At 61.2% G+C, this 48,805-nt stretch carries 41 protein-coding genes, 1 tRNA gene and 1 pseudogene (1 of these 43 running past the window's edge); 18 read left to right on the top strand and 25 right to left on the bottom strand.

The window, feature by feature from the left end; all coding sequences use genetic code 11:
• The first annotated feature begins 123 nt into the window (after positions 1–123).
• Positions 124–216: transfer RNA gene (locus ASILVAE211_RS20925), tRNA-Ser, on the top strand.
• Between the two features lie 613 nt (positions 217–829).
• Here the strand turns inward: ASILVAE211_RS20925 and ASILVAE211_RS20920 are convergent.
• Positions 830–1,819, bottom strand: a complete 990-nt coding sequence (locus tag ASILVAE211_RS20920) for an IS630 family transposase (RefSeq protein WP_227323311.1) — start codon at positions 1,817–1,819, stop codon at positions 830–832.
• A 559-nt stretch (positions 1,820–2,378) separates the two neighbouring features.
• On the opposite strand from ASILVAE211_RS20920, the pseudogene ASILVAE211_RS20915 reads away from it, so the two are divergent.
• Together ASILVAE211_RS20915 and ASILVAE211_RS20910 are read left to right on the top strand one after the other, a co-directional pair.
• Positions 2,379–2,642: pseudogene (locus ASILVAE211_RS20915) on the top strand (ImmA/IrrE family metallo-endopeptidase); the annotation flags it as partial.
• A gap of 21 nt (positions 2,643–2,663) precedes the next feature.
• Entirely contained in the window at positions 2,664–3,734 is a 1,071-nt protein-coding gene (locus ASILVAE211_RS20910; RefSeq protein WP_227323309.1) for a beta family protein, read from the top strand.
• Between the two features lie 3 nt (positions 3,735–3,737).
• Here the strand turns inward: ASILVAE211_RS20910 and ASILVAE211_RS20905 are convergent, their stop codons facing one another.
• The 3 genes from ASILVAE211_RS20905 to ASILVAE211_RS20895 form a co-directional block, all read right to left on the bottom strand.
• A complete protein-coding gene (locus ASILVAE211_RS20905; RefSeq protein ID WP_227323308.1) occupies positions 3,738–4,481 on the bottom strand; it encodes a sce7726 family protein in 744 nt (247 codons plus the stop codon).
• 304 nt (positions 4,482–4,785) lie between these two features.
• Positions 4,786–5,679 (bottom strand): MBL fold metallo-hydrolase, encoded by an 894-nt coding sequence (locus tag ASILVAE211_RS20900; RefSeq protein WP_227323307.1) that lies wholly within the window; start codon positions 5,677–5,679, stop codon positions 4,786–4,788.
• A gap of 63 nt (positions 5,680–5,742) precedes the next feature.
• Positions 5,743–6,267 carry an invasion associated locus B family protein gene (locus ASILVAE211_RS20895; RefSeq protein ID WP_227323306.1) on the bottom strand — a complete coding sequence of 175 codons (525 nt, stop codon included), beginning with the start codon at positions 6,265–6,267 and terminating at the stop codon, positions 5,743–5,745.
• Between the two features lie 393 nt (positions 6,268–6,660).
• On the opposite strand from ASILVAE211_RS20895, the gene ASILVAE211_RS20890 reads away from it, so the two are divergent.
• The gene (locus ASILVAE211_RS20890; RefSeq protein WP_227323305.1) at positions 6,661–7,062 is read left to right on the top strand and encodes a DUF4214 domain-containing protein; all 402 of its coding nucleotides are present in this window, start codon (positions 6,661–6,663) and stop codon (positions 7,060–7,062) included.
• 195 nt (positions 7,063–7,257) lie between these two features.
• On the top strand, positions 7,258–8,643 hold the full coding sequence (locus tag ASILVAE211_RS20885) for a glycosyltransferase (protein WP_227323304.1): 1,386 nt from the start codon (positions 7,258–7,260) through the stop codon (positions 8,641–8,643).
• 111 nt (positions 8,644–8,754) lie between these two features.
• Here ASILVAE211_RS20885 and ASILVAE211_RS20880 read toward each other — a convergent pair whose 3' ends face one another.
• From ASILVAE211_RS20880 to ASILVAE211_RS20870, 3 genes are all read right to left on the bottom strand, one after another.
• Positions 8,755–10,116: an oligosaccharide flippase family protein gene (locus ASILVAE211_RS20880; RefSeq protein ID WP_227323303.1), complete on the bottom strand. Its 1,362-nt coding sequence runs from the start codon at positions 10,114–10,116 to the stop codon at positions 8,755–8,757.
• Between the two features lie 242 nt (positions 10,117–10,358).
• Entirely contained in the window at positions 10,359–11,702 is a 1,344-nt protein-coding gene (locus ASILVAE211_RS20875; RefSeq protein WP_227323302.1) for a hypothetical protein, read from the bottom strand.
• 41 nt (positions 11,703–11,743) lie between these two features.
• Positions 11,744–13,111: an exopolysaccharide biosynthesis polyprenyl glycosylphosphotransferase gene (locus ASILVAE211_RS20870; protein WP_227323301.1), complete on the bottom strand. Its 1,368-nt coding sequence runs from the start codon at positions 13,109–13,111 to the stop codon at positions 11,744–11,746.
• Positions 13,112–13,773: 662 nt separating this feature from the next.
• On the opposite strand from ASILVAE211_RS20870, the gene ASILVAE211_RS20865 reads away from it, so the two are divergent.
• On the top strand, positions 13,774–15,132 hold the full coding sequence (locus ASILVAE211_RS20865) for an outer membrane beta-barrel protein (RefSeq protein WP_227323300.1): 1,359 nt from the start codon (positions 13,774–13,776) through the stop codon (positions 15,130–15,132).
• Positions 15,133–15,213: 81 nt separating this feature from the next.
• Here ASILVAE211_RS20865 and ASILVAE211_RS20860 read toward each other — a convergent pair whose 3' ends face one another.
• From ASILVAE211_RS20860 to ASILVAE211_RS20805, 12 genes are all read right to left on the bottom strand, one after another.
• Positions 15,214–15,816, bottom strand: coding sequence for a polysaccharide biosynthesis/export family protein (locus ASILVAE211_RS20860; RefSeq protein WP_227323299.1), 603 nt, complete (start codon positions 15,814–15,816; stop codon positions 15,214–15,216).
• A gap of 61 nt (positions 15,817–15,877) precedes the next feature.
• The gene (locus ASILVAE211_RS20855) at positions 15,878–16,660 is read right to left on the bottom strand and encodes a transglycosylase SLT domain-containing protein (protein ID WP_227323298.1); all 783 of its coding nucleotides are present in this window, start codon (positions 16,658–16,660) and stop codon (positions 15,878–15,880) included.
• Entirely contained in the window at positions 16,657–17,751 is a 1,095-nt protein-coding gene (locus ASILVAE211_RS20850) for a glycosyltransferase family 4 protein (RefSeq protein ID WP_227323297.1), read from the bottom strand. Before ASILVAE211_RS20850 ends, ASILVAE211_RS20855 begins: the two co-directional genes overlap by 4 nt.
• Entirely contained in the window at positions 17,748–19,199 is a 1,452-nt protein-coding gene (locus tag ASILVAE211_RS20845) for a hypothetical protein (protein WP_227323296.1), read from the bottom strand. Before ASILVAE211_RS20845 ends, ASILVAE211_RS20850 begins: the two co-directional genes overlap by 4 nt.
• Positions 19,200–19,205: 6 nt before the next feature.
• The gene (locus ASILVAE211_RS20840) at positions 19,206–21,431 is read right to left on the bottom strand and encodes a GumC family protein (protein ID WP_227323295.1); all 2,226 of its coding nucleotides are present in this window, start codon (positions 21,429–21,431) and stop codon (positions 19,206–19,208) included.
• 351 nt (positions 21,432–21,782) lie between these two features.
• Positions 21,783–22,916, bottom strand: coding sequence for a glycosyltransferase (locus ASILVAE211_RS26400; protein WP_227323294.1), 1,134 nt, complete (start codon positions 22,914–22,916; stop codon positions 21,783–21,785).
• Positions 22,913–23,467 (bottom strand): hypothetical protein, encoded by a 555-nt coding sequence (locus ASILVAE211_RS20830; RefSeq protein WP_227323293.1) that lies wholly within the window; start codon positions 23,465–23,467, stop codon positions 22,913–22,915. The genes ASILVAE211_RS26400 and ASILVAE211_RS20830 overlap by 4 nt, the downstream gene beginning before the upstream one ends.
• Before the next feature lie 495 nt (positions 23,468–23,962).
• Entirely contained in the window at positions 23,963–24,691 is a 729-nt protein-coding gene (locus ASILVAE211_RS26395) for a LuxR C-terminal-related transcriptional regulator (protein WP_227323292.1), read from the bottom strand.
• 275 nt (positions 24,692–24,966) lie between these two features.
• Entirely contained in the window at positions 24,967–25,623 is a 657-nt protein-coding gene (locus ASILVAE211_RS20820; protein ID WP_227323291.1) for a helix-turn-helix transcriptional regulator, read from the bottom strand.
• Between the two features lie 1,457 nt (positions 25,624–27,080).
• Positions 27,081–28,151, bottom strand: a complete 1,071-nt coding sequence (gene gmd, locus ASILVAE211_RS20815) for a GDP-mannose 4,6-dehydratase (RefSeq protein WP_227323290.1) — start codon at positions 28,149–28,151, stop codon at positions 27,081–27,083.
• Positions 28,148–29,314, bottom strand: coding sequence for a glycosyltransferase family 4 protein (locus ASILVAE211_RS20810; RefSeq protein WP_227323289.1), 1,167 nt, complete (start codon positions 29,312–29,314; stop codon positions 28,148–28,150). Before ASILVAE211_RS20810 ends, gmd begins: the two co-directional genes overlap by 4 nt.
• Positions 29,315–29,573: 259 nt before the next feature.
• Entirely contained in the window at positions 29,574–30,623 is a 1,050-nt protein-coding gene (locus ASILVAE211_RS20805) for an NAD(P)-dependent alcohol dehydrogenase (protein ID WP_227323288.1), read from the bottom strand.
• 639 nt (positions 30,624–31,262) lie between these two features.
• Here ASILVAE211_RS20805 and ASILVAE211_RS20800 point away from each other — a divergent pair.
• The 10 genes from ASILVAE211_RS20800 (at position 31,263) to ASILVAE211_RS20755 (ending at position 40,516) form a co-directional block, all read left to right on the top strand.
• Positions 31,263–32,297, top strand: a complete 1,035-nt coding sequence (locus ASILVAE211_RS20800; protein WP_227323287.1) for a GNAT family N-acetyltransferase — start codon at positions 31,263–31,265, stop codon at positions 32,295–32,297.
• A gap of 117 nt (positions 32,298–32,414) precedes the next feature.
• The gene (locus tag ASILVAE211_RS20795) at positions 32,415–33,629 is read left to right on the top strand and encodes a multidrug effflux MFS transporter (RefSeq protein ID WP_227323286.1); all 1,215 of its coding nucleotides are present in this window, start codon (positions 32,415–32,417) and stop codon (positions 33,627–33,629) included.
• Positions 33,630–34,270: 641 nt separating this feature from the next.
• Positions 34,271–35,362: an LLM class flavin-dependent oxidoreductase gene (locus ASILVAE211_RS20790; RefSeq protein ID WP_227323285.1), complete on the top strand. Its 1,092-nt coding sequence runs from the start codon at positions 34,271–34,273 to the stop codon at positions 35,360–35,362.
• A 63-nt stretch (positions 35,363–35,425) separates the two neighbouring features.
• Positions 35,426–36,253, top strand: a complete 828-nt coding sequence (locus ASILVAE211_RS20785) for a transporter substrate-binding domain-containing protein (protein WP_227323284.1) — start codon at positions 35,426–35,428, stop codon at positions 36,251–36,253.
• A gap of 54 nt (positions 36,254–36,307) precedes the next feature.
• Positions 36,308–36,970 carry an amino acid ABC transporter permease gene (locus tag ASILVAE211_RS20780; RefSeq protein WP_227323283.1) on the top strand — a complete coding sequence of 221 codons (663 nt, stop codon included), beginning with the start codon at positions 36,308–36,310 and terminating at the stop codon, positions 36,968–36,970.
• A gap of 2 nt (positions 36,971–36,972) precedes the next feature.
• Positions 36,973–37,629 (top strand): amino acid ABC transporter permease, encoded by a 657-nt coding sequence (locus ASILVAE211_RS20775; RefSeq protein ID WP_227323282.1) that lies wholly within the window; start codon positions 36,973–36,975, stop codon positions 37,627–37,629.
• On the top strand, positions 37,626–38,384 hold the full coding sequence (locus tag ASILVAE211_RS20770; RefSeq protein ID WP_227323281.1) for an amino acid ABC transporter ATP-binding protein: 759 nt from the start codon (positions 37,626–37,628) through the stop codon (positions 38,382–38,384). Before ASILVAE211_RS20775 ends, ASILVAE211_RS20770 begins: the two co-directional genes overlap by 4 nt.
• 35 nt (positions 38,385–38,419) lie before the next feature.
• Positions 38,420–39,181: an SDR family NAD(P)-dependent oxidoreductase gene (locus tag ASILVAE211_RS20765; RefSeq protein WP_227323280.1), complete on the top strand. Its 762-nt coding sequence runs from the start codon at positions 38,420–38,422 to the stop codon at positions 39,179–39,181.
• Between the two features lie 31 nt (positions 39,182–39,212).
• A complete protein-coding gene (locus ASILVAE211_RS20760; protein WP_227323279.1) occupies positions 39,213–39,632 on the top strand; it encodes a Rid family hydrolase in 420 nt (139 codons plus the stop codon).
• Between the two features lie 194 nt (positions 39,633–39,826).
• Complete coding sequence (locus ASILVAE211_RS20755) at positions 39,827–40,516, top strand: GntR family transcriptional regulator (RefSeq protein ID WP_227323278.1); 690 nt, start codon at positions 39,827–39,829, stop codon at positions 40,514–40,516.
• Positions 40,517–40,535: 19 nt separating this feature from the next.
• Here the strand turns inward: ASILVAE211_RS20755 and ASILVAE211_RS20750 are convergent, their stop codons facing one another.
• From ASILVAE211_RS20750 to atzD, 6 genes are read right to left on the bottom strand one after another with little or no spacing between them, the layout of a single operon-like run.
• Entirely contained in the window at positions 40,536–41,918 is a 1,383-nt protein-coding gene (locus tag ASILVAE211_RS20750) for an amidase (protein ID WP_227323277.1), read from the bottom strand.
• Positions 41,919–41,929: 11 nt separating this feature from the next.
• Complete coding sequence (locus tag ASILVAE211_RS20745; protein ID WP_227323276.1) at positions 41,930–42,823, bottom strand: ABC transporter permease; 894 nt, start codon at positions 42,821–42,823, stop codon at positions 41,930–41,932.
• Entirely contained in the window at positions 42,820–43,863 is a 1,044-nt protein-coding gene (locus ASILVAE211_RS20740; protein WP_227323275.1) for an ABC transporter permease, read from the bottom strand. The genes ASILVAE211_RS20745 and ASILVAE211_RS20740 overlap by 4 nt, the downstream gene beginning before the upstream one ends.
• Positions 43,860–45,347, bottom strand: a complete 1,488-nt coding sequence (locus tag ASILVAE211_RS20735; RefSeq protein WP_227323274.1) for an ABC transporter ATP-binding protein — start codon at positions 45,345–45,347, stop codon at positions 43,860–43,862. Before ASILVAE211_RS20735 ends, ASILVAE211_RS20740 begins: the two co-directional genes overlap by 4 nt.
• A gap of 23 nt (positions 45,348–45,370) precedes the next feature.
• The gene (locus tag ASILVAE211_RS20730; RefSeq protein ID WP_227323273.1) at positions 45,371–46,390 is read right to left on the bottom strand and encodes a BMP family protein; all 1,020 of its coding nucleotides are present in this window, start codon (positions 46,388–46,390) and stop codon (positions 45,371–45,373) included.
• Between the two features lie 44 nt (positions 46,391–46,434).
• Entirely contained in the window at positions 46,435–47,529 is a 1,095-nt protein-coding gene (atzD, locus tag ASILVAE211_RS20725) for a cyanuric acid amidohydrolase (protein WP_227323272.1), read from the bottom strand.
• A 120-nt stretch (positions 47,530–47,649) separates the two neighbouring features.
• Between atzD and ASILVAE211_RS20720 the strand changes: the two genes are divergently transcribed.
• Both ASILVAE211_RS20720 and ASILVAE211_RS20715 read left to right on the top strand, forming a co-directional pair.
• Positions 47,650–48,465: an IclR family transcriptional regulator gene (locus ASILVAE211_RS20720; protein WP_227323271.1), complete on the top strand. Its 816-nt coding sequence runs from the start codon at positions 47,650–47,652 to the stop codon at positions 48,463–48,465.
• Positions 48,466–48,604: 139 nt separating this feature from the next.
• Positions 48,605–48,805, top strand: the 5' portion of a protein-coding gene (locus tag ASILVAE211_RS20715) for a hypothetical protein (RefSeq protein WP_227323270.1). Its footprint extends 51 nt past the window's final position; the window shows 201 of its 252 coding nt (coding positions 1–201); the start codon lies at positions 48,605–48,607; its stop codon lies beyond the right edge, outside the window.

The raw sequence follows: 48,805 nt of genomic DNA, 5'->3' as shown, positions 1-48,805 counted from the left end.
CATGGCGCGCGCCCAGCTATGCAATTTTGCGCTAAATCAAGGGCTTCAGAGTGCATTGACCGGGCGATAGGCCGCCGCTAGAAGGGGCCTGCAAACGTCGTGCAATGGTTTGCTTCTCCCGGCGGAGGGGTGGCCGAGTGGCTGAAGGCGGCGGTTTGCTAAACCGTTGTACAGGGTCAACCTGTACCGTGAGTTCGAATCTCATCCCCTCCGCCAATTCTCCCCACAAGTTGTTGAAGTAGCTAAAGAAATTTAGGTTCTTTGATAGCGACATCACGCCGTGTCCCATTGGGCGTGCCGGGCATGTTGTGAACTTGCAACCTTCTAACGGCTAACTCATCGCCCTCAGGTCTGGAAAAGCTTCCGATCAGGCATCTTTTGTTCTTGATTTGTTCTTTTTGTAAGTGCTACGGTCCGCCTTAAGATAAGAAGTTGGCCGTCTCTTTTTTCGGGTATGCAGCATCACCTTCAACTCGCATTTAGCGTGATAGCTCTATCGGGCTGCCATCCTGCGCGGGTATCATGAAAAGCTCGAATCGCAGAACGAGCCGGCGCCAGATTCGGATGCTGGACATTAATTGGTGATGGGGTGCGTTCATAAAGATGCGACGGCTTATAGATATTGTCTTGGCGGCTTTAGTCGGAGCGGTCGCATCCACCGCTATGGCATGGTTTCTTCGCCACGATCTCTTGCGGCATATCGCTGGAGAGATGAGTTATCAAGATCTCGCAGCGACCTTGTTGGCGGTGGTTTCTGCAATGGTAGCGATCATTGGCATCTTTATAGCAATCTTAGCTATTATTATTAACCTTCCCATAATAGTTGCCATCAAAGCCGGGCGTATAGCGTGGTCGGAGCATGGAAGAAGCTACGCACCAACGCGGGTAGCTTCTGCAACTGCCGCATGTGGGAAAGGACTGCCTGGCGCAGCTGAGTTGGCGAAGTGATCAGCTTCCGCCCCGTGCCGTGGGTTTTCAAATCGTTCCATACCAACTCGTCCGGGTTCAATTCCGGCGAATAGGGTGGCAGGTGGAACAAGGCCAGCCGCCCTTGTTGGGCCGCCACGAACTGGGTAACCGCTTTCGCGCGGTGTGTTGGGTGACCGTCGACAATGACGAAGAGGGGAACGGTTGCGTTGGCCAGCAATCGCTTGAGAAACTCGATAAACACGGCCCCGGTTACCCGGCCCTCGGTCAGCATGAAGCGAAGTTGCCCTTGAGCGCTGATCGCCGAGATCAGATTGGCACCGAAGCGCGCGCCGGTGCTGGATACGATTGGCGTCTGGCCACGGGGTCCCCAGGTCGTGCCACTGTGGAAGTCGGAACGCACGCCAGCCTCGTCGGCGAAGAAAATCTGCGCGCCCGCACGCTTCGCCTGCCGACGAATGTCGGGATATTCTGTTTCCAGCCACCGTTTCACTGTTTCCGGATTTTGCTGATAGGCGCGCCACAGAGGGCGCTGAGCACTCAGGCCTAACTGATGCAGCAAACGAGCGACGGAACTATGCCCCAATTTCACGTCAAAGCGCTCGCCGATCAGTGCTTGCACCATCGCGATCGTCCAAAGGGCAAACGGAAAGTTCAGCTGTAACGGGTTCTTGGTCGACAGGGTCTTGTAAATCCAGCGCAGCGCACGCCCGTCAAGCTTGGGTGGACGACCGCCACGCTTGTTGGCGTCGAGCTGATCCCAACCACCGCGCCGATACAGCGCCAGCCAACGAAACAAGGTTCGAAGATTGACGCCCAATGCCGCAGCGACCTGCACCGGGCTTTCACCCGACTGTACCGCGGCAACGCCGCGCTTGCGCAGCTCCGTCAATATCGAATGATCCAGGGCACGACCGTCTCTCTTCATGTCCACAACTTTAGCAGATACCTGCGGCCATGGCATCTATTTTGGGAAGGTTAATAGCTATACACAGTTTAAAGCAATGGTAACCAATGCTGCGACAGATCATATTAATATCGAATTGCCTAATCACCTTATGAAAGTTCTTCCGCCGGCGATGGAAAAGCATTTTCAATCGGCTACTTTTGTGACCCTTGTGAGGAATCGCGTAGACTCAATCATTTACAATTCTGCCGAAATGACTAACTCGCCAGATGAAATGAGAGAAGACTAAAGCGAAAGGGATTTTGATATGGCAAGCAGAGAATGGACAGAATTAGACACGAAAGTAAGAGAAATAATCTCTGCCTTTCAAACTGAAGCGCCCGTCAAAATATCGTCTCTGGCGAGGGCGCTCGAAGTTGATTTTAAAGCGTCGACGTTGGCTCCTGGCATTTCAGGAGAAATTCGGCCGCATCCAAACGATCCTGGAAGATTTTTGGTAAAAATAAATCGGCATGACCCACCTAGGCGGTAGCGGTTTACCGCCGCTCATGAATTGGCGCACTTTTTACTTCACAGCGATCAGATCGGAAGCGGTATAGAAGACGATGTTCTCTATCGCTCGTCCTTGTCCGACCGTCGTGAAGCGGAAGCGAATCGTCTAGCTGCTGATATTCTTATGCCTCATGAGCTTGTTGAGGAGTTTTTGGAAACAGCAAAAGCGTTGTCAATTGACGACATTCCAAGTTATTTGGCTGATCAGTTTGAAGTTTCCGAAGCAGCTATGAAAATTCGTCTTGGAATTAGTTGACGGTTCTGGATCGACAAGAAAATGGCGCTCACCTCGCTTAGTAACGCAAGCTACATTCCGGTGCTCGGTCTTAGGCCGGCGGAAATGCAGGCATTGGATGAATTGCCAGAGCGGGACAAAGATCAGCTGCTGCCCCTGATTCAGTTAGGCCCGTGGGTAGGCGCCCACAATTTTGCGAGCAGCTTAGCAAAGCTTGAGGAATCATTCGGCAATCGACCTGTGTTTGTGACGCTGTGTGATCGCGAACAATCTATCGGTGACCGGTCTGTGCATCGTGAAATTGCTGCTCTTCGTTCCCCTGATCGGGGCTATGACGAATGGTGTTTGTTTCTCGAACAGCAGCCTAATTTTATCCCTGCTATCCAGATCGAATCTATCACGAATTTAGCGGCACAAATTTCACGTCTTTATTCTCTTGGTCGCGGGCTAATTATTCCATTTGAGCAACGATCTTTTGCGGGTATCGACTCAATCAGCCGCGCGGTTTCGGCTCAAACGAATGGTGGAGCGAACGTTTGTTTTTTTCTTGATTTTGGCCGAGCCGATAAAGATTTGATATTTTCTCAAGCTAAGGCAAAGGCTGCTATCGCCGGAATTCTAGAAAACGCGCCGAACAGCCGTGTGTCTATCTCGGCGTCTTCGTTTCCTGAATCTTTTACGGCAGTAACAAAGCAGGAAATTTTCGAGCGTTCCCTTCATATGTTGCTAAAAGCCGATTTCGGAACAAAACTGATTTATAGCGACCGTGGAAGTGCTAGGGCAGAGAGGCAAACAGGGGGAGGGGGCACTCCTGCACCTCGAATCGATTACGCTCTTGACCAAGAATGGAAGTTTTTTAGATCTGACGATTCGACAGATCGGTACGCCGCTTATGCTGAGCAAGCGAAAGCAGCTATTGATGATCCCAATTGGGACAAAAATCTGCGGGTCTGGGGAACGCAAATGATAGAGCGAACTGCGCTTGGGGATCGATCAGCGATCGTTTCCCCAAAGCGGTCTACGGCTGCTCGAATTAATATCCACTTGCATCGCCAGTTGCATTACGGAAGGCCAAGCGACCTCTATGAAACTGACGATGATTGGTTGGATTGACGGCTAGATAGTTGAAAGTGTTGACGAGTGAAATTGCTCAGCCCACATGCGCCACATATGATCCTGTTCCTCTTTGACGCGAGCAAATTGTTCACGGCTAGATTGGAATCGGCTGAGCTTTGCCAGGTCGTCTGATTTGATTTGGCGATATCTAACCGCGTCCCAAAATTCTTTGCTGGTTTTGCCAAAACGTGACGAAAAGACGTTTATAAACGCTGCATGCGCATTGGATTTGTTTATATCAAAATAATCCTGATTATTTGTATGATAATTCCCTTCACATCCAATATAACGTTTTTGGTCTGCCTGTGTAAGCAAGCGACCAATACAAATGCCTGCTTGGGGGGAGGCGGACTTGGGCGTCTGTATGATTTCGATACTCCCGTCTGCATGCATAACCCAGAGTTCGACGAATAAAAGATTTAGTTCGATAACCTTGTAAGCATGCTTGGAGGCAACCACCAAGATCACCCAATCAAAGTGCCGCAGATAGCTGGCAATTTGTGAGGGCAGCCTGCGAAGGGTATCTTTCTCGCTTTTTACTTCGATGCCTATGAATTTTGATTCGAGTATTGCGAGGTCAGCTCTAACCAAAGATTTTGATAGCGCGAATTCGTTCGCGATTATTGATCGTTTTGATATGCGCTTCAGTGCGCGCAATTCGGTCAAAACCCTGGCTTTAATCTGTCCTTCGTTCACCGCTCGCACCACTACGCTTTGCAATTCAAAAAACCGAGCAATATCCATGCCGCGCTCGGAGGATCAATTGCACTGGCTGTGCTTTGCGCAACATCTTCTTGCTGTCAAGTGGCATTCAATAAACAGATACGTCTTTACTGGCGTGCCGTAGTTCAGCACGAGCATTTTGTATTCATTGCTTTTTAATGAATACAGCTAAAGCATCGAGCAATAGCATCATATTTTCGTTAATCGCTAGACAGGCCGGTGCAGTGTTCTGGGCTTGATCGTTGAAGTCCCGTGGTGCCACGCGCTAGCCGGCTTTGTCGGAAACGCTCTTTATGTCCAACCGCGCCTAACGCCCCGCCGCCCATCACCCCCAACGCACATCCCCCAGCGCGCCGATCGGGAATTTCAGATAGCGCTGGCCGTTGCTTTCCGGCTCAGGCAGCCGCCCACCGGCGATATTCACCTGGAGCGCGTGCAGAATGAGTTTCGGCATCGGCAAAGTCCGGTCCCGCGCTTCCCGCAGAGCAATGAAGGCCTCGCGGTCGATGCCGGCAATATGGCCGTTGCGGGCCTTCTGGTCTCCAATCGTGCTTTCCCAAAGCGGCGCCCGGCCGCCGGGCTGATAGTCATGGCCGGTGAAGAGGCGCGTCTCCTCCGGCAGGGCCAAAATCTCCTGCAGCGAGTCCCACAGCAGCCCCGCGCTGCCGCCGGGGAAATCCGCCCGCGCGGTGCCGGAATCCGGCATGAACAGCGTATCATGCACGAAGGCCGCGTCGCCGATGACATAGGTGATCGAGGCCAGGGTATGGCCGGGCGAGAACAGGATATGCGCGTCCAGCGTGCCGATGCGGAAGCGCTCGCCCTCGGCGAAAAGACGATGCCATTGCGACCCGTCGGTCTTCAGCTCCGGCCAGTGATAGATCGCCTGCCACAGACGCTGTACCTCCACCACCTGCGCGCCGATGGCGGTGGGCGCGCCGGTCTTCTCACGCAGATACTGCGCGGCCGAGAAGTGATCGGCATGCGGATGCGTGTCCAGAATCCACGCCACCGCCAGCCTCTCCTGCGCCACATAGGCGAGAAGGGCATCGGCATTTGCGGTTGCAACCGAGCCCGACTTCTCATCGAAATCCAGCACCGGGTCGATGATGGCGCATTGGCCGGTCGCGGGGTCGGACACCACATATTGCACGCTGAAGGTGCGCGGATCGAAAAAGCCTTTCACGCGCGGCTGCCGCAGGGGGGCAGGGCTGGGCATGTCATCCTCCGGGTGCAGACGGGTCATCGAAACGACGGCTCAGGCCAGGCTGAGGCGGGCCCTTCAGCGGGTCGCGCGGTCGAAGCCGAGGCCGAAACCCTGGAGCGCGACATTCATCGCCAATTCCCGGCCGTTCGGGGTGCCGAAGGTCAGTGTCAGGGATGTGCCGTGCCGCGCGTCGGCGATGAAAGACGCGGGCAGATCGGCCGAGCCGATGCAGCCCTGGGCGATGCAGCTGCTCATCACCACGGTCACCGGCCGCTTACCGTCGACCGCGAGTTGCACCGGCGCCGTCAGCACAATGCCCAGCGGCAGTTGCACCGCGGCCGTGGCGCCGCCCGAGGTCTTGGGGGCCAGGGTGATGACGGCCAATTGCTCGCCATTGGCCTGCTGCACGATGCGGTTGGTGGTCACGCAATCCAATGCCGTGCCGGTATTGCCGCATTCCACCCGCCAGTTGCTGCTGCTGAACGCGGCCAGCGGCGGCTTGGCGGCGGCTGGGGGTGTTGCTGCCTGGGATGCCGGGGCCGCGACAGGCAGGGCAATGGCGGCGGCAAGGATAAGGGCCGGAAACCGGAGAGACGTCATGATGACCAGTCTTTACTTGATGAGAGAGCTGAACGGACCTGCGAACCGGGGCATCCCTATGAGACGATCGGCCCGATAGCAAGCGCCCGTAAGCGGGGCGCGGCCCGTGGCGCCGCGGGTCAGTCCGGCAGAGGACTGATCCGAATAGACAGGCGCGGGTGTATACAGAACTGAGCCGTGCTCGATGTGGAAATAGTTACAAATCGCATGGTATATTTTGATCAAGCAATAACCGCAATTTCGGCAATTTCTTTGATTAATAGGCGGCTATAAAAAATAAGCGCCATCCTGATGCTGCAACAAAAAAATATAATGAAAACTTTATTGCAGCCGGATCGATCCGCATGATAGCTGAAAACGGTACATGACGTTAATTTTTGCGGGATTAAAATCATGAATTTCAATGCGGCTCAAAAACTCGTCGGTGCGTTATATGGCAATATATTGCATCGCGACGCGGATCAGGATGGGTTTAACTATAATGTTCACGGATTGACCAATAACTTAGTATCCGTGAAAGAAATCATGTATGAATTCTTCACCAGCGAAGAATTCTTCAAGAAATTTGTCGTCAATCAGACGCCGAACGAACTATCGCGTAATCTTCTGGCGTGTTTTTTCGGTGCTTCCGATGTTGTCTCCGCCGATCTGCTGCGCGTCCGCGATAATATGATCAAAGCGGGCCTGCCGGGGGTGGTCACCGCTCTCATGGAAGATCCGCGCTTCTTTGATCGTCACGGCAGCCATGGCGTGCCGCGATACGAAGAAAAAGTCCAAATTCTGATCGGCGCGTAAAGGCGCATAAGCCAGGGCGCTGCTGGGGCCGCCAGTTCCGGCAGCGCGGCCTCAAACCCGCCCTGAGGCGAAGCTCCTCCTAAGGTGTAGATGATCACCCGTTCGGCCAGGGGGGTATCGCTAGTTTTCTTCTCTTGAGACTTGGCTCAAAAAGTCAGACATCTGCCCGGATTATCGTTATCCGAGGACGTGCATATGGCTGGCCAAACCTCTTTGTCTCCATCCGTGCAACACATTGCCGCGACCCCCTCCGCCCAGGCAGGCGCTGTGGTCGAGGCCCGGTATAATGGCGTCATGGCGGAATCGGACGTGGAGCGGATGAAGACCGAGATGATGAGTGGCGACGCAGCCTTGTCCGTGCAGGGCGACGATGCCTTCGCCAGCACCGTTCTGCCGCGCCGGGACGCGCATGATGATGATTTGGACCTTCCGTTTCGCCGCGCCGGGCGCGCCCCGCGCATCGCGATTGTCCACGAATGGCTGCAGGTCAATGCCGGGTCCGAGCGCGTTCTGGAACAGCTTCTGCTGTGTTTCCCCGATGCCGATCTGTTCTCGACCGTCGATTTCATGGCGCCGAAGGATCGCGCCTTCCTCAAAGGCAAACCGGTCACCACGACCTTCATTCAGAAGCTTCCGGCCGCCAAGAAGCTGTTCCGCCATTATCTGGGCCTGATGCCCATGGCGATCGAGCAGCTCGATCTCAGCGCCTATGACATCGTCATTTCCAGCAATCATGCGGTCGCCAAGGGCGTGCTGACGGGCCCGGACCAGATCCATATCAGCTACGTCCATTCCCCCATGCGCTATATCTGGGATCTGCAACATCAGTATCTGCGCCAGGCTGGCCTCGGCTGGAGCCTGAAGGCCATCTATGTCCGCTGGCTGTTCAACAAGATGCGGCTGTGGGATTTCTCAAGCGCGCAGCATGTCGATCATTTCATTGCCAATTCCCGCTATATCGCGCGGCGCGTGAAGAAGGCCTATGGGCGGCCGTCCAGCGTCATTCATCCGCCCGTCGATGTCACGGCCTTCACCATCGGTGAGACGAAGGATGACTTCTACCTGCTGGCCGGGCGTTTCGTGCCTTATAAGCGGGCCGATCTGGTGGTCAGCGTCTTCCAGGCCGATCCCAGCCGCCGGCTTGTGGTGGTGGGTGACGGACCCGAGGCCGCCCGCGTTCATGCCGCCGCCAAGGGCGCGTCCAATATCGAATTTCGCGGCTCCGTTCCCAAGGCCGAACTGGTCGATCTGATGCAGCACGCCCGCGCCGCGATTTTTGCCGCCGAGGAAGATTTCGGCATCGCCATGGTCGAGGTCCAGGCCTGCGGCACGCCGGTCATCGCCTTCGGCAAGGGCGGTGCGCTCGACATCATCGACACGGCCGAGGATGCCGCGCCCACCGGCATTCTGTTCGAGGAGCAGACGGTTGACAGCATCACCGATGCCTTGACCCGCTTCGATGCCCGGGCGGACGCGATGTCGCCCGACACGTGCCGGGCCAATGCGCTGCGCTTTTCGGAGGAGAGCTTCCGTGACCGCATGCATGCTTTTGTGCGGGAGACCACCGGCGCCGTGGTCTGAACGGCAGCGGGTCGCCCCGCCGTCGCGATACGCGATCGACAGCTAAAAGGCGTCAGGTTCAAGGATCTGACGCCTTTTTGCTGTTGGGGCCTTCGCCCCGATACCGCGGCATTACCGCTCGGGTATGGGCGGCGCGGGGCGGCGCGGGCGCAGCTTGTTGCGGAAAATCCTGACGACTTCCATGACATAACGCGGCGTATCGGTCAGTGCCGCCAGTGACGCGAGCGCGAATTCACGTTCATGCCGCAGGAGATAGATCGTGAAAACGATGCTCAGCAGCAGTTCCGTCGTAATCAGTGCAATCGCGGCGCCGGTCGCGCCCCAGGCAAAGCAGCCGCCCGTCAGCAGGCAAAGATAAAAAACCGTGAAGATCATCGTGATGCGCGATACGTCGCGGCTCCAGCCCAGCGGAATCAGGAATTGCCGGGACAGCGTGCCGGCAATGCCCGTCAACAGCGGCAGGGCTGACAGCCAGCGCAGCACGACGGCGGATTTATGAAAGCCGGGGCCGAGCACGATGGTCGCAATTGGGTCAGCGCCAAAGAAAAAGAACGCGCCGAGAGCAAGCGCCACGACGATCTGAAAGCCCATGAAGGGGCCCGCGACCCTGGCCGCCGCAACGCGCGACTGTGTCAGCAGGGCATTGACGCGAGGGTATAGCACCATGCTGGCCGGCACGGTCAGCGCCATGGCGACGCGTGTCATGCGGTCGGCGCCGGCGAAAAGCCCGACCTGGGCAGAGCCGGCGACAAGGGCCAGCACCAGGGGCGCGCCCGTGGAATAGGCAATCCAGCTGCTTTGGGACAGGAAGTAGTGGCGATAGTCCCAGATCTGGAATAGCGCCTGACGCAGCGGAAAGCGCGGGCGGCCCATTTTGAGATGGCGGCAGGCGATATAGAAGCCAGCGAAACCGGCCGCGACTGTCCCAACCCCCTGAAGACCGCAAGCGATCCAGGTATCCTTCGGGCTATGCACCAGGATGAAGGTCAGCAGAACCACCAGAATGCGACCTGCGATGGAATAGATGGTGAACATGGCCATGCGTTCCAGGCCCTGCACGAACCAGTCCACCGTAAAGACGGCGCCGAGGATGTTGAGCAGACCTGGCAGCAGCAGATAGATCGGTGCCGGCACGCGTTGCAGCGGCAACAGAGCGAAGAGCAGGACGATCGACAGCAGCGACAGCAGCATCTTGGCGGTCATGGTCCGCCAGAATATCTCGCGCAGCCTGTCCTCATCGCCGCGCGCCTGGGCGACGTCGCGCGTCGACCCCAGGGAAAAGCCCCAGTCGATGATGAGATACAGATAGGCGTTGATGCTGATGACGAAGGCAAGGATGCCGTAATCCGCGACCCCCAGAGTCCGCGTCAGATAGGGGACGTTGATCATGGCCAGCACATAACCGCTGGCCTGAAAGACCGTGGTCGATATGAGATTGCGCCCGAGGCGCTTCAGCATAGCGGTGTCAGCCACGCGTGGTCTCCGTCTCTGTAGGCATGGGGAACGGAGCGAAACCGGTCGTCATATTATCCTTGCTGCCTTGATGTCCGGCCGCCTCAGGGAGAGGTCGTAAGCCGGTCCCAGCCCAAGCCGCAAGTGCTGCCCTCGGACCTACAGTTACGGGCCGTTTAAGCCAAGAGAAATACGTCTTCTGGCGGATGGACGGTCAGCTGTTGTGAGACCGGGCGGGGCTGTGCGGGTTTGGACGCGGATGGCTAGCGCGGCAGACGGATGATCACCGCATGGTCCGTCAGGCTGAGCGTCAGCGTTTTCACCTGATGATGAGTCTGCACCGGCGCCGTGCCCTTCGCGATATCGAAAACCTCCAGCACCGGCTGGTTTTCGGCGAAGGTGACGATGACCTTATCCTGTCCCTGCACCCGTTCATCCCAGATCACCAGATCGAACGCGCCATCGCTCTTTTGCAGCAACAGGTCATGCACGCTGGCCCCAGCGGTCTGGATGCCGAAGGCGAGCGTGCCAGGATGCGCGAGGCTGCCATGGTCCGCCAGGATTGTCGTCAGGGCGTGGATATAATCGGCGGCCAGCTTCGGCCGGTCGCCGGCATAAAGGCCCTGTTGGCCGTCGCCGCCTTCCGCGTCCCTAAGCTCGTAGATGAAGGTATAGTCCCAGCCGCGCTTGAACTGGGACAGATAGGTATTGCTCAGCACGGCGGCCTGCGCGGCTTCGCCGCCAGGGTCGGACTGGCTGTCCCAGCCCGTTTCGGTCGTCACGCGCGGCTGCCGCATCAGTGCGGCATTGTCGTAGCCGGCGAAATGCGCGTGCCAGGTCACACCGCTATTGCCGTACAGCCCGTCCCAGCGATCGTTCAGCACCGGGTCGGCGGCAAGCCAGGCCTGATTGTTGCCGTAACCCCGATGCACGCCGCTGACATAGTTGTGCACGTTCAGGGCGTCGGAAAACCGCGTGCCGGCCGGCACGACGCCGCTGAAATTCTTGGGGGTCGTGCGGAATTGCAGGCCGACATTATCCGTCTCCGCCCCCGTCTCGGACGGTCCGAAGACGGGATAGGATTTCAATTGCGGGTCAGTCTTGGCGGCCTGGTAAAGCGCGGCCTGGAAGGCGGCGACCGCTTTCCAGCTATGGCCCTGACCGCCACCCTGCTGGCCCTGGTAGGTAATCGGAAAATTGTTCGGCTCGTTCGGGCCTTCCAGCGCCAGCAGCGCACCGGCCTTCGCCAGCGTCCGGGCCGAGGCAAGTTCGCCCGCCAGATCGCCGCCGCCTTGAATGTCGAAGCGCACGCCGGTCGCCTTGGCCAGCATCACATCGCTGTCGACGTGGCGGATGCCGTCGCGTACCGCGCGCACGCCCAGATAATGCAGCGGCGCGATATAGGTTTTGGGATCATAGCCCTGATCGACATGGATGTTGACGCCGAGCGAATCCAGAAACCTGTCTGCGCTCTGCGCGGTGACCGGCTTCGGCGGGCCAAGATCCAGCCCCGCGCCGCTGGTCTGCACGCCGGCGACCGCCGAGATCGGCAGGGCCAGCGCGCAAACGAGCGAGAGGCGGGAGATGGCGGTCGATGAATGGATCAAGCGGGTCAGCAAACCTTGTCGCGACAGATTATCCGGCTGGCTCAATGGGCCCCCGTGCGTGCCAGCACCGCCGGCAAAGTCTTCAGAAGCACGGTGATATCCAGCCAGACGCTCCAGTTATTGACATACCATACATCAAGCTGGACGCGGCGGGCATAGGTCGTATTGCTGCGACCGCTGACTTGCCACAAACCTGTCACACCGGGGCGGGTGTTGTAGTAATGGGCGATATCTTCGCCGTAGAAGCGCACTTCGCTCTGCACGATCGGACGCGGACCCACCAGGCTCATCTGCCGGCGAATAACGTTGAGCAGCTGCGGCAGTTCATCCAGGCTGGTCTTGCGCAGAAAGCGGCCGAAGGGGGTTACGCGGGGGTCGTGGCGCAGCTTCTGCGTCAGATCCCATTCCGCCTTCATCTCGGGGTCGCGGGCCAGGGCTTCCTTCAGCACGCTGTCGCCGTCCACCACCATGGTGCGGAACTTCATGCAGGGGAACATCTTGCCGCCGATGCCGAGGCGGGAATGCGCGAAGAACAGCGGACCGTCGGAGAAGAGGTTGAACAGATAGGCGAGCAGGAAGATGGGGCTGGACAGGACCAGCAGCACCATGGCGGCCATCACGTCGATGGCGGTTTTCACGCTCTGCGACAGGTTGCGATGGGCGTTATGCTTGTAGCTCAGCATCACCACGTCATGGCTGAAGAAGCGCGTCGTCTGCCAGCCCAGCGCCGGCATGGCCTGCGGACCGGGAATGATGGAGAAGGGCACCTTGTCGCGCAGCGCGGTGTCGATCAGCTGCCGCTGCAAGGCGCTGTCGTCGTCAAGGGCGAAAAGAACCTTGGCGGCCTGGTGGCGTTCGAGAATGCTCAACAGGAAAGAGCTGTTGGATTGCGCCACGACGCGCTGCGGATCGATCCGGCTGACGATTGCATAGCCAAGGCCAGGGTCGGAGGCCAGCGCCGCTTCGACCGCGATGGCCGCGTCGCCGGCACCGACAAGAACGATCGGCAGGCGCCAGGTGCCCATGCGCACCAGGACCGACTTGACCACCGAATTCGCGAAGGTCGCCAGAAAGGGGAACAGCGCCAAAGCGGCCAGGCCCGACAGGCGGTTGCGAATTTCGTGGTCCAGCACGCCGGCCAGGATATAGGCGCCGACGGCCCAGCCGCAGACGCCGAAAATCTGGCTCGCTTCGGTCCAGAACGGCGTCCGGTTGGTGTAGCGTCCGCGCACGGCGAAATAAACGATCGCGATTGCCAGGATCACTGTCACGTTAATGAAATTTGGCAACACGCTTTGCAGAGTCGCGGGCGGCTTGCCTGCGAATAGCAGGACGGCACCGCAGACAATGGCCTCTGCCACTACCGCCGACATAACATCGACGGCAACAAAGGATACGGCGCTCGTCATTGGCGAAAAAGTCGGTCGCACCTGCGGCGAAAAGCTCATTTGATCTTCCACCACAAGTTGAGACGTGGGATGACCCTTCAAAAGTGACAAGCGACCCCCCTGGGAAATTACGATTGCGAATGCGGACAAATTTACTGCCGCGGGGCAAAGTTGAGAGGCTGCCAATTTGGTGGAGTGCGAGGCTTATAGGGGTAGCGGCGCGTCGTCTGATTTGAGATGGCCTTCATCCAGAGGGATGACGCCGGTGCATCTCCCGGCCGGCTGGTGCGGCAGTGCAGCATCGAACAGCAGAGACGTTCCCCCAGGCCTGGCCCGATAGGCGTACGCTGCACCGCAGCAAAAGTCAGGATTAACCCTTTAGGCGTATGGGGTTGTTGCGGGTTTCTGCCGAAAGGCGGGGGCGGCATCCGTCAGATGCCCATCACGTTCCTGTAGGATCGACCGAGACTGGCTTGTTACGGGAAATCTCACTGGCGCAAGCCTTGTCGGCGGCCGACGGCACGTGCAAATTCGCCCCGTACGGCGCTACAGCGCTGCGTTATGATCGCGTATCATGATGCTGGTCTGGTCCGTCGGATATCGACCTTCGGTTTTGCTTTCGCCATGCCAGCCGCAACTTGCCGCACTATTTCCGCAACACGGCCTTTCTGACGGATCGTTCCTTGATAGAGTCATTCCTGCCCAGTTCCTCCCGCCGCTTTTTCAGCGGGCCGCGCGCCTGGATGCTCCCTGTCCTGGGCTCCGGCCTGGTGGCCTGGGCGATGCCGGCCCATGCTCAGGTCACGGCGGACGCTTATTTTCCCACCGGGAATTACGGGTATGACCAGAATCTGGGTGTGACGGTCCTCACCAGGGCGCGACCGGAATATGAGCAAGGGGGCGTCCAGCTGGGCGGCTTCACGGTAAACCCGGAGCTTGACCAGTCGATTTTCGACAATACCAATGTCAATGGCACGGCCGGCAGCAATACAGGAAGCTGGGGCACGGATACGAGGGGCAGCATCACCGGCCAGTCGGATTGGGAGCGCAATAGCCTGCAGGCAACGGTGGGCTTCGACCATTCCAGCTTTTTTCAGCTGCCGGTGGACAATTTCACGAACTGGAACGTCGGCATCGGCGGCGGCTACACCATAGCGGGCGGTCAGCTGCGCGCGACCTATTCCCACTCGGTCTATTATCAGCTTGGCACCCAGATCGGCGCGGCCAGTTCAGAGCAGCCGACGGAAGACATCACCGATTCGGGCGAGATTTCCTACGACTTCAATTTCGGCCGCCTGACCGTCACGCCGTCGATCGACTTTAGCGTCTATCGCTCCGGCGACATCACCAACAATGGTGTAAAGTCGAGCCAGTCTTATCTGGATAGGGATGTGATCGCCGGCGGCGTGGTCACGCGCTATGCCCTGACCGGGGGCACCGGTTTGCTGCTGGTCGCGCGGGGCAGCGGTTCGAACTATTACAATCAGACTGCCGGACAGATCGACAATAACTCCACCAGCGGCATGGTCCTGGCGGGGTTTGACTATCAGCCCGCAAGCGTGTGGCGCTATTCCTTTCTTGTCGGCGTCGAACATACAACCTTCGCGGCAGCCCAGTATGGCAGCGAAACCGTGCCGGTCATCGCCGGTCAGGTTGTCTGGTCGCCGGACCCGGTTCTGACGGTCGTCGGCAACCTGTCGCGCTCGGTTCAGGATACGGATGTCGAAGGCAGCAACGGCTATATCCAGAACCAGGCGCGCATCGTCGGTGACTATGAGCTGAAGCGCAACGTGCTGCTGGAAGGCCGCCTGAGCGTGCAGAACATTGCCTATTTCCAGTCCGGCACGCAGACCAGCGAAAGCATCGGCGGTGGCGTGACCTGGCTGCTCAATCGCACGATGCAGCTGTCGCTGAATGACGATTTCACCAATCAGAACGCGCCCAGCAGCGCGGTGACGCCGGGCAATACGGCGACGACGGAACAGGTCAGCGGCGCCTATACGCAAAATGTCCTCATGCTGACACTGCGCTTCGCGCTCTGACGCGCCTTGCCGCATCAACCATAAAAAACCCCCGCAGGCCTGCGCCTGCGGGGGGTTTTTATGTAACTGCGGGGCCTTGTCTCAGAAATAGCGCTCGAACACGGTGACGACGTCGCCCGGCTGGATATCGGCGCCACGCGGTGCCTTGCCTTCGATCGTGTGGCCGTTTTCCTTGCGCAGGATCGAGAAATCCTGAGTCTCGGCGCGATAGGTGAAGCCGCCGGCGACGGCTGCCAAGGTCAGCGCCGTCATGCCCGGCTCATAGGGATACTGACCCGGCTTGATGACTTCACCGAGAATGAAGACCGGCCGGTATTTCGTGATTTCGACAGTCACGCTGGGATTGTTCAGCAGCTTCCGTGCTTCAAGATCGCTCGCGATCAGCTGCGCCAGCTGGTCCGTGGTCTTGCCCTTGGCCGGAACGTCGCCCAGCAGCGGGATCGAGATGGTGCCGCGGTCGTTAATGGTGAAGCGGCCTGTCAGCTGCGTCTGGCCGAAGATGACCACGCGGACTTCTTCGTCCGTGCCCAGCGTGTAGTTAGACACGGTGGTCTGCGGCAGCGGCGGCAGGCCGGAACCGGGCGCGCAGGCCGACAGCGCCAGACAGGCGGTGAGGCCGATCATCGGCAGGCGCCAAGCGGCACCTCGCGATACGGACAGGATGGGAGAAAGAGGGTTCGTCATGGCCACCGCCCGGTTCGAGTTTTGTGCAAGAGGTTGAGATGTGCAGCACAAAGACGCAAGGTCAATGCGCATCGCTAAGCATAATTGGTCCGGAATGGCGATAGCGCCGCGCCGTTCGGGTCGGAGGCCGCGCCACAAGCCCGCTCCAGTTCCCGGTCAGGTCACCGGACGGCATCGCTACCGGCGCGGCGGTCGTGCCGTCCTGCGTCGCATTCCAGGCCGTCTGCAATTCCTGCAACTTCCTATCCTGAGGCGACAGCGTCACAGTCTGGCCGTTCAGCAGCGCTTCCACACGTTGGCGGTAGGGGATAGCCAGCGCCAGCGTCTGAGAATGATAGTAACCGGCCGCCTTGGTCCAGTCCCCCGTTTGGCTATGGAGGGAGATCAGGAAGCGCGCCGCGTAATTGGCATTATGCATCGGGTCGAAGGCATCCGACAGGGTGCGGAAGGCGGCCGGATGATACATCAAATTGACCTGCATGCAGCCGACGTCGATGGAGGTGATGCCCTGGGCCTGCGCCTGCTGCACCCAGCTGATCGCGGCGGCCTTGGTCGGGAAGAAATGGCTCTGGTTCTGGGCCTGCACCGTCCAGGGCCAGGGGCGTGGCGCGGCACCTTCGGCCGGCGGCCGGCCGGATTCCACCTGGCTGATGGCGAAAAGCAGGCCCGAGGGCAGGGTGTATTGCGTCTCCGCCGCCTGCACCGCGTCGCCGCAGACATGAGCGGCGTCGACGGTACGGTCCAGCAGGCCCGCTTGCGCGGAGGTCGCGGCCCAGGGCGCGGCGGCGGCAGCGCCCGCCGCGGCAGCCAGCAGGGACAGAAGCTTGAAGGACAGGCGGCTCATGCGGCAATCCGTCGCGTGACATCGCCCAGCAGCCGGGCGGAAGCCAGCCAGCTCAGCTTTTCCGCCCGCAGCAGGCCGCGTGCGGACAGATCGCCGCGCAGTCCGGGCTCATCCAGCAGTCGCTCGATGGCGCCGACCAGGGAGGCCGGATCGTCCATGGTGAAATACAGCGCGTCCTCGCCGCAAATCTCTTCCACCGCGCCACCGCGCGTCGCAATGACAGGGCAGCCGCAGATCATCGCTTCCACCGGCGGCAGGCCGAAGCCTTCGTAACGCGACGGGAACAGCAGGCAGGCGGCGTTTTCATACAGCGTCCGCAATTCGGCATCGCTGGCGCGGCCAAGCTGGCAGAAGGCGGCCTGATCGGCGGTATCCTGGAAGACAGCGCGATTGCCGCCGCCCGTCATGGCGACCACCATGCCGCGTTTGCGGAGCGCATGAACCACGCCTTCCAGTGCCGAGAGGTTCTTGTGGGCGGCGCGGCTGCCGACAACCAGTGCGTAGCCGCCCCGCGTCAATCCATGGCGCGCCAGCACCGTCTCGTCCGCCGCGATGCGTTTGATATGGTCCGCGCCCTCGTAGATCACGGCGATCCGCGCCGGATCGATGCCGAGGCTGGCGGCGATGCGCTGCCGCGAAAACTCGGAAACGGTGACGATGCGCGTGCCCATGCGTGCCAGCGCATGCTGCAAGCCTTTGTACCAGAGACGGAATTTCCAGGAATAGGAATAGGGCGTGTCGAACACGCCCGCGTCATGGATGACGATGATCTGGCCGCTTCCGCTCAGCAGCGGGGCGGTATTGCCCAGATTGATCAGCGTGCCGCCACGTGCGGCGCGCGGCAGGTCGATCTGTTCCCACATTTGCCCCTGGCGGCGCCCGACGGTACGCGCCGGCAGCGTCAGGCCGGCGGTGTCGCTGAGCGGCGGAGCGGCGGCATCCATGGGCGGGGTCAGCAGGGTCGTCGCGGGCCATTCGCCGCTCAGAACCAGGCCGTCGATGGCACGCACGATTTCGGCGGCAAAGCGCTGCACGCCGGTCACTGGCTGGGTCAGGTATCGTCCGTTCACATAGACGGGCGCGGTCTTCATGCGTAACTGCTTTCTGTGACGCGATCGTCAGCCATTCTCGCCGCTTGATCGGCCGGGCGCGCGAAACTCGGCACCGGGCGGCCGTCCTTCAGCATGCGGGCGGCCGTTCCGGCCACGCAGCCGAGTTGCAGGAAGAAGGCGATATCGCCGATCGTGGGGGAGGAGACGAGGGCAGCCGCCAGCTGGCCGCAGAGTGCTGCGCCAAAACCGTCCAGCACGACATTGCCGGGATGCGTTGGATTGTGGCGACCGGCGCGGCGCATCAGGGCGGTCACCTGCCAGACCAGCAGCGCAACCATCAGCAAGCCGAAGACGCCGCCATTGGCTGCCATGCCGGGCACGAAGCTGGAGGACCGGAAACTGCCCCAGCCGACGCCCAGACCGTCCGTCTGTGCCAGCGTCCCCATGGCCGCGCTATCAAGCCCGCTGCGTTCCGCGTAGGAGTCGCTGTCCCCTTTCGAGAGGGTTGATGTCAACACCTCGTTGATCGCGTTCTGGAGAGAGGGCACCAGGATTAGCAGCGGTCCGACGATGACGACGCCGACTACGGCCAGGCTGACGCCCTTTTTGAACAAGCGCGCGATTGCGGCGGTGTTTCCTGAGATCGTGGAGAAAGCGATCATCAGCGGAAAGCCGGCGGCCAGCGTCAGGATACCGGTCGTCGAGGTCGACAGCAGCATGGCGAAGATCGACAGGATCAGCAGGATATCCACCCGCATGATCCGGCGGCCTTTCGCGTTCAGCCATAGGCAGCAGAAGAACAGGCCGGACAGATAGAAGGCGAGGCCGGCTGGTTCAGAGAAGCTCGCCTGGATGCGCGGCACCGGACCGAGAGCCTGATTGACGATGGCCCAGTTCGGGTTCGAGTAGAAGACGCTTGTCGGAAAGGGGACATGCGCGACGCGATAGGCGAAATCCCAGAAGGTGATGCCGATGACCGCATAGCCCCCGAGCAGATAGGCGCGCAGCAGCGCCATATGGAGGAAATTGCCCCGTGTGACCAATAGCCCGGCGCAGATGGCGACCACGGAATAGAGCGCCAGATAGAGTGTCTGCGTGACATTGCCCGAGGTGAAGGTCAGCGGCACATAGCCGGGATTGAGCAGATCCGGCCTCTGCGGCCAGACCATGATGCGGCCCTGGAAAGCCTGCGGCAAAAAGAAGATCGACAGAATGGCATAGACCAGCAGGGCGATCAGAGGCGTCAAAGTCTTGAAGACCTGCGCCTCGCCGCTGTAGCGCATGCCCAGCGCATATTGCGCGCAGACATAGGTGACGAAAATCAGCCCTGGCACCAGCGCCGGCGGCAGCCCGAAACTGCCAAGCAGCACGGCAGCGCCGGCCCCGAAAATGGCGGTGACAAAGGCCAGCTGCAGCAGGCGAACCGGGTTGGTGGCCCAGATCATTCCAAGCGGCAGCAGCACGACGCCGAGTAAGGTAATGCCCATGAATGATCAGGCGCCCGTCGGGGTATAGCCTTCGTAATGCCGGAAGGGGTACGAGATCCGCCCACCGGCCATGACGGCCTTTTTCTGATTGACCTGCGTCAGGATGACACCCATCACCGGAATATGGCTGTCGCGCAGCAGCCGGATGGTGTCCTTCGCCGCATCGCGCGGCGTCTTTTCCCATTGCACAACGGCAATGGTCTGGTCGACATTCTGTCCGAGAACCAGCGCATCCGCGACCGGCAGGACAGGCGGCGTATCCAGAATGATCACGTCATAGCGGCTGCGGGCATCGGCCAGCAGGCCCTGCATGCGGGCCGAGGCCAGCAGTTCCTGGCTGTCATGGTCGGCACGGCCGGCCAGAATGACGTCCAGGTTGGTTTCCGGGTGGCGCACCAGCTTCTGCGTGTCGCCGAGCGAAAGGCCCGAGAGGATTTCACACAGGCCCGGTCCTTCCGTCAGACCCAGATGCCCGGCGAGGGAGGGGCGGCAGAAATCGCATTCCAGCAGCAGAACGCGCCAGCCGGCGGCGGCCATGTTCTGCGCCAGCTTGGCCGAGAACACGGTCTTGCCTTCCTTCGGCAGGGACGAGGTCACCATCAGCAGCTGCGGCCGCGCGTCGCCCAGGACGCGCATCTGGCCGCGCAGACGATTGAGCGACGCGGTCATCGCGATGTCCGCGGCCCCGCGTCCACGGCTCAGGAAAGGCTGCTTGCGGCTGCTGACGCGTTCGACGGTCGGCAGCATGCCCAGCAGCGGCAGGCCGAGGACGCTTTCGACCTCTTCCGGCCGGCTGAAGCCGCCGCCCAGACGCTCGAGCAGGATCGCAATGCCGACGCCGATGGCAACCGCCAGCAGAACTGCAACCGCAAGGATGCGCGTGCGCTTCGGCGAAGACGGCCCAAGCGGCGGTTCCGCGCTGGACACCAGCGAGGCATCCGCTTCCTGAATGCCTGCGACATTGGCCAGCTGAGCGGCGCGGGTCAGGAAGCTTTCATACAGGCTGCGGGTCGCCTGTGCCTGCGACACGAGCGTGTTGAGGGCAAGGGTCGCTGCATTTTCGTTGCCGACGGCGCCGCGCAGGGAGTCGAGCTGGGCCTGCAGGCTGGCTTTCTGGTCGCGTGCGGCCTGGACCTGCACGGCAAGACTGCGGGTGATCGCGGCCATCTGCGTGCGGATCTGGCCATCCAGGGTGGCGGCGCGGGCGCGGGCGGATTGCAGGTCGGGATTGGCGGCGCCGAGGGTCGCGCCGAGTTCGCTGGCACGCGCCGAAGCGACCGCAGATTCCTGAACCAGTTCCGCGATGACGGGGGAAGCCAGGACGGCAGGCAGATCGCTGGGCGAGACATGGCCTTTCAGGGCCGCCTGCGCCTGCGCCAATGCGCCTTCCTTTTCACTCAGGTCGCGGGAGACCTGGACAAGCTCGGTGCTGGTCGCGTCAAGCTGCTGGCGGTTGACGGTCTGGTCCTGCGGGCCGCTGGTGCTGCTTTGCAAGGAGGGCGATGCCTCGGCCAGACCATGGGCGACACGATAGGCTTCGACCTGATTGTCCTTCTGCTGGACTTCACTGGCGAGCGACCCGATCTGGCCTTGCAGCCAGTCATGGGCGCGCTGCATCGCCGCGTATTTCGCGTTGACCTCAAAGGCGAGGAACTGCTTCGCGAGCTCATTCGCAATATTCGCGCTGACGACCGGGTCGAGCGTCGTCACGCCAATGCCGAGCAGGCGGGAATGCGGCTGGTTGGTGAAGCTCACCTTGCCGCTCAGAATGGCGGAGGCGATCAGTTCCTTGTCGGTCTGGCTCAGAGGCTGGTTGACGATCGGCTTGACCAGATGATGCTTGGCGAGGAAAGCCTGCACCTTGTCGCCAATGCCGCCGACATGGGGCTGGAATTCAGGATCCTGCGTCAGGTTGAGGGCCTGTACAACGCCGAGCGCCAGCGACGGCGAGCTCAGGATGTCGATCTGCGTGCGCATCAGGCTTTCGGTGTCTTCGGCGTCGTTCGAGATCGCCTGAAGGTCGCTCACCTGCGTGCGCTGCGGCGAAATAATGAGAGAGGCTTCGGCCGTGTATTGCTTCGGCATTTTCTGGACGGCCGCGAAGGCGCCGCCGACGCAGACGACCAAAGCGACGATGATAATCCAGGCCCGTCTGCGCAGAATGGCGCCAAGGCGTCCAAACGGCACAGCCACCGGCTCGATCGCCGCGACGGGATCGATTGTGGGCTTCATCACAACATGACGAGGCTTATGCGCCTCGATATGTGACCGCTGAAAATTCTCATCCTGCATAAGCAAAATTGTCCCACTGCGCGAACCGGCTGATCTTAGTCATCAGCCTATAGAGTAGCATCAGCGCAGGAAATTGCCCGGTCATAACTGTGGAGGACAAACGCGCCGCGTCCGTAATCAATTCGGATAGATCGACTTGGCCGGAATGGTTTAATGCCAGGATCGGATTTGGGCTTTCCGCAGACTGAGCGGCTTAAGCCGCGTTCAGACGGATGGAATGGCCAAGGTGGCGCGCAATAATGTGATCAGGCCGCCGGCCGGTGGCGTCCGGCGCAGGCCCGGTTTAGCCGCTTATGCGGCCGCTGGCGAGGCCGAAAGGGGAAAGCTGACGGCAAGATCGGCGCAGCCGCGATAGGCGGCGTCAGACAGGCGCGTGTGCAGCGCCGTATCGTCGGCCAGCCGCCGTAGGGCGGCGGCTGCCGCAGCCGTATCGGGCTCGGCCCAGTGGCTGCCGCTATAGACCGAGGCGGCATCCTTCACCGGTACCAGCGTGTAAGGCACCAGGATGCTGTTCCCGGCGGTCGTGAAATCCGTATTGCCCGACCAGCCGGTGGCGACCACCGGCACGCCGCGCGCCAGGGCTTCCAGCATCGGCAGACCGAACCCTTCGGACCGGTGCAGCGATATCAGGGCATCGGCCCGGCCGTATAAAGCGGACAAAGCGTCATCGGTCATGAATTCGCGGATGATTTCGATATTCGGCGCTTGCAGCAATCCGCCCAGTTGCGCATCGAAAGCCTGAAGCTCGTCGTCCTTGGCCGAGATCTTCAGCAGCAGCCGTGCGGCCGGGGATTGCCCGAAGGCGGCGACGAAGGCGCGCACCGAGGCTTCCGGATTTTTGCGCGACAGGCTGGAACGGCTATCCGCCATGGTCAGCACGGTGAAGGGGGTGTCTGCGGCCCGGCTGCGCGCTATCTGCGGCGGCAGGTAATGCGGCACGACCGCGATCGGCTTGCGCATCATCCGCGCGAGGCTGTCTCGCGAAAATTGGCTCGGCGTCCAGATTTCATGCACCGTGTCTTCGCTGCCACCCCAGTCGGACGGCGGATCGGGCAGTTCCCAGGCCCAATAGGCGATCCGATAAGCGTCGCGGGCGGCGGGCAGAACGGCGCTGATCAGGCTCGCCGTCTGCGGGCCGCCCGAATGGAAGATATAGGCCGTCGCCGCATCATGGGGCACGCGGTAGAAGGGATTGCGGAGCGCCGGTGTGGCATCGACCATCGTGGCATCGATGCCGAGGCTGCGGAGTGCCTGCCATTGCAGGAAGGCGCCGCGAGTGATGCCGTTATGCTTGCCGAAGGCCGCAACGATGGCCACGCGGTCGAAGCGGCGCGGGTTCATGGTGTGGCCGACCAGGCGTTTGGTCCAAGCAGCGCTGCCAGCGAGATAGCCTTCCCGCAGGTAGCGCTTCAAGGTTCCGCTCACGGCTTCTCTTCCGTGACGCCGGAATTGGAGGCAAGACGCAGCGCTGACCGGTTGGGCGTGCTGCCGTCACGCTCGGAATGCGCCTTGCGCTCGGCCAGGCCTTGCACGGTGGTCAGGGCCGGCCCGCTGTGGCGTGCGCCGACAGCGGCTTGGATGCGGGGCGTCACGGCTCGTTTTGCGCCAGCCTCATCGGCCAGCATCAGGGTCATCGGCGCAAAGGTGCCGCCTTGATGTGCGAAGGCGAAGGACGAAATCGCCAGATCGATCCCCGTCGTCTGCGTCGACAGATGACCGCTGGCGCCCAGGCGCAGCGCGCTTTTGACATTGCCCAAGTGGTCTCCCGCTTCATCGCCGGTCACGAGGATGATCGGTTGGACGAAATCGGCATCCCGCAGCAAGGCGATATCCAGCGGCAATTGATCGTTCATGCTCAAACTATGCAGGACGATAAGATCGATTTCGGAAGGGTCGGGTATCGCGACAAGGCTGTGGGCATCCTTGAAGGGCACGGCAACGATCGGTGACATCCGATGGGACAAGGCTGCGGTCATGCATTCCCGCGTCAGCTGACAGCGATCTACCCAGGCTACACGAATGTGTCCGGGCATCACCCTATCCAGGCCCAAAGTTCTGTTGGCATGCGTGTTATCCAAATCAGGCGTCACAGTCGTGTAAAGTGAAACGGGTCTCAATCGGCTCGGAGCACTGGACCGAGACATACGCGAACCTTCGTTAAGGTCGCGTTCGTCTGGTCAGCGGCCTCGCTTTACCTCAAATCCTATGCTGGAATAGGAAAATCCGTGCCTTGGAACAAGGCTGTCAACGCTAATCACTAAAGACGATTTTTGCGCCCCGATAGCCTATTCGGTCGAAGACGGAGGGTTTGGGCGTTCAGTGTGGCGACGCTTGGCGAATACGGCCCGAACTTGCCGAAGCATCGTTCGATGGAAGTCAGCGCAAACGCGAATCAGGCGTAAAGCGCTTTTCCGCAGCGATGACGGGAAAGGTGTCGTGGGCCGCGTCAGCGGCCCGGTCGTGGAACGGCATCAGAGGCTGGGGCGGGTCTCGCCTTCCGGATAAAGCTTCAGGGCATTGAAGGCGGCTTGAGTCCGGTTCGTGGCACCCATTTTGCGCATGATATTGCGGATGTGAACTTTCGCCGTGCTTTCGCTCATGCCCAGCTCATGGGCGATGATCTTATTGGCCTTGCCCTGCTGAAGCTGGGCCAGCACGTCGCGCTGCCGGGCCGTCAAGCGGTAGGGCGTATCCTGAATTGCCTGCGCGGGCTGCGCTACAGCCGTATCGGACAGGAGAATATCGAGCGGGGCGAAGGTGCCTCCCGATTGCACGAAACGGATGGCGGACAGGGTCATGCCCAGGCCCATGCTGCGGGTCGAGATGAATCCGCTAGCCCCGGCGCGCAAGGCTTCGCGAATAGTGCTGACCTGATAGCTCTCTTCGAGGTCGGAGAGGATGATCACCGGAATGGTTTCGAGCGCTTCGCAAATCGTCGTAATTTCCTGGAGGCAGGCGTCGTTCGGCCGGTGCGAATACAGGATCACGACATCCATATCGACCTCGGCGCTTGCCGCCAGGAATTGCTCCACCGTCGCGAAAGTGTCGATCTCAAGGTCGGGCTGCATGTCGGACATCACCTTCGACAGGCAGTCGCGCGTCAGCGCGTAACTGTCGATCCAGGCGATGCGGGCTGTCTGGCTGCGCGGCTGGTCTGTCGGCGGGGTAATATCAACCGAAAAGGGGGTATCGCTGGCCACGGGTAGCGCGTTGGTGCGTATCACCTCGTCATGGGATGAGTCGGAAGACTGAAACGCGCGATCGAATTGGTGAAGTGAATTCCCCATTAGAGTTAACCTCCAAAAATAATCTGCCCATATACTTAGGTGCAGCGCAGCAATTTAACTAGTAAGATTTTTAGGATTAGCCATTCGGTAGGATTGAATTTTATTTTTGTCGATAAATTGAAACCAAAGGCGGCGATATTGCGGCGTGATTGTGATGGCCACTGACAAAAATTTGTCTTGCCAAATTATCAATAGGATTTCTGACGATCCTCATTGAGAAAGTCTTCGGCGCCCATCGCCACTTTGGTGCGATTGGCGACGCCCATTTTCTGCATGATATTGCGGACATGCACCTTGACCGTGCTCGCACTCATGCCGAGTTCCTCGGCGATCAGCTTGTTTGGCTGACCGAGGCGAATCAGATCCAGCACAGCCAGTTCACGCTGCGTGAAGCGCCCATGTTCCGACGCGCGGCGGATGGGGGCGGCGCTGGGCGGCGGCGGCGCGTCCTCCATGAACAGGAAATCACGCGGCACGAAGGTGCCGCCCGAATGCACCAGGCTTATGGCGGACACCACCATCTGCAATCCCGTGCGCCGCGTCAGGATGAAGCCGGCGACGTTATGGGACAGAATATGCCGCACGGCACCGGCATCCAGCGTTGCCGCGTCTGACAGGATGACCAGCCGGGCCGAGGGATAAGCCGTGTGCAGGGCTTCGATCGCGTCGATATCGACCGTATCCTCGGCATGCGAATAATAGACAACCAGATGAGGATCTAATCCCTCCAGGTTAAGGCACTCTTCCACCGACCTGGCTGCGTGGATCACAAAACCGGGCTCGGCCGCCATGACGGCGTTGGCAATGCATTCCCGACTTAGCCGCGCCGCGTCAACCCACAGCATCGAGAGCAATGATCCATCAAGTGCTAGCGAGGCGTCATCGGTGCTCAGATCGGGCGTTTTGTTCACGATCCGTGAGGAATCATCGGATTCCATGTTCACAGTGTTGTATCCCTTAATCGAGTTCCCAGCAGCGTTTCCCGATAGGCGGTCGTGGGGAATGCGTACGAACGTCATGTGTTTCTATCCAAATCAATCCTGCGGTTGCGTGTTCCGGGAAAGCCTCAAACGGGGCACTTTTTTATCCGCATTTCCTCATCCGGCAGATCAGTGAGCTGCAAGACTTAGGCTTAAGCTTAGAGATGGGAGGCTTTAGGCGTTGATAATTTTATATCACCAAGTCGAACATCGCTTAAAATCGGCCAAACAGCGGCAAACCTGAAAGCGTTATCACTAAAAATCGTTAGGTCATTTAACATTATGGGTAGAACTAGTCTTTGGGATTAGTTCTTAAAATCTAACGATTCCGTTTGGGGCTTTTCCCATTTATTTTCAACACAAGTTCGTGATAGTCTTTGTTCTTATCGCGTCTTTTTCGGGATATCAAGAAATACTCAGCAGGGTTTAATAAAACGACGAAGCCTCAGTCGAAGCGGTCGAGGTCAAAACATAGAAAGAAAATGGGTATATGAAGCGCTGGACTCAGAAAACATCGCGTCAAAGGTATAGCTGTTATTGTTCTTGTCTCAAATAACAATGCTTGATACCCGGAGGAAAATTAAAATGCTGTGCTGATATTGTTGAGAAATCGATTTTGCTGATTTTATGCCAATTCGTTATTTAGTCAGATAATTGTGATCGTTTTAGAGTTTCCTGTGCTGCGAGCCGAAGGCTTGTGCGGGCGAGGGGTGTTTTTTTTAATTGATGCTCACGGCCGTATCGCGACAAGAAGGCGCTGCCTCACGTGTCGCCGCAGGACTAAGATGCGGATTGAGAATTGTCCTGTTAGCTAATGAAAACTTTCAAAAAATTTGATCTGGAAGGGCAAGCGGGATGCATGACTGGTCCGTTCACCGTGCCGCGCTTGCACGAGGATGACCGCCGCTGTTCCAGGTCTAACCCGCCTCCTGTGACAGTGGCGCGCATTGCCCGCTCTCACACTGGTTTTTTTTGTTACAGAATCGCGGCAATTGTTTGATCGCCTTTGATGGCTCATGAACGCGGGCATTTGCCCGGGGTCACGGTCTTTCTCAAGCCATCCTTTCTGACAGCGCGACCATCGGCCCGATCTCAAGAGGCCAATCGCGTCTTGGGCCTATGTGGACGGAATCAAAATTCGATGGGATTTGGTTTGGCCGGCCGGGGACGCGCCGATCGAAAGCCGGCGAAATCCCCGGCCGCTTACGCGGGAATGGCGCAGGGCGGGCAGGGCCGTGCCACCATCGCTTTGGCATGACGGTCTGCACCGGCCTGGGCTTTGCCCACGCGGGGTGGGAGGGGCGCTAAGGCTCGCCCCCAGGTTAAGCGGCTTCGTGGGCGCGCAAAGGCTCTGTCAGGGGCGTGGCAGGCTGATACCGCGCCAGATCCGCGCGAACCATGATGCCGCACAGCGCTTCCGCACCGGTCTCCGGATGCCAACCGATGGTCTGCCTCGCCTTGGACGGATCGCCGATCAGGGATTCGACTTCCGCCGGCCGGTAAAAGTCGGGGTCTACCGCCACCAAGGTCTCGCCCGTGCGGGTGCAATGCCCGGTTTCGGACGAACCGGTGCCGCGCCATGCGATTTCCTGACCGGTCTCGCGGAACGCCCATTCGGCGAATTGCCGCACGCTATGGGTCTTGTTGGTCGCGAAAACCAGCGTATGCGGCTCATCGGCTTGCAGCAGCGCCCACATGCCGGCGACATATTCGGGGGCATAACCCCAGTCGCGTTCGGCATTCAGATTGCCCAGGCGGATGGGCTCCGTGCTGCCGGTGGCGATTCGCGCCACACCGTCGGTAATCTTGCGGGTCACGAAATCGAGCCCGCGCAGCGGCGACTCATGGTTGAACAGGATGCCGCAGCTGGCAAAAATGCCGTAGGATTCGCGGTAATTGATCGCCATCCAATGGGCGTAGAGCTTGGCGGCCGCATAGGGGCTGCGGGGATAGAAGGGCGTCGTCTCCGTCTGCGGCACCGCCTGGACGCGGCCGAACATTTCGGCGCTCGACGCCTGATAGAAGCGGATGCGCGGATTGACGCTGCGGATCGCTTCTAGAATGTGGACAGTGCCAAGTCCGGTAATCTCGGCCGTCGTTGCCGGCAGATCGAAGGATGCGCCGACGAAGCTTTGCGCCCCGAGATGGTAGACTTCCGTCGCCTCCGACTTCTCCAGAATCCGGAAGCAGGAGCCGGGGTCCGTCACGTCATGCACCATCAGCTTCAGCCTGGGATGGTGCCGGATGCCAAGCGCCTCCAGGCGCCAGAAATTGGGCGTGCTGGCGCGGCGATAGGTGCCGTGGACCATATAGCCGCGGTCGAGCAGGAAACGCGCCAGATAGGCACCGTCCTGGCCGGTAATGCCGGTGATGAGGGCGGAGGTCTCAGTCATGCGGCTTCCTCGCTGACAACCAGAGGGCGGGGGCGGCCTTTACCCAGGCGCGCGACATGCGCGTCCCAGTGCGACCAGATCAGGCGGGCGAAATCGGCTTTGAAATTTTGGGTCGAGAACCGCAGCGCGTTGCGCCGGACCACGTCGGGGTCGAACGGGGTTTCGCGCGCCTCGAAGGCGTCGACCGCCGCCATGATGGCTTCCGGCGTCTGCTCGTAGAAATACATGCCGGTCTCGCCGTCGATGATCGTCTCGGTGGCGCCGCCGCGACCGAAGGCCAGAACGGGCGTGCCGCAGGCCTGGGCCTCGATCGGGGCGATGCCGAAATCCTCCTCGGCGGCGAAAATGAAGGCGCGCGCACGGCGCAGATGGCTGAGCAGGACCGGAAATTCCTGGTAGCCGAGCAGGGTGACGTTCGGCGTCGCCAGCTTGCGAATGCGGTTGAACTGCGGCCCGGTGCCGATCATGACCAGCCTGCGATGCGGCATCTTCGCGAAAGCCTGCACGATCAGGTGCATCTTTTTGTAGGGGACCATACGCGAGGACGCGAAATAGAAGTCTTCGCGTGCCTCATCGCCTATGGTGAAGATATCGGTCTCCACATTCGGGTAGACGACTTCCGATTCACGGCGATAGGCCTTCCAGACCCGCCGCGCGATGTAATGCGAGCAGGAAATGAAGTGATCGACATGCTGGGCGCTTTGCTGGTCCCAGACGCGGATCTTGTGCAGAAAATAGCGGGCCAGCGCACTGCGGATGCCGCGCTCCAGCCGTGATTCCCGCAGATACTGGGCCTGAAGATCCCAGGCATAGCGCATGGGGCTATAGCAATAGCATATATGAAGTTGATCGGGCCCGGTGATGACGCCTTTGGCGACGGCGTGGGAATTGGAGATGATGAGGTCGTAGCCGCTCATGTCCAGTTGTTCGATCGCAATCGGCATCAGCGGCAGCATGTCGCGATAGATATGCCGGATATAAGGGATTCTCTGCAAAAAGGTCGTCTTTACCCGGCCCTTGGTGATGACTGTCCGGTCCTTGTCGGGCAGCACTTCGATGAGGCTGAAGATATCGGCCTCCGGAAAAAGCGAGAGTATGACCTCAAGCACCTTCTCCGACCCGGCCCAGGTATTGAACCATTCGTGTACCAGCGCGACTTTCAACGCGCCACCCTGGACGCGAAAAGCGAGGGCTCGATGCGCATGTCATTGAAATCTGGGGACAATCCAATGCTCCTGACACGAATTGTCTATTCTCTATCAGGCGGCCTCTGCTGGTTCCAAGCGCTTTGGAGTAATCACAATAGGCGTACTTAATTCGAATGGCGTCCTCAACTGCTATGCGAAACGCGCTCGCTCACGCCGGCGGCATTCGTGTGAGCGTGGCGCAGGCCGCCAGGGAGCGGCCTGCGATGCTGCAAGGTCAGGCTGCGGCCAGTGTGGCCATGTCAATCACGAAACGGTAGCGCACATCTGCGCGCTCCATCCGCTCGAACGCGGCATTGATCTCATCCATGCGGATCATCTCGCAATCCGGCAAAATGCCCTTCTTGGCGCAGAAATCGAGCATTTCCTGCGTTTCGGCGATGCCGCCGATGGGCGAGCCGGCAACGCGGCGCCGGCCCGTCAGCAGCGGCACCGTATTGGTGCCTTGAATCGGTCCGACGACGCCGACGATCACCAGCGTGCCGTCCACGTCCAATAGGGGCAGGTAGGGTGTCAGGTCGTGATCCACCGGCACGGTATCGATGATGACCTGGAAGCGGCTTGCCGCCTCCGCCATGGCATCGGCATTGCTGGACATCAGGAAATGGTCGGCGCCCAAGGCGCGGGCATCCGCCTCCTTATCCGCGCTGCGGCTGATGACGGTCACCTCCGCGCCCAGGCCGACGGCGAGCTTTACCGCCATATGGCCGAGCCCGCCCAGACCGATGACGCCCACCTTGCTGCCAGGGCCGACGTTCCAGGTGCGGAGGGGGGAGTAGGTGGTGATGCCGGCGCAGAGCAGCGGGGCTGCCCGCGACAGGTCCATGCCCTGCGGCACGCGCAACACGAATTCCTCGCGCGCCACCAGATGCTTGGAATAGCCGCCATAGGTCGGGCTGCCGTCGATGCGGTCCCGGCTGTTATAGGTCTGGGTATTGCCGGCGCGGCACAGTTGCTCCTCGCCCTTTCGGCACTGGTCGCAGCTCATGCAGCTGTCGACCATGCAGCCGACCGCGACATGATCGCCTACCTTATACTGCGTGACGTCACTGCCGACCTCGATCACGCGGCCGACGATCTCATGGCCCGGCACGATCGGGTAGCTGCTCCAGCCCCAGTCATCGCGGGCCTGATGCAGGTCGGAATGGCAGATGCCGCTATAAAGCACCTCCATCACGACATCCTTGGCACGGGGCGTACGACGCTCAAAGCTGAAGGGTTCCAGGGGCGTGTCGCAGCGCAGGGCTGCATAGCCTGACGTTTTCATGTGATGTCCTGAACGTGAAGGGCGCGGGACGCGCCAAAAGGCTTTCCGCAAACAGGCAAGGCGCGCTCAGAGGAGGCGGATGGCTTCGTCTCCTGTCCTTACGGGTATCCGTCGGAAGGCGGACCTTACGGATGATTTATACGGAGGAACCCTCCGTATATCAAGGGGGCTTTCGTCATATGGCTTGGCCAGTGAAAGGGCGGCCGCTGGCTCTATTTCTTGCCCATCCGTTCCGACACTGTGGTCTTCACTTGTGCGGAACGTTCCGCACTACCGCCGAACGGCAGCTGTGCTCTGTGTGATATAAAAAAAACTTAATCATCCGTTTCGAATGCGACAAAAATCAGTCGCCGCAAAAAATGACGGCCAGAAAAGCCTTTTCAGGCGAAGCGGCAAGTTTTTCTGCGCGCTTGCGCGCAATTTGGCTGATTATTTGATCTCAAATGTACACATGCCGGCCAAAATAACGGCCTCCACAGGACACAATGCTTAACCCTCTCGGTTGGTCTAAGCCTAAGGATGGATCGCTTTTTATGGGGAGTTACATAATGTGGCCGCGTAGCCGGTGGCCGACAGGCCGTCTATATTTTACGAAGCATAGAGGCCGATTGCGGCGGTTGCTGAGACAGGATTTTTGATATGTCCCAGACATTAATGGCACGAACAGTATTATCCCCAGTGACGCGGATTGAAAGCACGCCGGTTATTCACATCGAGCAGGCGGCTGCACGGCGTCGGCCACAGGCGGATATTCCTTGCGCGACCATTTTTCATGAGCCCTGGTGGTTGGCTGCCGCGACCGACGGCACCTACGAGGAAGCGTCTGTTGCGGCCAATGGTGCGGTCGTGGCGCGTTTGCCCTACCAGCGGCTGCGCAAGTTTGGCGGACATACTGCTTTGGTGATGCCTCCGCTGACCCATGTGCTGGGGCCGTGCATCACGCCTGATCTGCCAGGGAGCGATGTCAATCGTGCGCTGAAGGAGTTTTCGCTGACTGCGGAATTGATTAAGCAACTCCCTAATGCATCGCATGTCTGGTTTGCGATGAACCGCCGCGTGCAGGATACACTCGCTTTTGAGGCAGCCGGTTTCGATCTGAGCGTGGACTTCACATCCGAAATCGAACCGGATTGCCGCGAGGCCCTGTGGCGCCGGATGCGCGACAAGACGCGCAATGTCATTCGCCGCGCCGAAGAGGCCTTGACGATCGAGGAAATTGAAGACCCGGCGGTTTTCTTTGACTTCTACGAGGACAATCTGCGCCGCCGTGGTCGCGTCAATAAATTCCCGCGCCGCGAGTATAGCAATGTCATGGATGCCTGCATTGCGCGTCAGCGCGGCCGCATCCTGGCCGCGGTCGATTCGACCGGCACCCTGCAAGCCGCCATTTTCACGGCCTGGAATGCCGAGGTGGAACACTATCTTCTGGCGACGCATGCGCCGCAATCCGGCAATGGCGCCACAAGCCTGCTGATCTGGACGGCCATTCAGGAAGCGGCGGCCAACCGGCGCATTTTTGACCTCGACGGCATCAAGCATGAAAGCAATCGTCTGCTGGTCGCGGGCTTCGGTGGCACGACCAAGCCGCGCTTTCTGGTCAGCAAAAACGCCCCTGTCTTCCGCGCCGGTCAGGTCGTGATGAATGCGCTGAAGCACCGCTTCCGCTCCTACTAGTCTGGGCTGAGACGCGCCCAAGGCGCGAGGGTCGCACGGCAGGGCTTGGCCGGTGGACAGGGTGGGGGGGATCGGCGATAGAAACCCCAATCCGTCACACCACCATAGGCTTGCCGCATGCGTATTTCGCCGCAATCACCGCTGTTCGTCGTGCTGCTGGGGGCCATGTCGGCCATGCCGCCGCTGGCGACGGATCTGGCTTTGCCGGCACTAGGGGCTATCGCGACGGGCCTGCATACCACGGCCGGGCTCAGCGGATTGACGATCAGCCTGTTCATGGCCGGGTTCGCGGCGACGCCTTTGCTCTACGGCCCGCTGTCAGACCGCTATGGCCGCAAGCCGGTGCTGATGACGGGCTTGCTGGTCTTCGCGCTGGCCTCGCTGCTCTGCGCTGTAGCACCCTCGATCGGCACGCTGCTGGTCGCCCGCCTGCTGGAAGGCGCGGGGGCAGGGGCCGGCATCACCATGGCTTTCGCCATTGTCCGCGACCTGTTTTCCGGCACGGCCGCGCGCACGCGCCTGTCCATGGTCACCGTCGTCATCAATTTCGCACCGGTGATCGCACCCAGCCTGGGCGCGGCCATCCTCGTCTTCGCCTCCTGGCGCGGGATCTATGCCGCGCTCGCCATCATAGCCTTCATCGTCGTGATCGTGAGCGCCTTTGGCTATGCCGAGTCCCGCAACCCCGAGGTTGCAGGCGCACCTGGCGGCCTCATCTCGGGTTACAGGCGACTGCTCGGCAATCGCGCTTGCGTCGGCAACTTTCTGGTCTACGGCTTCGGCTTCGGCAGTGCCTTCGGCTATATCTCCGGCTCGTCCCTGGTGCTGATCGGCCTGTATCATGTCACGCCTTCCCAATATGCGGTGCTCTTTGCCTGCACGGCTTTGGGAATCGTCTTCGGCGCCACGATCAACGGCTGGCTGAGCACGCGGGGCGCCCATCATTTGCCGATGCTGCCTTTGGGCGTCGCCTGCCTGATCCTCGTGACGGCTGTTTTGACGGCCTTGTCGGTCAGCCAGGCGGTGCCGCTGGTGGTCGTCATGCCGCTGTTCTTCCTGGTGACCTTCTGTTTCGGCATCATCGCCCCCAATGCCAGCCATGGCACGCTGGATCCGATCCCTGAGATTGCGGGCGTCGGCGCGGCCGTTCTCGCCTCCTTCCAGATGGTCTGCGCCGCCATATCCAGCGCCCTGGCGGCATTGCTCTTCGGGCAATTCGGCCTCGCGGCCATCGCGGTTGTGATGCTGGGCTTTGCTGTCGCGGCCGGGCTCGCCTTCCTGATCGTGCCGCGCGGCGGCAAGCACCAGTTGGCCGAGGCCACCGGCATCTAATCCGGCCGCGCCTCTGTTGTTGCGTATTTGACGACGCATGGGAGGCGCTGGTGACGCGCAAAGGATCGGAACTGGATTTTTAGGGCGGCCAAGCGGCCAAGCGGCCCGGCTGGTCCTGCATGGGCGGCACGCGCGTCTTTTTCCACCGAAGCGCCCCGGCATTGGCGCGCGGGCATTTGCATAAGAATTGACCGAATTCCGCCGAAAGGGTGCAAATAGACGCGGGCGGCCGCGAAAAATATCGCACCGCAAAACTGCCTCAAAATCGAGCGATCGGATAAAAACTTGAGCAAATCAGCGGATTTTTGATTTAGGTCAATTTTCGATTGACAGATTGTAGACAATCGTCAATCTGAAGATGGTTTTTGGGGCTTCCAGATGTCTGACCCGGATCGAAAAGCAGCGCGTTCCGATCGTCATCATGCACAGGCTGTGCTGTCCTGTGCGTTCGGTCGCGTTGCGATTGTTGGTCTAACAACATCATCGCTGGTTATGTGGTCGCCTTAGATTTGGCTATGAGATTTTTCCCGCATTGACAAGGACGGTTCGCGCGTCATGTCCGCGCCGCTTCATGCTGGCGAAGCCGTGTGAAGTTGGAGGTTTCTACCGTCAGCCGTCGCACGTGACTTAAGGAATACAGGATGCAACTCGGTCTTTTCAATCTCATGACCCTTCGGGACCATCCGGATGGTGCTCGCGGCGTGATGCGTGATACCCGCAAGATGGTCGAGACGGCAGAAGAACTCGGCTTCGACATCGCGTGGTTTGCCGAGCATCATTTTGCCAATTACTCCAGCTCACCGTCACCGCTGATGATGTGCTCCTACGCCGCCGGCTGGACAAAGACGATCAAGCTCGGGCCGGGCGTGATCGTGCTGCCGCTGTATAATCCGCTGCGCGTCGCGCAGGAAATCGCGGTTGCCGATACGCAGACCGAAGGGCGCCTGGTCGTCGGCATGGGCACGGGCTATCAGCAGTATGAGTTCGACCGCTACAAGGTTGCGCTGGAAGAGCGCGTCGATGTCTTTCTTGAATATTGGGACGTGATCGAGCGCGCGCTGATCGACGGGGAAGTCGAATACAAGGGCAAGCATGTGTCGATTCCCAAGACGCATTTTGCGATCAAGACCTTGCAAAAGCCGCTGCCGCCGCTGTTTGTCACCTCATCGCATCCGAAACTTCTCGACCGGTTCAAGAAATGGCAGGCGACGCCCTTTCTTGCCGCCAGCACGCTCGGTTCGCCGGTGCTCTACAAGATGGTTGACGGGCTGAACGATGCCTGGACGTCGCTCGGCGAGCAGCCTGCGACCAAGCCGCTGGCCATCATGCAATATGTCAGCATCACCGACAGCCGCGCCGAAGCTTTGGAGGTCGCCGAGCGCGCCCGCTATGTCGGCCGCATGTCGCATTACCTGCGGCAGGCGGAGCTTCCGCTGGACGACAAGGGCTTCATCAGAAACGAAGCCTATGAAGGCGAATATACGCTTGATGAATATGCCGACAAAACTGTGGTCGGTGATCCGCACATTGTGGCCGAGAAAATAGTCGCCAATATCCGGCGGCTGAATCCCAGCAACTTTACCTGCAATTTCTCTTTCGGCTGCATGCCTATTGAACGCGCCCATAGTTCCATCCTGCGCTTCAAGAAGGACGTCGTGCCGCTGATCGAACGAGAAGTTGGCCCGCTCGCCAATATCGGAATCCAGAGCGAGGCCATGCGCAAGGCGAGCTGACCCAGGCTATGGTCCGCACCTGACTGTCATCTGTAACGACTAGATATGAGAGGGGATTAAGGCGTGACACTATTCGGTAAGACAATGCTGGCGACGACCGTGCTGGCGCTTGGATTCGCTGGCCATGCCAGCGCACAGTCGCAGTCGGCGCTCGATAAAATCGAGCAATCCAAGGTGCTGCGTTGCGGCATTATGCTGGATAGTCCCCCGGCCGGGTATCGCGACGAAAACAACCAGCCCGATGGCTATGACGTTGCCTATTGCAAGGACATGGCTGCCGCGCTGGGCGCCAAGCCCGATATCGTCGAAGTCAGCTCGCCTGACCGTATTCCGGCACTCGTTTCCAACCGTATCGACGTGCTGGTCGCTTCCACCACGCCGACGCCGCAGCGTGAACTGACGGTCGCCTTCAGCCAGCCCTATACGAATAACGTCATGGTTGTCGTCACGAACAAAAGCACCGGCATCAAGACCTTCGCTGATCTGAAAGGCAAGCATCTCGGCGGCGTCGTCGGCAGCACGCCGGAGCAGCTTTTCAAAGCCAAGATGGCGACGGACTGGAAGAATGCCGGCACCACCTATACCGGCTATGCGAGCGACGCCGAGACCGACATGGCTTTGGAACAGGGCAAGATCGACGCCATCCTGATCGACAACAGCGTCTTCCGCGCGCTTGCGGGCAGCGGCCAGTTCCCCAATCTCGTCATGGGCGGCAATGCACCTTTGAATGACTGGGGTTCGCTCGCGGTGCGCCGTGACGATTTCCAGTTCCTCAACTGGGTGCGTGAATTCGTCTTCCAGCAGGTGCAGTCCGGCCGCTTCGCCGAACTCTACAAAAAGTATTATGGCGTGGACGCACCGCCGCTGACGGCTGATGGCGTGACCTTCTAATGGCAAACCCCATGCCGGCGGCAAAGTCCGCCGGCATGGGCATGGAATGACGGCATGAACGGATATCACTTCTACTGGTCGACCGTATGGCAATCCTTTCCGCTGATGCTGGCTGGCGCCTGGGTCACGATCCAGATCACCTTCCTGGCCTTCATCATCGGCACAGTGATTGCCATGCCCATGGCCGTGGCGCGCCAGAAGGGTGAGGGATGGGCCTATCGCGTCTCGACAAGCTGGGTGGAACTGGCGCGGAATACACCGGCGGTCTTTCAGCTCTTTGTCTTTTATTTCGGCCTCGGTGCCTTTCATATCAATATTCCGAGTTATGCCGCCGTCCTCATCTCGGTCTCGTTCAATAATGCCGGCTATATGACGGAGATTTTCCGGGGCGGCCTTTCCGCCATTCCGCGACAGCAAATGTCGGCGGCGCGGTCACTCGGCATGACAAGCCCGCAGAGCTTCATGCACGTGATCTTCCCGCAAATGTTCAAGGTGATCTTCCTCGCCTATATCACGCAGGGGATCTGGGGCATGCTCAACAGCTCTCTCGGCATGCTGGTCGGGTTGCAGGATCTGACGGGCGCAACCCAATATGCGCAGTCCGTTTCGTTCCGCACTTTCGAGTTCTTCATCGTTGCCGCGGGGATGTATTATCTCATCGCAAAAGGGTTGCAGTTTTCCGCCCTGATTGCGTTTCGGCTCATGTATAGGAGCTAAGCGTGCAATTTCAGTTCGCCCAGCAGGGCCTCACCTGGCACGATACCTATTTTCTGGCGGAAGGCCTGCTCAATACGCTTGAACTGGCGGCGTCGGCGACGGTCGTCGGCACCATCGGCGGCGTTGTCCTGGGCTGGGTGCGCACGGTCTCCGTCACCGCACGGGTCGCCACCACGCCCATCGTCGATATTCTGCGCAGCGTGCCGATGATCATCCAGCTGATTCTGGCTAATAGCTTTCTGTCACTGGCCGGATTCAGCACCTCGCCTTTCATATTCGGCACGGTGGCGCTGGGTGCCTGGATGGCAGCCGTCACGGCTGAGGTCGTTCGCGCGGGCCTGCTGTCGGTGCCGCCGCAATATGGCAAAAGCGCCCGCTCGCTCGGCATGAACCGCCGCCAGGAGCTTGTCTATATTTCGCTGCCTTTGGCCTTCAGAACCGCTTTAGCGCCGTGGATCAATCTTGTTCTGAGCCTCATCAAGGACAGCGCTCTGGCCGGCGTCATCGGCTATGTCGATTATATGCGCGCAACCCAGACGCTGATCACGCGAACGCATGAGACCTGGGTTTTGCTGCTGGGCGCAGGGTTCTTGTATTTCATTATCTGTTATCCGGTCTCCAAATACAGCCGGCGCCTGGAAAGAAAGATTGCCGTATGATCGAAATCAGGAGTGTCAGAAAGACGTTCGGCCCGCTTGAGGTTCTCAAGGGCATCAGTCTCGACGTGAACAAGGGCGAGCTGCTTTGCCTGATCGGTGCCAGCGGCTCCGGCAAATCGACCTTGCTGCAATGTATCAATGGTCTTGAGCCCATTCAGGGCGGTGAGATCATCGTTGACGGCGTCAGCGTTCATGATCCGAAGACCAATATCAACACCCTGCGCCGCAAGCTCGGCATCGTCTTCCAGCAGTACAACGCCTTTCCGCATCTGACGGCGCTGGAGAATGTCGCCCTCGCACCGCGCGTGGTGGCAAAGCGCAGCCGGTCGGACGCGCGTGCTTTGGCGCAGAAGCATCTCGATCACGTCGGGCTCGGCGCCAAGGCGGGAAGCTTGCCGTCGAAACTGTCCGGCGGACAGCAGCAGCGCCTGGCCATCGCACGCGCTCTCGCCATGGAGCCGACCTATATGCTGTTCGATGAGGTCACATCCGCGCTCGACCCTGAACTGGTCGGTGAAGTGCTGGAGACGATGCGGCTGCTCAAGGCTGAGGGCATGACGATGGTGGTCGTCACGCATGACATCAGCTTCGCGCGTGAATCGGCCGATCGCGTCGCTTTTCTGCATCAAGGCGAAGTCTGCGAAATCGGTACGGCGGCCGAGGTCATCGACCGGCCGCAGCAACCCCAGACGCAGAAATTTTTGCGGCGGGAGCGGCAGGCGTCCTTGGACATGCTTGAGCGCACGGTCGCCTGATTTCCGGCGCTATCCATAAGCTTAGAAGGTTGAACATGATCTCTTTCGATCTCAAGGGAAAGACCGCGCTGGTGACCGGCGGCGGGTCCGGCATCGGCCTGGAAGCGGCGCGGATGATGGCGCAGGCCGGGGCCAAGGTCGCAATCAACTACCTCCCGTCTGACGAGCGCGGCGCGGCAGCACTGGCGGAATTCAAGGCGGCCGGCCTGGATGTGATCGGCGCGCCCGGGGATGTCGGCAATGCCGACGACGCCCTGCGCATGGTGCTGAAAGCGGTCGCCGATCTCGGCCATCTTGATCTGCTCATCAATAATGCCGGCACGCCGGGCCGCACCACGCCGGTACCGATCGCCGATCTGGATCAGATCACGGAAGAGCTGTGGGCGAACCTGCTCAATGTCAATCTGATGGGCGTTTTCCGCTGCGCCAAGGCGGCGGCACCGGCGCTGAAGGCTTCCAAGGGCGCCATCGTCAATACGGCCTCGATCGCGGGCCTGGGGGCGGTCGCCAGCACGCCGGCCTATAGCGCGTCCAAGGCGGCCGTCATCAACCTCACCAAGAATCTCGCCCATGCGCTGGCGCCGGACGTGCGCGTCAACGCCGTGGCACCGGGTGTCGTCGACAGTTCCTGGAGCATTCAGTGGTCTGAGGAGCGTCACAAAAACGTTCTGGCCAGTACGCCGCTCAAGCGGGTCGCCAGCACGGCGGATGTCGCGGAACTGATGATCTTCCTCGGCTTCGCCGGCAGCATGATTACAGGCCAGACCGTCTCGATCGACGGCGGCATCTACATCTAAGCCCATTTTCTAGAAAAGCCGGAAAGCCTTTATGGAACTTACAAAACTGAAGTCGGGTAGCATTCTCGAACATCACGAGGGCTATTCGCGCATCGTCGCGCTGGATAACTGGATTTTTACTTCCCTGACCTCGGGGCGGAATTTCACGACCCGCGTCATGCCCGAGACGACGATCGAACAGGCGAAGAACGCCATGAAGAATGTCCAGGCGTCGCTGGAAGCCGTCGGCGCCAGCCTGGCCGATGTCGTGCGCCGCCGCATCTTCATCACGCGTCAGGAAGACGTGCCGGAAGTCATGGCCTATATGGGCGAAATCTTCCGTGGCATTGACCCGGCAAGCTGCGTCAGCTGCGGCCCGCTCGGCGGTCCGGAATACTTGTTTGAAATCGAACTGACCGCCTATCGCGGCGCGGGCAGCCTGCCCGTGAACAATCTCTCGATTTCGCTCTAAACGGACAGGCTTGGGGTGCGCCGAATACCGGCGCGCCCTCCCGTGCAACCGGCCCGGGCCGGGGGCAGGGCTTCTCAATAGCCTCTGGAAATCGTATATCGTCTACATTTCCGGAAGACCGCGCAAGCTAATTGCGGTCGCAAATGGGGTTATTGATGCGGCGTGCGGCTGAAACCGAAGCGATAATGGCTCCCATGACGCAGGTGGAGTCCACGCAGTTCGCGGCCGAGCAGATTCGCAATGCGATTATCGCCGGGCATTTCAAACCGGGTGACCGGCTGGTGGAGCAGCAGCTCACAGACATGCTGAACGTGTCGCGTCATCCGGTGCGAGAAGCGCTCCGTATCCTGGCGCGGGAAGGTTTCGTCGATATTCAGCGCAATAAAGGTGCATCCGTCACCGCTCTGGATTCCGACAGCGTCATCGACGTGTACAATCTTCGCATGGCCCTGGGTAAAATCGCGCTGGATCACCTTCTGCACGAGAAGGGCAAAATCTCCGCCAGCATGCTCAAGCGGCTGGAAAAGCTTGCCGCCAGCGCGGTGAAATTCGCGGCGCTGGAAGACCAGTCACAAACGGTCCAGAACGACCTGGAATTCCAGCAGACGATTATCGACGCCACCGGGCTGCAACGCACCATGCGCTATTTCTCGGAACTCACGGGCGATGTGCGGCGGTTCAATAATCTTCTTGCCGTGGTCTATACGGATCGCAAGGGCGACGCGAAGAAATACGTGGTCAAGCTCTTCGAGGCCATTCGTGACGGCAATCTGGAAGAAGCGCAGGCCATCTGGCAAGCCAAGTTCCGCAAGGCGATGGATCGCTACCTCACTCTTATCAAAAGCGACGAATCGGATGGCGCGCGCCGTCCGCTGCCGAAATAGGCGTCACGTCATCGCCGTTTCAGGGGGATGATGACAGCGGCAGAGCCGGCGCTGGCATCAGCCGCGCGGCCTCGGCTGCGAAGTCGAGCAAGGCTTCATCCTGGCCGAAGCCCGCGACCAGCTGCACGCCGATGGGCAGGTTGGTTTGCGACAGGGCGACCGGAAGGCTGACCGCCGGTAGCCCGCCGATATTTACCCAGCCCGTGAAAATGGCATGGTCGCGCGGCCCAGCTTCTTGCCCGTCTATGCGCGTGGGGTAGGGTGCCGCCGCGTCCCAGGGCAAGGCGGCGGCCGCAGGCGTCAGCACAAGATCGTAGGACGCGAACAGGGAAGCGAATTGTGCGCGCAACACAGCGACGGTCTCCAGGCTGGCCACATAATCCGTTCCGGTGACCAGGCGTCCTTCCGCCGCCATGGCGCGCACCGAGGCGCCCGCCACTGCCTCGAAACCCGGCTGCCAGGTCATGATATGCGCGACCCCCGCACGCGTGATGGCGGACCAGACGCGTCCTGCGGCGGAGAGATCGAAAAAGACCGCGCCCTCCGTCACATCCGCGCCGGTCTCCGTCAGGGCCTCGGCAAAACCCCGCGTGGCGGCGGCGACCTCGGGGTCGACGGGCGATGACCCGAATTGCGGCACATACAGCACGCGCGGCTTGCCGGCCCAGCCGGTCCCCGGCACGAGGAGAGAGCGCCGGTCGCGCGCATCCGGCCCGCGCAGCACGTCATCCAGCAGCCGCGCATCGGCCAGGCTGCGCGTCAGCGTGCCGATGACCTCGAAATCGCTCAGAATGGTCGGGAAACCGCCGAACCGCGCGATACGCCCGGTGGAGGGCTTCCATCCCACCAGCCCGGTATGGCTGGCGGGGCGGCGGATGGAGCCGCCGGCATCGGTGCCGATGGCGCCAGGCACGAAACCGGCGGCGACGCTCGCCGCCGCGCCGCCGGATGATCCGCCTGGCGTGAGCGCCGGATTCCAGGGATTGCCGGTGACGCCGAACAGATCATTGGCGGTATAGCCCTCCACCGTGAGCTCGGGGACATTGGTCTTGCCCAGAATGACAGCGCCCGCCGCGCGCAGGCGCGCCACCGGCAATTCATCCTCGGCCGGCACGAAGCCGGCCAGCGCGCGGCTGCCCCAGGTCGCGGGCAGGCCGGCTGCCAGGAGATTGTCCTTGATGGAGAGCGGCACGCCGTCCAGCGCCGAGCGGGCCGCGCCCGCCGCGCGCCGCCGGTCACTGTCCCGCGCCGCCGCGCGGGCGCCCGCGTCATCCAGCGCCACGAAACTGTTGAGCGCGCCGTCACCTGCCGCGATGCGGGCGAGCGCGCGATCCAGCAGCGCTTCGGCGGTCAGCGCGCCGGCCCGCAGGGCGGCGGCGAGGCCAGTGATATCCTCAGGCATGACAGGCGCGCTCACAAAGGTTTGCCGATGGCGGCGGGGAGTTTCGTGGAACGGCCGAGCCCGGCCAGAACGGCCAGTGCGATGAGATAGGGCACCATCTGCACCACATAGGAACTCACCGGCACGCCATAGGTTTGCAGCCGCAGTTCGAAAGCCTCGGCGGCGCCGAAGACCAGGCAGGCGGCCGCCGCGCCCCAGGGGTTCCAGCGTCCGACGATGAGGGAGGCGAGTGCAAGGTAGCCGCGTCCGCCCGTCATGCCGTCCGTGAAGGTGCCGACCTGCTGTAGCGACAGCACGGCGCCGCCCAGGCCGGCAATAGCGCCGCCGCAGATGATGGCGGTGAAGCGCAGGCGCATGGGGCTTGATCCTGCCACGAAAACGGCTTCGGGATTTTCCCCCGCCGCGCGCAGTTTGAGCCCGGTTTGCGTGCGGTAGAGCAGGAATGACAGGCCAGCGCAGCCCAGCAGGGCAAGATAGGTCAGCGGTGGATGCGCGAATAACAGCGGGCCGAGGACAGGAATTGCGCTCAGGCCGGGAATGGGCCAGGGGCCGAGCGGGTCCACCTGAATGGCGCTGCTGCCGGCCAGCACATGCAGCAGATAGGTCGTCAGGCCGGCCGCCAGAATATTGACGGTCAGGCCCGTCACCATATTGTCGGCGCGGTAGCGCACGGTCACGATCGCGACGGCCAGGCCCATGGCAGCCCCGCCGGCCAGGGCCATGGCAAGACCCAGAAGGTCGCTGGCGCTGGCCCAGGCGCCGATGACGGCGCCGAAGGCGCCCATCAGCATCATGCCTTCCAGACCCACGGCGAAAACGCCGGCGCGTTCCGACAGGATGCCGCCCAGGGCGGCGAAGACCAGAGGTGTTGCGATGCGGATGCTGGCGGCCAGAAAGTCGATCATGCGCGGCGCACCGTGGCAGCCAGGATGAGCAGCATGGTGATGCCCTCGATCACGACGACAAGGGCCGAGGGCACGCCGATCTGCCGCTGCATGGACAGCGCGCCCGATTCCAGCAGACCCACGAAAAGTGCGGCGGGGATCACCGCCGCCGGTTCCAGTGCGCCCAGCAGCGCCACGGTCACGGCCTTGAAGCCGAAGCCGGTCGAAAAACCCTCGATCAGCCGGTGATGCAGGCCCAGAACCTCCGTGCCGCCCGCGATACCGGCAAGGCCCCCGGCCGTGAGCATGACGCCCCAGGTGATGCCCGCAGCCGAAAAGCCGGCATAGGCGGCGGCGCGGCGGGATTGTCCGGTCACGCGGATGGCGAAGCCGAAGGGCGTCTTCCACAGCAGGACAGAGAGTGCCAGCGCTGCGATCACGCCCAGGATAATGCCGCCATGGAAGAAGACATGCGGGGCGCGCCACAGCCAGTCGGCGCGCGGCAGCGGGCGGGATTGCAGGAACCCGGCACCGGGCTGGCCGAGCGGCCCGGCCAGCGCCAGTTGCACCAGCAACAGCGCCACGAAGTTCAGCAGCAGCGTGACGAGAACCTCATGCACGCGGCGGCCGAGATGAATGGCGGTCGCGATGCCCGCCCAGGCGGCACCGCACAGCGCCGCACCGATGATGGCGGCGACAGCGCTGAGCAGGCCCGGCTGGCCGGGCCAGAGCAGCACCACGCCGGCTGCGCCGATGCCGCCCATGGCGATCTGCCCATCCGCGCCGATATTGATGACGCCGGCACGGAAGCACAGGGCCACGCCGCTTCCCGCCAGCAGATAGGGTGACGTGCGGTTGAGCGCCTCACCGATCTGGTAGGGCGATCCAAACACGCCACCCAGCATGGCCGCGAAAGCGGTCAGCGGATTATGGCCAGTCAGCGCGATGAGCAGGGCGGCGATGATGAAGGACAGCAGGACAGCGCCCAGGATGCGCGGCAGCAGACCCTGCCGGCGCAGGGCGATCCGCGTCGCTGGCGTGGCGGACAAGGCGTCGCTCATGCCGCGCGGCCTGACATCCAGAGGCCGAGCTGCGCCATATCCACGCCGCCGCGCGGCATGATGCCCGCGATGGCGCCGCCTGCCAGCACGGCGACACGGTCGCTGATGGCCAGCACTTCCTCCAGCTCCGAGGAGATATAGAGCACGGCGGCACCGGCGGCGCGCAGCGCCAGCATCCGCTCCATCACGAAATGCGTGGCGCCGGGGTCCAGCCCCCAGGTGGGCTGATGCGCGATCAACAGGCCGGGGTTACGGTCCAATTCCCGCGCGATGACGATCTTCTGCTGGTTGCCGCCCGAAAGCCGCCCGGCCGGGACAGCAGGGGAGGGCGCGCGGATGTCGAAACCTTGCATGAGGGCGGCGGCGCGTGTCTGCGTCGCGCGCTTCGTAAGCCACCCGCGCCGTGCATAGGGCGGCCGGGCGCTGTCACGCAGCATCAGATTTGCGGCAATCGTCATGCCGCGCACCAGGGCGGTGCTGCTGCGGTCGGCCGGTATATAGGCCAGCCCGGCCGTCATGCGCGCGGAGACGGAGGCATGGGTGATGTCCCGTCCGTCGAGCATCACGCTGCCACCCGTGGCCGCGCGCAAACCCGCCAGCGTTTCGGCAAGTTCCAACTGGCCGTTGCCGTCCACCCCCGCGAGGCCGAGGATTTCCCCGCCGCTGAGGGTGAGGTCCATCGGGCCGATGCCCGCGCCGCCCAGGCCGGATACGGACAGGCGCGTGGCACCGGTCCCGCTTCCGCTGAGATTTTGCGGGGCAGGGACATCGCGCCCTACCATCATGCGGGCCAGCGTCGCGCGATCCGCGCCCGCGACCGGGGCGAAACCCGCGACACGCCCGGCGCGCAGCACCACCACACGGTCGCACACATCCAGAACCTCGGGCAGCTTATGCGTGATGAAGATGATGCCTTTGCCCTCCGCGCGCAGGTGCCGAAGAATGGCCAGAAGCTCGGCGACTTCCGGCGGAGCGAGGTTGGAGGTCGGCTCATCCAGGATCAGAAGCTCGGCATCGCGCAGCACGGCTTTCAGAATTTCAATGCGCTGTCTGCGGCCGAGTGACAGATCACCGACACGGGCGGAGGGATCGAGTTCCAGGCCCAGCCTGCGGCTGGTCTCGCGGATACGATCGGCAATCTCCCGGCGCTTGAGGCGCCATCCCGCGTCCTGCCAGCCCAGCATGATGTTTTCGGCCACCGTCATCGCCTCCACCAGCGTGAAATGCTGGTGGATCATGGCAATGCCGGCTTCCGCCGCCATGCGTGGATTGTGATCGGACAATTCCCGGCCGCGAAAGACGATGCCACCGGCGTCCGGCGGCATCATGCCGAACAGCAGCTTCATGAGCGTGCTTTTGCCCGATCCGTTTTCGCCCAGCAGGCCGACGATCTCCCCGGCCTGCGCGTCAAGATCGATGCCGTCATTGGCCCGCACCGCGCCGAAGCATTTGACGATGCCACGCATCTCCAGAAGGGCCGCCATGGCGGGTCTCGGCTCGGCCTGTATCAGCTGCCCGGGCGGGCGTCGTGCTCGGTCGGCACCAGCTTGCGCTTCCCGGAGCCGAAATCGCTCGCCATCGTATCAAGCTCCTTGACCACTGACGCAGGCACCACCGGGTTGAAGGCCTGCCCCGGCTGATAGCCGAAGGATGCGCCGGTGACGGGGGCGGTATTGTAGCCGTATTGCACGAAGCTGCCGAACAGCTTTCCGGCCTTCACCTGGTCGGCGACATTGCCGATCATGGACGGCCAGTCTTCGAGAATATTGGTGAGCACCAGATCCGGCGCGATCTTGGTCTGATCGTAGCCTCGGCCGGTGACATAGACATGCTTGTCTTTCGCCGCTTCCACCAGCCCGGCTTCCGCCGCATTGAGCTTGCCGGTGAGGACATCAGCCCCTTGATCGATCAAGGACAAAGCTGCCTCCTTGGCCTCTGCCGAATCTTCCATATCCTTGATATAGATGATGGTGACCTTGGCACCCGCCTGCGTCGCGCAGACGCGGAAACCGCCGGCCTGGGCGGTGATATTGGGTACGCCCTGCAAACCGTAGACGCCGCCCACCTTATGCGTCTTGCTCATGCGGGCGGAAAGCAGGCCGAGCTGGCAACCGAACTGGGCATTGTTCCAGTCGATCGACATCACATTCGGCGCCTGGCCTTCATTCCCGCTGACGGCGATGAACTGCACTTTCGGAAAATCGGGGGCCACTTCCTCCATGGCCGAGACGAAACGGCCGGAATGGCCGAGGACGATGCTATAGCCTTGGCTGGCATAGTCGCGCAGCGCGTCGCCTTCGTCGGCATCGGCGACGTTCTCGGAATAGGCCGTCTTGAAGCCGTGCGGCTCCAGGCTTTTTACGATGGAATAGCCGAGCGCGTTCCAGCTCTGGTCATTGATGCTGCCGGGCAGCAGGATGGCGGCCTTGTCATCGGCCAGCGCCGGATGCGCGCCGGCAAGGCCTAAAACGAAGGTGGCACCGGCGATCAGGACGCCCGCGCGATGAACAAGGCTCAGCTTAGGCATGAAAAGCTCCCGGGTTCTGGCTGTGACGCTGGAGTGATGGACCATCAGACGCGCAGAATGGCGGCGATCGGCGCTTCGCCCGGCTTGCACTGATGTTCCGTGCCGCCGGAGATGAAGATGGCCGAGTCACCGGTGACGGAGGCCAGCACGGCGCCGAGCGAGGCGCGGGCATGGCGTTCGTAATGAATATCGGCATCCGACAGCATGGTGGTGCGGCGTCCGCGCAGCATGCCGCCCGGTGGGGCTTCGGCTTTCGCGAAGAGCGCCACCAGTTGACTTATATCCAGCGCGGCATCGGTGTCGCCCAGCGCGCTCTGCGCCGCGCGGGTGACGGCGCCGGCATCCACCACATCCTGCAGAACGGCATGGCCGATGCGAAGATCGCCGCTGGCTTGGATGGAATTTCCAAAGAGCAGGATTTCGCAATTCTTCAGCTCACCGCCGGCGGATGTATTGGCGACGGAGGAATAGACATCCATCGCCTGGGCGATCATGCCGTCATGCAGAGCGCTCTCGGTGGCTTCGCCCAGCGCCAGCGCCACGCCAAGCGCCGTCGCACCGCGCGCATAGGGTTTCGATCCGTTCGGGTCGCGTGTCACGAGCCTGGCACCCCGGCTGTCGGCATCGGCGACGGCTGCGGGCGTCAGCAGCGGACCCTTCACCTGCACGTAATGGACGTCGCGCGGGTCGGTGATGCCAGCCTCGGCCTGGGCGCTCAGCACCGCTTCCGCCACCAGCCGCACTTCCGCCATGGTGCCGACTTCCTCGGGCGCCAGGTCGCGCGTTACGGCAATGCCGAGCGTCAGGCGCTTGCTGCGTCCGTCCGGCGCCGCGTCATCCGCGCCGCGTGTGAAGACGGTGGCATGCGGGCTCAACACGCCCTCGGTCCCGCCGGACCAGACGAAGGCGATCTTTCGCGTCACCTCATCCGGCGCAAGGCCCAGATATTTGGCGAGCAGCAGCGAGAAGGAGAGGGTGGCCAGGCCGCGCGTAAAGTCATTGGCGCCGCCATTGCCCTCCGTCTTGCCGATGACGGCGACAATCTCGCCCGGCACCACGGCGCCGTTTTCGATCAGCCGGGTCAGGCCCGCCGTATCACCGGGATTGGCCATGGCCAGCTTGTGAACACCAATGCGCAAGGCTCGTTCCTCCGTGCTGGTCCCGAAACTGGACGCCCTTGCTGCGGCGCGCAAACAAATTTGAAATCAATTTCACGATGTGGAATGCTGGGCCGTCTGAGGCTTGGCGGAGAGCGCGGCGTGGCACGCAGCAAAAGCACGGAAAACGAAGCAAAAAGCGCGCCATCGGGTCAGGGCGGGGTGCAATCCATTACCCGCGCGCTGGCGATTCTGGAGGAACTGGCCGGCTGTGATGACGGGCTGACCCTGACGGATCTCGCCCGCCGGGTCAGGCTGCCGCCGTCCAGCGCGCATCGCATCCTCACTACCCTCCAGCGCCGCCGCTTCGTGCGCTTCGAGCAGGCGACCATGTCCTGGCTGGTGGGCGTGCAGGCCTTCAGCGTCGGCAATAGCTTTGCCCGCTCAAGGGATAACGTGGCGCTGGCGCTGCCCCATATGCGCCGCCTGATGGCCGAGAGCGGGGAGACGGTGAATTTCTTCACGCTGGACGGGGACGAGGTCATCTGTATGGCGCAGATCCAAAGCCAGCAGATGGTGCGTGCCATCTCCCGCCCAGGCGGCGGTATGGGCCTGCATCGCTCTGCTGCCGGCAAGATGATGCTGGCTTATATGACGGAAGGGGAGGTCGCCTCGATCATCGGGCGGCGGGGCCTGCCGCGCTATACCGAGCATACCATCACGGATGTGGCGGCCTTGTCGCAGGAGCTCGGCCTCATCCGCGCCCGCGGCATATCGGTGGATAACGAGGAATTCGCCATCGGCCTGCGCTGCATCGCGGCGCCCGTTTTCGACGAGGCCGGGGCCGTCCATGCCGCGATTTCCATCGCTGGCCCCGCCGCTCGGATGACCGAGGCACGGGTTCAGTCGGTGGGCGCATTGGTTCGGCAATGCGGCGATGTCGTCACTGCCGAAATCGGTGGGCGCGCACGCGCGTGACCGTGGCGCATTCGCGCAGATTTGCCTGACGGCAGCGTGAGCCTCAGGAAACGTGAAGTCATGCCGTCTTCAAATCGCTTTGCGGCCGCACCTTATCCGCAGCAGTGCCGCAGTTCGCGGCATATGCGTGGAGAGCAAGATGAAATTTATTCCAATGGCAGCGATCGCGGCGACCATCGCCATCGCACCGGTCGTCAGTGTCTGGGCGGATTCCGATGGCGCGGTGCAAACCAAAAGCGCGGCTGTGGCCGGTGCGCGGGTCGGTTCGCCTGGCGTCAGCAAGAAGCCGACCAGCGGCACCGCCGGCGGCGGCATGTCCACCGCCAGCGGCAAGAAGGCC

Source organism: Acidisoma silvae, assembly GCF_020618775.1.
Classification (GTDB): domain Bacteria; phylum Pseudomonadota; class Alphaproteobacteria; order Acetobacterales; family Acetobacteraceae; genus Acidisoma; species Acidisoma silvae.
This window is presented reverse-complemented; position numbering and strand designations above follow the sequence as displayed.

What these genes read in the sequence shown, in the direction of transcription:
- ASILVAE211_RS20910 (WP_227323309.1), top strand. Translation starts at nt 2,664, where the DNA reads ATGGCGCTCACCTCGCTTAGTAACGCAAGCTACATTCCGGTGCTCGGT.
- ASILVAE211_RS20905 (WP_227323308.1), bottom strand. Translation starts at nt 4,481, where the DNA reads ATGGATATTGCTCGGTTTTTTGAATTGCAAAGCGTAGTGGTGCGAGCG.
- ASILVAE211_RS20900 (WP_227323307.1), bottom strand. Translation starts at nt 5,679, where the DNA reads ATGCCCAGCCCTGCCCCCCTGCGGCAGCCGCGCGTGAAAGGCTTTTTC.
- ASILVAE211_RS20895 (WP_227323306.1), bottom strand. Translation starts at nt 6,267, where the DNA reads ATGACGTCTCTCCGGTTTCCGGCCCTTATCCTTGCCGCCGCCATTGCC.
- ASILVAE211_RS20890 (WP_227323305.1), top strand. Translation starts at nt 6,661, where the DNA reads ATGAATTTCAATGCGGCTCAAAAACTCGTCGGTGCGTTATATGGCAAT.
- ASILVAE211_RS20885 (WP_227323304.1), top strand. Translation starts at nt 7,258, where the DNA reads ATGGCTGGCCAAACCTCTTTGTCTCCATCCGTGCAACACATTGCCGCG.
- ASILVAE211_RS20870 (WP_227323301.1), bottom strand. Translation starts at nt 13,111, where the DNA reads ATGACGAGCGCCGTATCCTTTGTTGCCGTCGATGTTATGTCGGCGGTA.
- ASILVAE211_RS20860 (WP_227323299.1), bottom strand. Translation starts at nt 15,816, where the DNA reads ATGACGAACCCTCTTTCTCCCATCCTGTCCGTATCGCGAGGTGCCGCT.
- ASILVAE211_RS20855 (WP_227323298.1), bottom strand. Translation starts at nt 16,660, where the DNA reads ATGAGCCGCCTGTCCTTCAAGCTTCTGTCCCTGCTGGCTGCCGCGGCG.
- ASILVAE211_RS20850 (WP_227323297.1), bottom strand. Translation starts at nt 17,751, where the DNA reads ATGAAGACCGCGCCCGTCTATGTGAACGGACGATACCTGACCCAGCCA.
- ASILVAE211_RS20845 (WP_227323296.1), bottom strand. Translation starts at nt 19,199, where the DNA reads ATGGGCATTACCTTACTCGGCGTCGTGCTGCTGCCGCTTGGAATGATC.
- ASILVAE211_RS20840 (WP_227323295.1), bottom strand. Translation starts at nt 21,431, where the DNA reads ATGAAGCCCACAATCGATCCCGTCGCGGCGATCGAGCCGGTGGCTGTG.
- ASILVAE211_RS20830 (WP_227323293.1), bottom strand. Translation starts at nt 23,467, where the DNA reads ATGACCGCAGCCTTGTCCCATCGGATGTCACCGATCGTTGCCGTGCCC.
- ASILVAE211_RS20820 (WP_227323291.1), bottom strand. Translation starts at nt 25,623, where the DNA reads ATGCTGTGGGTTGACGCGGCGCGGCTAAGTCGGGAATGCATTGCCAAC.
- gmd (WP_227323290.1), bottom strand. Translation starts at nt 28,151, where the DNA reads ATGACTGAGACCTCCGCCCTCATCACCGGCATTACCGGCCAGGACGGT.
- ASILVAE211_RS20805 (WP_227323288.1), bottom strand. Translation starts at nt 30,623, where the DNA reads ATGAAAACGTCAGGCTATGCAGCCCTGCGCTGCGACACGCCCCTGGAA.
- ASILVAE211_RS20800 (WP_227323287.1), top strand. Translation starts at nt 31,263, where the DNA reads ATGTCCCAGACATTAATGGCACGAACAGTATTATCCCCAGTGACGCGG.
- ASILVAE211_RS20795 (WP_227323286.1), top strand. Translation starts at nt 32,415, where the DNA reads ATGCGTATTTCGCCGCAATCACCGCTGTTCGTCGTGCTGCTGGGGGCC.
- ASILVAE211_RS20790 (WP_227323285.1), top strand. Translation starts at nt 34,271, where the DNA reads ATGCAACTCGGTCTTTTCAATCTCATGACCCTTCGGGACCATCCGGAT.
- ASILVAE211_RS20780 (WP_227323283.1), top strand. Translation starts at nt 36,308, where the DNA reads ATGAACGGATATCACTTCTACTGGTCGACCGTATGGCAATCCTTTCCG.
- ASILVAE211_RS20770 (WP_227323281.1), top strand. Translation starts at nt 37,626, where the DNA reads ATGATCGAAATCAGGAGTGTCAGAAAGACGTTCGGCCCGCTTGAGGTT.
- ASILVAE211_RS20765 (WP_227323280.1), top strand. Translation starts at nt 38,420, where the DNA reads ATGATCTCTTTCGATCTCAAGGGAAAGACCGCGCTGGTGACCGGCGGC.
- ASILVAE211_RS20760 (WP_227323279.1), top strand. Translation starts at nt 39,213, where the DNA reads ATGGAACTTACAAAACTGAAGTCGGGTAGCATTCTCGAACATCACGAG.
- ASILVAE211_RS20755 (WP_227323278.1), top strand. Translation starts at nt 39,827, where the DNA reads ATGACGCAGGTGGAGTCCACGCAGTTCGCGGCCGAGCAGATTCGCAAT.
- ASILVAE211_RS20750 (WP_227323277.1), bottom strand. Translation starts at nt 41,918, where the DNA reads ATGCCTGAGGATATCACTGGCCTCGCCGCCGCCCTGCGGGCCGGCGCG.
- ASILVAE211_RS20745 (WP_227323276.1), bottom strand. Translation starts at nt 42,823, where the DNA reads ATGATCGACTTTCTGGCCGCCAGCATCCGCATCGCAACACCTCTGGTC.
- ASILVAE211_RS20740 (WP_227323275.1), bottom strand. Translation starts at nt 43,863, where the DNA reads ATGAGCGACGCCTTGTCCGCCACGCCAGCGACGCGGATCGCCCTGCGC.
- ASILVAE211_RS20735 (WP_227323274.1), bottom strand. Translation starts at nt 45,347, where the DNA reads ATGGCGGCCCTTCTGGAGATGCGTGGCATCGTCAAATGCTTCGGCGCG.
- ASILVAE211_RS20730 (WP_227323273.1), bottom strand. Translation starts at nt 46,390, where the DNA reads ATGCCTAAGCTGAGCCTTGTTCATCGCGCGGGCGTCCTGATCGCCGGT.